General features: G+C 59.9%; 55 protein-coding genes and 2 pseudogenes (1 of these 57 cut by a window edge). 27 read left to right on the top strand and 30 right to left on the bottom strand.

The annotated features are described in order from the left end of the window. The 4 genes from sufD to FHT71_RS27295 form a co-directional block, all read right to left on the bottom strand. A protein-coding gene (sufD, locus tag FHT71_RS27310) for a Fe-S cluster assembly protein SufD (RefSeq protein ID WP_183722884.1) crosses the window boundary here: on the bottom strand, positions 1–253 show its beginning. The gene continues 1022 nt to the left of window position 1, outside the view; only the first 253 of its 1275 coding nucleotides appear in the window; it begins with the start codon at positions 251–253; the stop codon falls past the left edge of the window. Positions 254–276: 23 nt separating this feature from the next. Further along, positions 277–1032, bottom strand: coding sequence for a Fe-S cluster assembly ATPase SufC (gene sufC / locus FHT71_RS27305; RefSeq protein WP_007789606.1), 756 nt, complete (start codon positions 1030–1032; stop codon positions 277–279). A gap of 72 nt (positions 1033–1104) precedes the next feature. Then, positions 1105–2574: a Fe-S cluster assembly protein SufB gene (gene sufB, locus FHT71_RS27300; protein WP_007789605.1), complete on the bottom strand. Its 1470-nt coding sequence runs from the start codon at positions 2572–2574 to the stop codon at positions 1105–1107. A gap of 143 nt (positions 2575–2717) precedes the next feature. Next, positions 2718–3884, bottom strand: coding sequence for a cysteine desulfurase family protein (locus tag FHT71_RS27295; RefSeq protein ID WP_132593104.1), 1167 nt, complete (start codon positions 3882–3884; stop codon positions 2718–2720). Positions 3885–4087: 203 nt separating this feature from the next. Here FHT71_RS27295 and FHT71_RS27290 point away from each other — a divergent pair, with 203 nt between their 5' ends. Next, positions 4088–4765 (top strand): alpha/beta hydrolase, encoded by a 678-nt coding sequence (locus tag FHT71_RS27290; protein ID WP_007789602.1) that lies wholly within the window; start codon positions 4088–4090, stop codon positions 4763–4765. Here FHT71_RS27290 and FHT71_RS27285 read toward each other — a convergent pair. Both FHT71_RS27285 and FHT71_RS27280 read right to left on the bottom strand, forming a co-directional pair. Next, positions 4762–5286, bottom strand: a pseudogene (locus tag FHT71_RS27285) (GNAT family N-acetyltransferase). The gene FHT71_RS27290 and the pseudogene FHT71_RS27285 overlap by 4 nt on opposite strands. Next, positions 5286–6398: an anhydro-N-acetylmuramic acid kinase gene (locus FHT71_RS27280; RefSeq protein WP_007789600.1), complete on the bottom strand. Its 1113-nt coding sequence runs from the start codon at positions 6396–6398 to the stop codon at positions 5286–5288. Before FHT71_RS27280 ends, FHT71_RS27285 begins: the two are co-directional and overlap by 1 nt. 116 nt (positions 6399–6514) lie before the next feature. On the opposite strand from FHT71_RS27280, the gene tyrS reads away from it, so the two are divergent. Then, positions 6515–7771 carry a tyrosine--tRNA ligase gene (gene tyrS, locus FHT71_RS27275; protein ID WP_007789598.1) on the top strand — a complete coding sequence of 419 codons (1257 nt, stop codon included), beginning with the start codon at positions 6515–6517 and terminating at the stop codon, positions 7769–7771. A gap of 52 nt (positions 7772–7823) precedes the next feature. Here tyrS and FHT71_RS27270 read toward each other — a convergent pair whose 3' ends face one another. Continuing rightward, positions 7824–11213, bottom strand: a complete 3390-nt coding sequence (locus tag FHT71_RS27270) for a DUF3971 domain-containing protein (protein ID WP_183722882.1) — start codon at positions 11211–11213, stop codon at positions 7824–7826. Between the two features lie 119 nt (positions 11214–11332). On the opposite strand from FHT71_RS27270, the gene FHT71_RS27265 reads away from it, so the two are divergent. The 5 genes from FHT71_RS27265 to FHT71_RS27245 all read left to right on the top strand — a co-directional run bounded on the left by FHT71_RS27265 (position 11333) and on the right by FHT71_RS27245 (position 16097). Then, a complete protein-coding gene (locus tag FHT71_RS27265) occupies positions 11333–11806 on the top strand; it encodes a peroxiredoxin (RefSeq protein WP_007789596.1) in 474 nt (157 codons plus the stop codon). Next, complete coding sequence (locus FHT71_RS27260) at positions 11803–12627, top strand: ferritin-like domain-containing protein (protein ID WP_183722880.1); 825 nt, start codon at positions 11803–11805, stop codon at positions 12625–12627. The genes FHT71_RS27265 and FHT71_RS27260 overlap by 4 nt, the downstream gene beginning before the upstream one ends. Before the next feature lie 97 nt (positions 12628–12724). Next, entirely contained in the window at positions 12725–14023 is a 1299-nt protein-coding gene (locus FHT71_RS27255; protein ID WP_132593110.1) for a M23 family metallopeptidase, read from the top strand. A gap of 106 nt (positions 14024–14129) precedes the next feature. Then, entirely contained in the window at positions 14130–15668 is a 1539-nt protein-coding gene (locus FHT71_RS27250; protein ID WP_183722878.1) for a DEAD/DEAH box helicase, read from the top strand. 6 nt (positions 15669–15674) lie between these two features. After that, positions 15675–16097, top strand: a complete 423-nt coding sequence (locus tag FHT71_RS27245; RefSeq protein ID WP_007789589.1) for an NUDIX domain-containing protein — start codon at positions 15675–15677, stop codon at positions 16095–16097. A 4-nt stretch (positions 16098–16101) separates the two neighbouring features. On the opposite strand, the gene FHT71_RS27240 is transcribed toward FHT71_RS27245, so the two are convergent. Genes FHT71_RS27240 through FHT71_RS27210 form a run of 7 tightly spaced genes read right to left on the bottom strand, consistent with a single transcriptional unit; the run spans position 16102 to position 21797 of the window. After that, a complete protein-coding gene (locus FHT71_RS27240) occupies positions 16102–16419 on the bottom strand; it encodes a TfoX/Sxy family protein (RefSeq protein ID WP_007789587.1) in 318 nt (105 codons plus the stop codon). Between the two features lie 3 nt (positions 16420–16422). Beyond that, entirely contained in the window at positions 16423–18057 is a 1635-nt protein-coding gene (locus FHT71_RS27235; protein WP_183722876.1) for a molybdopterin-binding/glycosyltransferase family 2 protein, read from the bottom strand. Continuing rightward, entirely contained in the window at positions 18054–18758 is a 705-nt protein-coding gene (locus FHT71_RS27230) for an XdhC family protein (RefSeq protein WP_132593114.1), read from the bottom strand. Before FHT71_RS27230 ends, FHT71_RS27235 begins: the two co-directional genes overlap by 4 nt. Then, positions 18758–19087 (bottom strand): XdhC family protein, encoded by a 330-nt coding sequence (locus FHT71_RS27225; protein ID WP_007789581.1) that lies wholly within the window; start codon positions 19085–19087, stop codon positions 18758–18760. The genes FHT71_RS27230 and FHT71_RS27225 overlap by 1 nt, the downstream gene beginning before the upstream one ends. Further along, the gene (locus FHT71_RS27220; protein WP_132593116.1) at positions 19084–20346 is read right to left on the bottom strand and encodes a VWA domain-containing protein; all 1263 of its coding nucleotides are present in this window, start codon (positions 20344–20346) and stop codon (positions 19084–19086) included. Before FHT71_RS27220 ends, FHT71_RS27225 begins: the two co-directional genes overlap by 4 nt. A 3-nt stretch (positions 20347–20349) precedes the next feature. Then, the gene (locus FHT71_RS27215; protein WP_007789576.1) at positions 20350–21279 is read right to left on the bottom strand and encodes a MoxR family ATPase; all 930 of its coding nucleotides are present in this window, start codon (positions 21277–21279) and stop codon (positions 20350–20352) included. 23 nt (positions 21280–21302) lie between these two features. Continuing rightward, positions 21303–21797, bottom strand: coding sequence for a flavin reductase (locus FHT71_RS27210; RefSeq protein WP_037081966.1), 495 nt, complete (start codon positions 21795–21797; stop codon positions 21303–21305). Positions 21798–21967: 170 nt separating this feature from the next. Here FHT71_RS27210 and FHT71_RS27205 point away from each other — a divergent pair, with 170 nt between their 5' ends. The 4 genes from FHT71_RS27205 to purB all read left to right on the top strand — a co-directional run bounded on the left by FHT71_RS27205 (position 21968) and on the right by purB (position 25648). Next, entirely contained in the window at positions 21968–23050 is a 1083-nt protein-coding gene (locus tag FHT71_RS27205; RefSeq protein ID WP_132593118.1) for a branched-chain amino acid ABC transporter substrate-binding protein, read from the top strand. 38 nt (positions 23051–23088) lie between these two features. Then, positions 23089–23769 carry a ribulose-phosphate 3-epimerase gene (gene rpe / locus FHT71_RS27200; protein WP_007789567.1) on the top strand — a complete coding sequence of 227 codons (681 nt, stop codon included), beginning with the start codon at positions 23089–23091 and terminating at the stop codon, positions 23767–23769. Beyond that, a complete protein-coding gene (locus tag FHT71_RS27195) occupies positions 23741–24277 on the top strand; it encodes a hypothetical protein (RefSeq protein ID WP_183722874.1) in 537 nt (178 codons plus the stop codon). Before rpe ends, FHT71_RS27195 begins: the two co-directional genes overlap by 29 nt. Before the next feature lie 63 nt (positions 24278–24340). Continuing rightward, positions 24341–25648, top strand: a complete 1308-nt coding sequence (purB, locus tag FHT71_RS27190; protein WP_132593122.1) for an adenylosuccinate lyase — start codon at positions 24341–24343, stop codon at positions 25646–25648. Positions 25649–25654: 6 nt separating this feature from the next. On the opposite strand, the gene FHT71_RS27185 is transcribed toward purB, so the two are convergent. Next, positions 25655–26143: a low affinity iron permease family protein gene (locus FHT71_RS27185; protein WP_007789560.1), complete on the bottom strand. Its 489-nt coding sequence runs from the start codon at positions 26141–26143 to the stop codon at positions 25655–25657. A gap of 69 nt (positions 26144–26212) precedes the next feature. Continuing rightward, entirely contained in the window at positions 26213–27016 is an 804-nt protein-coding gene (locus FHT71_RS27180) for a DUF2189 domain-containing protein (protein WP_132593124.1), read from the bottom strand. A 159-nt stretch (positions 27017–27175) separates the two neighbouring features. Between FHT71_RS27180 and FHT71_RS27175 the strand changes: the two genes are divergently transcribed. From FHT71_RS27175 to FHT71_RS27145, 7 genes are all read left to right on the top strand, one after another. Beyond that, on the top strand, positions 27176–27733 hold the full coding sequence (locus FHT71_RS27175) for an alpha/beta hydrolase (protein WP_037081977.1): 558 nt from the start codon (positions 27176–27178) through the stop codon (positions 27731–27733). Positions 27734–28189: 456 nt separating this feature from the next. Beyond that, on the top strand, positions 28190–30484 hold the full coding sequence (locus FHT71_RS27170) for an EAL domain-containing protein (RefSeq protein WP_183722872.1): 2295 nt from the start codon (positions 28190–28192) through the stop codon (positions 30482–30484). 231 nt (positions 30485–30715) lie between these two features. Continuing rightward, positions 30716–31480, top strand: a complete 765-nt coding sequence (gene purC, locus FHT71_RS27165; protein ID WP_007532892.1) for a phosphoribosylaminoimidazolesuccinocarboxamide synthase — start codon at positions 30716–30718, stop codon at positions 31478–31480. A 33-nt stretch (positions 31481–31513) separates the two neighbouring features. Continuing rightward, complete coding sequence (gene purS / locus FHT71_RS27160) at positions 31514–31756, top strand: phosphoribosylformylglycinamidine synthase subunit PurS (protein WP_007789552.1); 243 nt, start codon at positions 31514–31516, stop codon at positions 31754–31756. Positions 31757–31777: 21 nt separating this feature from the next. Then, positions 31778–32023 (top strand): hypothetical protein, encoded by a 246-nt coding sequence (locus tag FHT71_RS27155; RefSeq protein ID WP_007789550.1) that lies wholly within the window; start codon positions 31778–31780, stop codon positions 32021–32023. 8 nt (positions 32024–32031) lie between these two features. Continuing rightward, positions 32032–32703 carry a phosphoribosylformylglycinamidine synthase subunit PurQ gene (gene purQ, locus FHT71_RS27150; protein ID WP_132593128.1) on the top strand — a complete coding sequence of 224 codons (672 nt, stop codon included), beginning with the start codon at positions 32032–32034 and terminating at the stop codon, positions 32701–32703. Positions 32704–32751: 48 nt separating this feature from the next. Continuing rightward, positions 32752–33150, top strand: coding sequence for a hypothetical protein (locus FHT71_RS27145; protein ID WP_007789545.1), 399 nt, complete (start codon positions 32752–32754; stop codon positions 33148–33150). On the opposite strand, the gene FHT71_RS27140 is transcribed toward FHT71_RS27145, so the two are convergent. After that, on the bottom strand, positions 33151–33417 hold the full coding sequence (locus FHT71_RS27140) for a DUF1127 domain-containing protein (protein ID WP_183722870.1): 267 nt from the start codon (positions 33415–33417) through the stop codon (positions 33151–33153). Positions 33418–33496: 79 nt separating this feature from the next. Between FHT71_RS27140 and FHT71_RS27135 the strand changes: the two genes are divergently transcribed. The 3 genes from FHT71_RS27135 (at position 33497) to FHT71_RS27125 (ending at position 37692) form a co-directional block, all read left to right on the top strand. Continuing rightward, positions 33497–34915, top strand: coding sequence for a PLP-dependent aminotransferase family protein (locus tag FHT71_RS27135; protein WP_183722868.1), 1419 nt, complete (start codon positions 33497–33499; stop codon positions 34913–34915). Between the two features lie 289 nt (positions 34916–35204). Next, positions 35205–37439, top strand: coding sequence for a phosphoribosylformylglycinamidine synthase subunit PurL (purL, locus tag FHT71_RS27130; protein WP_183722866.1), 2235 nt, complete (start codon positions 35205–35207; stop codon positions 37437–37439). 19 nt (positions 37440–37458) lie between these two features. Continuing rightward, the gene (locus tag FHT71_RS27125; RefSeq protein WP_007789538.1) at positions 37459–37692 is read left to right on the top strand and encodes a BolA family transcriptional regulator; all 234 of its coding nucleotides are present in this window, start codon (positions 37459–37461) and stop codon (positions 37690–37692) included. Positions 37693–37713: 21 nt separating this feature from the next. On the opposite strand, the gene FHT71_RS27120 is transcribed toward FHT71_RS27125, so the two are convergent. Next, on the bottom strand, positions 37714–38865 hold the full coding sequence (locus FHT71_RS27120; protein ID WP_183722888.1) for a hypothetical protein: 1152 nt from the start codon (positions 38863–38865) through the stop codon (positions 37714–37716). A gap of 285 nt (positions 38866–39150) precedes the next feature. Between FHT71_RS27120 and grxD the strand changes: the two genes are divergently transcribed. The 3 genes from grxD to FHT71_RS27105 all read left to right on the top strand — a co-directional run bounded on the left by grxD (position 39151) and on the right by FHT71_RS27105 (position 42151). Then, complete coding sequence (gene grxD / locus FHT71_RS27115) at positions 39151–39486, top strand: Grx4 family monothiol glutaredoxin (protein WP_007532908.1); 336 nt, start codon at positions 39151–39153, stop codon at positions 39484–39486. 143 nt (positions 39487–39629) lie between these two features. Beyond that, a complete protein-coding gene (locus tag FHT71_RS27110; protein ID WP_007789536.1) occupies positions 39630–40835 on the top strand; it encodes a multidrug effflux MFS transporter in 1206 nt (401 codons plus the stop codon). Between the two features lie 35 nt (positions 40836–40870). Continuing rightward, positions 40871–42151, top strand: a complete 1281-nt coding sequence (locus FHT71_RS27105; protein ID WP_132593136.1) for a multidrug effflux MFS transporter — start codon at positions 40871–40873, stop codon at positions 42149–42151. A gap of 83 nt (positions 42152–42234) precedes the next feature. Here the strand turns inward: FHT71_RS27105 and FHT71_RS27100 are convergent, their stop codons facing one another. From FHT71_RS27100 to FHT71_RS27055, 10 genes are all read right to left on the bottom strand, one after another. Further along, positions 42235–42831, bottom strand: coding sequence for a LysE family translocator (locus FHT71_RS27100; protein WP_132593138.1), 597 nt, complete (start codon positions 42829–42831; stop codon positions 42235–42237). 242 nt (positions 42832–43073) lie between these two features. After that, complete coding sequence (locus tag FHT71_RS27095; RefSeq protein ID WP_183722864.1) at positions 43074–43898, bottom strand: inositol monophosphatase family protein; 825 nt, start codon at positions 43896–43898, stop codon at positions 43074–43076. Between the two features lie 29 nt (positions 43899–43927). Then, positions 43928–44812: a tRNA 2-thiocytidine(32) synthetase TtcA gene (ttcA, locus tag FHT71_RS27090; protein ID WP_007789532.1), complete on the bottom strand. Its 885-nt coding sequence runs from the start codon at positions 44810–44812 to the stop codon at positions 43928–43930. A 59-nt stretch (positions 44813–44871) separates the two neighbouring features. Then, positions 44872–45801, bottom strand: a complete 930-nt coding sequence (locus FHT71_RS27085) for a glutaminase (protein WP_132593142.1) — start codon at positions 45799–45801, stop codon at positions 44872–44874. Between the two features lie 170 nt (positions 45802–45971). Then, entirely contained in the window at positions 45972–46589 is a 618-nt protein-coding gene (gene rpsD, locus FHT71_RS27080) for a 30S ribosomal protein S4 (protein ID WP_007789529.1), read from the bottom strand. Between the two features lie 265 nt (positions 46590–46854). Continuing rightward, positions 46855–48369 (bottom strand): ATP-binding protein, encoded by a 1515-nt coding sequence (locus FHT71_RS27075; RefSeq protein WP_132593144.1) that lies wholly within the window; start codon positions 48367–48369, stop codon positions 46855–46857. A 93-nt stretch (positions 48370–48462) separates the two neighbouring features. Further along, on the bottom strand, positions 48463–49590 hold the full coding sequence (locus tag FHT71_RS27070; protein WP_132593146.1) for an MFS transporter: 1128 nt from the start codon (positions 49588–49590) through the stop codon (positions 48463–48465). A gap of 107 nt (positions 49591–49697) precedes the next feature. Continuing rightward, positions 49698–50498 carry a glutamate racemase gene (murI, locus tag FHT71_RS27065; RefSeq protein ID WP_007789526.1) on the bottom strand — a complete coding sequence of 267 codons (801 nt, stop codon included), beginning with the start codon at positions 50496–50498 and terminating at the stop codon, positions 49698–49700. Continuing rightward, the gene (locus FHT71_RS27060) at positions 50479–51309 is read right to left on the bottom strand and encodes an RNA methyltransferase (RefSeq protein ID WP_007789524.1); all 831 of its coding nucleotides are present in this window, start codon (positions 51307–51309) and stop codon (positions 50479–50481) included. The genes murI and FHT71_RS27060 overlap by 20 nt, the downstream gene beginning before the upstream one ends. Before the next feature lie 167 nt (positions 51310–51476). Further along, a complete protein-coding gene (locus FHT71_RS27055; RefSeq protein ID WP_132593148.1) occupies positions 51477–52007 on the bottom strand; it encodes a hypothetical protein in 531 nt (176 codons plus the stop codon). A 186-nt stretch (positions 52008–52193) separates the two neighbouring features. Here FHT71_RS27055 and FHT71_RS27050 point away from each other — a divergent pair, with 186 nt between their 5' ends. The 3 genes from FHT71_RS27050 (at position 52194) to FHT71_RS27040 (ending at position 54658) form a co-directional block, all read left to right on the top strand. Then, complete coding sequence (locus FHT71_RS27050; protein ID WP_007789520.1) at positions 52194–53405, top strand: NADP-dependent isocitrate dehydrogenase; 1212 nt, start codon at positions 52194–52196, stop codon at positions 53403–53405. 78 nt (positions 53406–53483) lie between these two features. Beyond that, a complete protein-coding gene (locus FHT71_RS27045) occupies positions 53484–53930 on the top strand; it encodes a GNAT family N-acetyltransferase (protein ID WP_007789518.1) in 447 nt (148 codons plus the stop codon). 107 nt (positions 53931–54037) lie between these two features. Next, positions 54038–54658, top strand: a complete 621-nt coding sequence (locus tag FHT71_RS27040) for a glutathione S-transferase family protein (protein ID WP_132593150.1) — start codon at positions 54038–54040, stop codon at positions 54656–54658. An 11-nt stretch (positions 54659–54669) separates the two neighbouring features. On the opposite strand, the gene FHT71_RS27035 is transcribed toward FHT71_RS27040, so the two are convergent. Beyond that, complete coding sequence (locus FHT71_RS27035; protein WP_183722862.1) at positions 54670–55521, bottom strand: AraC family transcriptional regulator; 852 nt, start codon at positions 55519–55521, stop codon at positions 54670–54672. Between the two features lie 169 nt (positions 55522–55690). Continuing rightward, positions 55691–56599: pseudogene (locus FHT71_RS27030) on the bottom strand (reverse transcriptase domain-containing protein); the annotation flags it as partial.

Genomic DNA, 56599 nt, shown 5'->3' with positions numbered 1-56599 from the left:
CCAGCGGGTCGCGGGCTTCCGAACCAGCGTCGCCGACCTGTTCCGGAATGGCGCGCAACAGCGTCTTGAGATCGGTATAGTGCCAGGCCTCGATGCGGCGCGTCGGCAGGCCGGCCTTCTTCAGGTCGTCAAGCAGCCTGTCCCGGATGGCGATGACCGAACCGTCTCCCGGTAGCTCGCCGACCTGGTTGTTGAAAGCCTCGATGAGCGCCGCTTCAGCGGCGGTCTGGCGGCTCGTCGTCTGCATGTTCATGAGACCCGTCCTTTCCGCCTAAATCAGGCTGCCGCACCGATGATGTCGGCGTAGCCGTTGGCTTCCAGCTCATGCGCCAGCGCCTTGTCGCCCGACTTGATCACCTGCCCCTTGTAGAGAACGTGAACGGTATCCGGAACGATGTAGTCGAGCAGACGCTGGTAGTGGGTGATGACGACGACGGCACGATCCGGCGAACGCAGCGCGTTGACGCCATCGGCAACGATCTTCAGCGCGTCGATGTCGAGTCCGGAGTCCGTCTCGTCAAGTACGCAAAGCTGCGGCTGCAGCAGCGCCATCTGCAGGATTTCGGCGCGCTTCTTCTCACCACCCGAGAAGCCAACGTTCAGCGGGCGCTTCAGCATTTCGGTGTTGATCTGCAGCTTGCCGGCAGCGTCCTTGACGAGGCGCATGAAGTCGGGGGTCTTCAGCTCTTCTTCGCCGCGCGCCTTGCGCTGTTCGTTCATCGCAACCTTGAGGAACTGCATGGTGGCCACGCCCGGAATTTCGACCGGATATTGGAAGGCCAGGAAGATGCCCTTGGCCGCACGCTCGGCAGCGTCTAGTTCCAGGATGCTCTCGCCGTTGTAAAGGATGTCGCCTTCGGTGACTTCGTAGTCTTCGCGCCCCGACAGGACGTATGAAAGTGTCGACTTGCCGGAGCCGTTCGGGCCCATGATGGCAGCAACTTCACCGGCCTTCACCGTGAGGTTCAGTCCGCGAATGATCTCGGTGCCGTCTTCAGCGATGCGGGCGTGCAGGTTCTTAATTTCAAGCATGGTTTTGTCCCATAAAAAGCAATCGGAGAAAGGCGCGATCCACGCGCCCTCGCGCATTCATGTCGTATTGCGTCAGCCGACGCTGCCTTCGAGCGAGATGCTGATAAGCTTCTGCGCCTCTACGGCGAATTCCATCGGCAGCTCCTGCAGGACTTCCTTGACGAAGCCATTGACGATAAGCGCGATCGCCGCTTCCTCTGGGATGCCGCGCTGCAGGCAGTAGAAAAGCTGGTCTTCCGAGATCTTCGAGGTGGTTGCCTCGTGCTCGAACTGCGCCGTGGAATTCTTCGCCTCGATATACGGAACCGTATGGGCGCCGCACTTGCCGCCGATCAGCAGCGAATCGCACTGCGTGAAGTTGCGAGCGTTGGATGCCTTGCGGTGCGCCGATACCTGGCCGCGGTAGGTGTTCTGCGATACGCCGGCCGCAATACCCTTGGAGATGATGCGGCTCGACGTATTCTTGCCGAGGTGGATCATCTTCGTGCCGCTGTCGACCTGCTGGTGGCCGTTCGAGACGGCGATCGAGTAGAACTCGCCGCGGCTGTCATCACCGCGTAAGATGCAGGACGGATACTTCCAGGTGATCGCGGAACCAGTCTCGACCTGCGTCCAGGAGATCTTCGACCGGTCGCCACGGCAATCGCCACGCTTGGTGACGAAGTTGTAGATGCCGCCCTTGCCCTGGGCATCGCCTGGATACCAGTTCTGAACGGTCGAATATTTGATCTCGGCATCATCGAGAGCAACGAGCTCGACGACGGCGGCATGCAGCTGGTTTTCGTCGCGCTGCGGCGCGGTGCAGCCTTCAAGGTAGGAAACGTATGCACCTTCCTCGGCGATGATCAGCGTGCGCTCGAACTGGCCGGTGTTCTTCTCGTTAATGCGGAAGTAGGTGGACAGCTCCATTGGGCAGCGAACGCCCTTCGGAACGAACACGAACGAACCATCGGTAAAGACGGCCGAGTTCAGCGTCGCATAATAGTTGTCGGTGGTCGGAACGACGGAACCGAGATATTTCTGCACCAGTTCCGGATGCTCGCGGATTGCCTCCGAGATCGACATGAAGATCACGCCGGCCTTCTTCAGCTCTTCCTTGAAGGTCGTGACGACGGAAACAGAATCGAAGACGGCATCGACGGCGATCTTCGGCTTCTCGACACCGGCCAGGATTTCCTGCTCCTTGAGCGGAATACCGAGCTTTTCGTAGACCTTGAGAATTTCAGGATCGACTTCGTCAAGCGACGTCGGGCCAGGCGTGCTTTTCGGTGCGGCGTAGTAGTAGATGTCGTTGAAATCGATCTTCGGATAATCGACGCGCGCCCAGGTCGGTTCTTCCAGCGTCAGCCAGCGCTTATAGGCCTCGAGACGCCATTCGAGCATCCATTCCGGCTCCTGCTTCTTGGCGGAAATGAACCGGATGATGTCTTCGGACAGGCCCTTGGGTGCCTTGTCCATTTCGATGATGGTCTCGAAACCGTATTTATACTGATCGACGTCAATCTCGCGGACGCGATCAACCGTTTCCTGGACGGCGGGCATGTCATTCTCCAATCTCGCCGGAGAAAAGGTCCGGCAGCTTGTCGTTCGGGCAGTATCGTTTGCCCCGTATGTAGGTGGCCAAAAGGGACTTTTCAGCCCGAATGGCAAGCGGAAAATTGCGTTTCCGCAAATTTATGAAGCGGTCACGCCGCCTCCCCGGCCAGCTTGCGCCGAGCGGCTATTTTCGCAAAGACCGAAATCGCCTTGTCGATCTCGTCCTCGGTCGTTGCAAAGCCCAACGAAATGCGCAAAGCACCGAGCTTGGGGTCACGCCCCATGGCAACCAGAACATGGCTTTCGCCGACCTTGCCGGATGAGCAGGCGGACCCGGCAGAGAGCGCCACACCTTCGAGATCGAAGGCGATCTGGCCAGTCTCGGCCTTCAGCCCTGGAAGCGTGAAAAAAGTCGTATTCGAAACACGTTGGCCTTCGGCGCCGTAGATGACGACGTCAGGCGCAGCGCTTCGCATGCCGGTTTCCAGTCGATCACGTAGAGCCGACGCGACTTCATTGCGCGCATCCAATTCCGCAACAGCTGCGTCGGCAGCAGCGCCGAAGCCAATCACCGAAAGCGAATTCTCTGTCCCCGAGCGGTGACCCTTCTCCTGGCCGCCGCCATGGATCAGCGGCCGCGGCATTAGGACTTCGCCACGGGTGATCAGCGCACCGGCGCCTTTCGGACCGCCGATCTTATGCGATGAGACGATCATGAAGTCGACGCCAAGTGCGTTGGTATCGAGCCTCAAACGACTGGCCGCCTGCACCGCATCGACGACAAGCAGGCCACCATGCGCCTGTACGATTTTCGCAACGTCGGCGATCGGCTGAACGATACCGGTCTCGTTGTTGACCAGCATGACGGCGACCATCGGCAGCCCGGTCGCCTTGTTATGCGCCGTAAGCAAGGCGCCAAGCGCATCGAGATCGACGACGCCCGCCTCTGTCACCGGAATTTCCGTCGTCCGTTCCTTCGGGAAGCGCCCACCTTCGCGAACTGCAGGATGCTCAACCGCGGAATAATAGAGCTGACCGATTGCCAGCGGCGTCCGCCCCATCCTAAATTCCGGCGTCAGCACCATATTGGCCGCCTCGGTGGCGCCGCTCGTGAAGATCACATGCGCAGGATCGGCGCCCGCAAGCGTTGCCACTTGGCGCCGCGCACTTTCTATGGCTGCGCGGACGGCCCGGCCCTCGCCATGCACCGAATTCGGATTGCCGAACAGATCCATTGCACGCAGAACCGCGTCGCGCGCATGCGGATGCAGCGGCGAAGTCGCGTTCCAATCGAGATAAAGGCGTGGCGGCGCCATGATCTTTGTCCTGCGCTTTAAGCTTGCACGACGCCTCGGCTCATTTTCCTTGAAATTTCGGCCGGGCTTGCCTTATGACACATCCCACAATGCGTGGATCGCCATGCAAGTTTCGAATTGTTCTAAACTGCGTTTTAGAAAAGCTGACAACGTTCGTCAAGTCTGCGCAGCGTGAACGCGAAGAAATAAACGCCGGAGTACCGATGCCCGAAGTCATTTTCAACGGCCCCGCAGGCCGCCTTGAAGGCCGCTACCAGCCTTCCAAGGAAAAAAGCGCGCCGATTGCCCTCATTCTGCACCCGCATCCCCAGTTCGGTGGCACGATGAACAACCAGATCGTCTACCAGCTCTTCTACATGTTCCAGAAGCGCGGGTTCACGACATTGCGCTTCAACTTCCGGGGAATCGGCCGCAGCCAGGGTGAGTTCGACCACGGCGCCGGCGAGCTTTCGGATGCCGCGTCCGCGCTCGACTGGGTGCAGAGCCTGCATCCCGATTCGAAGACGTGCTGGGTTGCCGGCTATTCCTTCGGATCGTGGATCGGCATGCAGCTCCTGATGCGTCGTCCCGAAATCGAAGGCTTCATGTCGATCGCGCCGCAGCCGAACACCTATGACTTCTCGTTCCTTGCGCCCTGCCCGTCTTCCGGCCTCATCATCAACGGCGAAGCTGACAAGGTCGCGCCCGAGAAGGATGTAAACGGCCTCGTCGAGAAGCTGAAGACGCAGAAGGGTATCTTGATCACGCACCGCACGGTGCCCGGTGCCAACCACTTCTTCAACGGCCAGGTCGAGACCCTGATGAGCGAGTGCGAGGACTACCTCGATCGCCGCCTGAATGGCGAACTGGTGCCGGAGCCGGCCGCCAAGCGCATCCGCTAGGCTGACCGCATCCCGGCGGTCAATTCGAACGTCGGGCAAGACAATCCGTCGATGATCATCGGCATGCGGCTTCGCATGCCGATTTTCGTTAGGACATGCTGGGATGCGGCATTGTCAGGATGGGGGAACGCGATGAACTGTTGCGCAAAGTTCCGTCCAAAGAACCAATCGGCAAGCCCGCCGGCAATCTCCGTCGCATAGCCCTTGCCCCATGTCTCCTGCCGAAGCGAATAGCCGAGTTCGAAATCCTGCCGCTCGCCGCCAAATAGCGAGAACCCCGCGGGCCAATGAAGCGGCCGTCATCGCGACTGAGGATTTTGTATTTCGTGGTTGCGTCCCGCGCCTGCTCGCCGAACCAGCTGCACAACCGCTCCTCAGCCTTTTCACGCGACCACGGGGGGCAGCACCCGAAAGATATCGCGTCGCCTCGATCGTCGAATGGAGCTCCTGGATCAGGCCCGCATCGTCGGGTTCCCACAGATAGCGACCAGGCGCGGTGTCTCCAGAATGACCTGTTGCATCACGGTTTCACCACGACACCGCCGCTGACAGGCGCATGCACACCCGTTGTCCCCGGAAACGTCAACGGCAGGCCATCCAACGACCTCACCGCCAGATAAGCCCAGGCTTCGGCCTCCATGGAGTCGCCATTGAAGCCCGCCTCCTCCGCCGTTATCACCTTCGCGCCATGAGCAATGTCTTTCAGATCCTGCATCAGCACGCGATTGAGGCGACCGCCACCGCAAACGACATAAAGCGTCGGCTTCACCGGAAGGTGACTGGCGGACTTGATGATCGAGGCGGCCGCGACATACGCAAGAGTGCGCGCACCGTCGCCAAGTTCTGCATCTTCGCCCGATGGCGGAGGAAAGTCGTTGCGGTCGAGCGAGCGTCGCTTCTCCGCGGTAAAGAACGGGCTGTTCAAATATCGATCCGCCAGTTCCGCGACAATCCGACCTTCCGAGGCAATCATGCCGCCCTGATCGAACGGCACGCCCGCATGGGTCTCGACCCACTGATCGATCAGCGTATTGCCCGGCCCGCTGTCGTAGCCGACGATGACGCCGTCCTCGCCGACATAGGTGAGGTTGGAAATCCCGCCGATATTGACAAAGCAGACCGGCAAAGCCGCGTTCGTGACGTTGGCGGCAAGTGCTGCATGATAGACCGGTACCAGTGGCGCACCCTGGCCACCATGCACCATGTCGTTGGCACGGAGGTCGTAGGCCACCGGAATGCCCGTCTCGCGCGCCAACAGTGCCCCATCGCCGATCTGCACCGTCAGCGCCTCGTCCGGACGGTGCAGCACCGTCTGCCCGTGAAAGCCGACGACATCGATCGAAGCCGTATCGAGCGTATTCGCAGCCAGAAATTCCCTAACGGCAACTGCATGACGTAACGTCAGTTCACTCTCGATCGCGGCGAGATCACCCGGCCTTTGCTCACGTTGGGTAATGGTCTTCGCTTGCTCCAGTGCCAGCTTCAACCGATCACGGAAGGCTGGCTCATAGGGAACGCCGAGAAACGGTCCGCGCTCGACGACGGCCCGGCCATCGGTACGCAGCAGCGCCACGTCGATACCGTCCATCGATGTTCCGCTCATCAAGCCGATCGCGGTCCTGATCTTCTCCATGACCCCTCGCTGGAAGATTCCTGCCAAATGGTGACTGTTCGGCAAAACAGTGCTAAACGCGCCGCGTCACTTCAACAATAGCCAATCCGAAAATCCGCACCCGAGAGCAAAAGGTCATGTCCGAGTTCAAATCCGATTTCCTCCACACGCTGAAAGAGCGTGGCTTCATTCATCAGATCTCCGATGAATCGGGCCTCGACGAACTCTTCGCCAAGGAAACGGTAACGGCCTATATCGGCTTCGACCCGACTGCGCCCAGCCTGCATGCGGGTTCGCTCATCCAGATCATGATGCTGCACTGGCTGCAGGCAACTGGCCACCGCGCTATTTCACTGATGGGCGGTGGCACAGGCATGGTCGGTGACCCCTCTTTCAAGGACGAAGCCCGCCAGCTGATGACGATCGACACCATCGAGAGCAACATTGCTTCGATCAAGCGGGTCTTCTCAAACTACTTGACCTACGGCGAAGGCCCCAAAGATGCACTGATGATCAACAACGCCGAGTGGCTGCGTTCCATCAACTACCTGGAGTTTCTGCGAGATGTCGGCCGGCATTTCTCGGTCAACCGCATGCTGTCCTTCGACAGCGTGAAGATGCGGCTTGATCGCGAGCAGTCGCTGTCGTTCCTCGAATTCAATTACATGATCCTGCAGGCCTACGACTTCGTCGAACTCGCCAAGCGCTACGACTGCCGTCTGCAGATGGGCGGTTCGGACCAGTGGGGCAACATCGTCAACGGCATCGACCTCGGTCACCGCATGGGGACGCAACAGCTCTACGCCCTCACCTCGCCGCTGCTGACGACGTCTTCGGGTGCCAAGATGGGCAAGTCCGCGACCGGCGCCGTCTGGCTCAACGCCGACATGCTCTCGGCCTATGATTTCTGGCAGTACTGGCGCAACACCGAAGACGCCGACGTCTCGCGCTTCCTGAAGCTCTACACGACGTTGCCGATGGACGAGGTCGCGCGCCTGTCGGCGCTCGCCGGCTCCGAGATCAACGAGGTCAAGAAAATCTTGGCGACTGAGGTCACCGCGATCCTACACGGCCGCGCGGCGGCCGAACAGGCCGCCGAAACCGCCCGCAAGACCTTCGAGGAAGGTGGCCTTGCCGAAAACCTTCCGTCGGTCGAGGTGCCGGCTGCCGAGCTCGACGGTGGCATCGGTCTGCTGTCGCTGATCGTGCGCGCCGGCCTTGCCGCCTCGAATGGCGAGGCCCGTCGTCACGTTCAGGGCGGTGCGGTGCGCATCAACGATCAGGCTGTCAGCGACGAGCGCAAGGTTGTCGGAAGCGGCGAGATCACCGCCGATGGCGTCATCAAGCTCTCGCTCGGCAAGAAGAAGCACATCTTGATCCGCCGCGCGGCATAAGTTCTAGCAACATCGGAAAAGGAAAGCCGGCCTCGCGCCGGCTTTTTCGCGCCTATTGGAATTCGAAGATGTTGCGGAAGACGCCGGGGGCGATGATCGACAGCGGATTGACGATCAGATCGGGCGCTTCCAATTCCCCCGTCAGCTTGAACGTGATGCCGATCAGGCCGCGATCGGTGCCGTTGCCTAGGATGATACCGATCAGGGGTAATTCGGCAAACAGCCTGTTGAGGCCATAGGCAGGCATGAAGGTGCCCGTCATGTCCATCCTACCGCGCGGGTCACGTACTATACCCTGGAACACGGCACCGACCTGATCGCCGCGCACCACGCCGTTCTCAATGCCGATCACGCCGTTTTGCGAAACAATGCGGGCAAAGCCGCGTTGGAAGCGCTGTGCCGAGGTGTCGATGCTCCGCTTGACCGCCGAATTCAGGCTCCGTTGCTCCTGACCGACCGGCGTCGAGACGATTGAATGCAGGCGCTGCTCGTTGACCAGAGAAAAGCGCCTGATGTCGATCGAGCCATCCCAGCGGTCGCCTGCGCCGAGGCGGATCTGCAGATTGAGCAAGCCACCCATCATATGCTGATAGAGGTCGGCGAAGCGCGAAACAGAGCCCGCATCCCCGCTGGTGACATTGATAACGCCATTGCCCTTGGTCTGGGCAACGAACGCCTCGCCGCTGTCGGTGACACCGGTAAAATTCAGTGCCTGTAACCTGCCATCTGCGGAAACGTACAGCATTTCAGCATTCCGCATCTTCTCGTCATTGAAGCCGATAATGCGACCGAGCTTGGCCCGAACCGATACGTTACCGCTGCGGTCGGTCTCGCCGCCTCCACCGCCGGACTTCAATCTGGCGATGATCGGGCGAGCGTCAGCGCTGTTGCCTGATACGGAGACATCAAGCCCGCCCTTGCTGCGCTTTACCGAAACGGCAAAGTCATCCAGCGACGACAGTTTGACACTGTCGAAATCCGCCTTCATGAGATTGCCCTTGCCGATGACAAGCGAGCCGTTGGCTCCGAAGCCGTCGCCCTTGAGGACGAAGTTCTTCAACTCCGTGTTTTCGGCGGGCCCGGAAGCCTCGAACGCAGCAGTCGCGCCGATACCGCTTCCCTTCGACCAACCGATCCATGGGAGGGACAATCGCGCCCTTCCAAGATCGACCGAGACCTGCTGTCGGTCCTGATCGATGCGCTTGAGCTCGATGTCTATGCTGCCATCGATGATGTCGTTGAGGCCGGGCAGCACCTTTTCTCGCTGATCGTTGTTGAGCGTGGCGGTAATGGTCTGTTGTGGCTGAACGTCCGAAGATTTGTCTGTCGGCTCGACAAGCTTGATGCCAGCGGGAATGCCGTCGATCAGCCCCTTTCCGTCAACGCTTACCTGCTTCGGATCGGCGTTAAGCACCCCGTCAAGATCCGTGATCTTGCGGCCCGAAATCTGTTTGGCGATATCGAGATCCTGCAGCTGCAGCACAGCCTTCCATTCAGCCGGCGGAGGATTCTGCGACGAGATCAGCCCGAGGCGCGCCTGCACGTTCGCCGACACCTTGCCCTTGAGGTCCTCAGGCACGAAGCCTGCACGCTGCAGTATCTGTACTGGCTTATAGGTCAGCAATTCGCCGACCGCGTCCGCCGCGCCGGAAATGGGAAGATTGAGTTCGGCCATGAGCGGCTTGTCATAGGTCGACGGCAGGACAAACGTTCCCTCGCCGACGTTTACCGATCGTCCCGAGGGGAAGAACGCCGTCCCGCTCTTGATGGAGATCGTCGCACGCGGACCACTCAAGTCAAAATGCGCATTCGTATCACGGATCGGCGGGATGTCGCCGGCCACATTCATTCGCGTGCCAGCGATGTCGAAGGCGATCCGGATCTGGTGCTCATCGAGTTTCAGCCCCTTGCCGACAGCCTCGTCCAAGCGTCCAAATGGAATGAAGACGGAAATCGACGCGTCACTGACGGTTCCCCCGAAGAGGTTGCGTTCAACCCACTCGCGGCCCTTCGACGCCATCCAGAATGGCCACAATTGCTTGACCGCCGTTGTCTGCAAATGTTGCGACTGACCGGCAAAGCTGATCTCCGGTGACGCATCGCCGAAACGGACGTGCAGCGAGCCGAAGAGGCCTCCGGCTGGGCTCGAAACCTGCATGTTCGCAAATTGCAGTTCGCGGCTGGCAACGAGGTAACGACCAGTCGCATTTATGTCGAAGGCAAGTGGCTGCTCTCCGGATCCAACTGGCGCCGCGGTGCCGCCGCTGACGAGCAGATCGATGCCGAAGCCCTTTCCTGCGGAGGCATCGATCTTGTCCAGGTCTATGAGGGCACCGCTGAGCGGCACGGATGTTGCACCGAACTGAACACGCGACTTGGCAATCTCCAGCGTCTGCTTCGAGAAGTCATAAGCGAGGTTGATGCGGCCGCCGCTCAGTTCCTGCTGGTCGCCATCCATATAGAACTGCCCCGGCTTCAGTTCGATCGAGGCGCCAAGCGCCGGCGGGTCTTGATCGCCGGCGCGAAAGGCCGAGATCGTCAAGTCACCAGAGCCATTGATGCCTTGCCGGATTTGGCCCTCGACGTTCCGCTTGAGCGTGAACGGTCCCAGATCGACGCCCGCGACCTGCCCTGTCAACTTCGAGGTGCGTCCGCTGGCCCGTTGTGTGACGACGCTGAGCGTTGACGGCCTGCCGTTGATCGCGACCTCGCCATCCAGCGCCAGCGCGCCCTGCCGTGTCCTCGAGAAGGCCAGGTTGTCAACCACGATCGAGAGTGGACCGTTTGCGGTATCGGCGAGCTTGATGTCAATGCCCGAGAGCTTGACTGACCGCGTTCCGCCGCGCTCCACGAAACTGTCGATCATGTCGAGCTGAGCAAATGCAGCTTCCATCGCGGCCGGGATTTCGTCGATCCTGACATCATCGAGCTTGAGTGGTTTTCCGGACGGCAGCAACGCCGTGTCGAGCGCGATATCCTCTGCCTCGATCTGCGCGATCGCTATGCGACCACGAAAGAGTTGCAGCGGGTCGAGCGCCATGCGCAATGCATGCGTCGTCGACAGGTGCTGGCCACTCTCTTCGTCGATCATGTTAACGTCGCGCGCCTCAAGCGCAAGCCGCAGGTTCGATGTGAAGCGGATGACCGTAGAGCCGACCTCGGCCCGATAGCGCGGTCCGATGGCCGAGTTGAGCGCAGCCTGCGCCTGCCGCGACAGCGGCGCGTCGAACATGCCGCTTTCCACCGTGAAGATAATTGCCGCGAGCACGAACAGAATAACGGCAACGCAGCCACCCGTGACACCGGCCGTCCTGCGCATGCGCGAACGTGTCGGCGGGCAACTGACGATGATGGGATCTTCGGCCTGCGCCGAGGGAAGCTCATGCAGTGCGACGATATCTTTCTTGCGGAATGTAATTTTCTCGCCGCGGATCGCCGACATGCGTCTCGCCTAACTCCCTAACTTGTGGTTTGGACCAGACTGGCTGGACGATTGTTCGTCCAATATATATCTGGCAAATCACCTGTTATCCATAAACCCGGCAAAAGAAAGGTCTCTCAATGGCGGATATCAGCATCGGTACGACGGCGCCTGACTTTGATCTCCCGCGAGATGGCGGAGGGCGCATTTCGCTTCGTGATTTCCGCGGAAAACCGCTGGTGCTTTTCTTCTATCCCAAGGACGACACGACGGGATGCACGGCGGAATCGCTCGCCTTCACAGCACTTGCGGATGAGTTCGAAAAGGCTGGCGCTGGCGTCATCGGCATGTCTCCCGATTCCGTGAAATGCCACGACCGATTCATCAAGAAGCACAACCTTGCGGTTGTCTTGGCGTCTGATGAAGAGAAGACGACGCTTGAGGCCTATGGCGTGTGGAAACAGAAGACCATGTATGGGCGCAATTTCATGGGCGTGGAGCGAACGACCTTTCTAGTCCGCGAGGATGGGACGATCGGCACGATCTGGCAGAAGGTGAAGGTGCCCGGCCACGCAGAAATCGTGCTTGCAGCCGTCCAGAACCTGTCGCGATGACGCCTCGCTCCATCACATCCCTGCGCGGCGGCGCGATCGACGCTATCGGTGCGACCGATCTCAATGAGAAGACGACGCTTGCTCAGGAGACTGCCACGCGTTGGTTCGATCGCAAGCTGTCTCTGCGTTCGCCCCTCGACGCGCCGTTGCCGGACAGACCGGGCCGTCCGCACAAGCCAGATCTGATACCGCCGACGCAGGTCGAAAAGCGTTCCTTGCATACGGTCAAGGGCCGCATCGCGCTGCTGCATGCTATCGCCCATATCGAACTCAACGCTGTCGATCTGGCGCTTGATATCGTTGCGCGATTCGCCACCCAATCGGTGCCTAACTCTTTCTTCGACGGCTGGATGCAGGTTGCCTTCGAGGAAGCAAAACATTTCCGCATGGTGCGCGCCCGCCTGAGAGACCTCGATGCAGACTATGGTGACCTGCCCGCCCACGACGGCCTGTGGCAGGCGGCGCACTCGACAAGGAATGACCTAACGGCGCGCCTCGCCGTTGTGCCGCTCATCCTCGAGGCTCGCGGGCTGGACGTCACGCCGTCGCTACAGGCCAAGTTGCGCGAAACCGGCGATCTGGAGAGCGCAGCCGTACTCGATGTCATTTACAACGATGAGAAGGGGCACGTCGCGATTGGCGCCAAATGGTTCCGTTTTCTCTGCGCGCGCGAAAGGCGGGATCCGGCACGAACATTCCACGAACTGGTACGCGCCAATTTCCGCGGTCCGTTAAAGCCTCCCTTCAACGACATCGCGCGGGCCGAAGCCGGCCTGACGCCGTCCTTCTATCGGTCACTGACATCGACGAGCAACGCCTGATCTTATAGCGACAGCCATGCTGACCTAAGTAAATATTAACCATAATCATGCGTAATTGCGGCAATTGAGGCATCGGCCGTCAATTGGGAGATTCTCCGTGACGCATGCACAGCACAGCCGCGTATTCGGTCAGAAAAAACAAGAGCATATACTGATCCTGGCAAGCGGTGACCGGGTCCGTCATCTGACGGTCAGGCCGTGGATGGCGGCACTTGCCTTCTGCTTCGTCGGCGTCTTTGCGATCGGCTATCTCCTGGCGACCTCTTATCTCGTCCTGCGCGACGACCTGATTGGTGCGACGATGGCAAGGCAGGCGCGCATGCAGCATGACTATGAAGACCGCATCGCCGCTCTGCGCGCCCAGGTCGACCGGGTTACGTCACGTCAATTGCTCGATCAGCAAGTTGTCGAAGACAAGGTCGACAAGCTCATGGAGCAGCAGCTGGCGCTTACCTCGCGCCACGGCAAGCTCGGCTCGCTTCTTGATCGCGCGGAGAATTCAGGGCTGGGCGGCAAGGAGACGACGACGCTCCAGTCTTACGCTCCCGAAGCAAAAGACAAGCACGCCTCGCTTTCCGGTGCAGTTCAGGCAATCGAAAATCAGCTTGCCGGAGCTGACAAACCGGCCGACGTGACGACCGACAACGCTACCCTCGCCGACGTCCCGGCACAGGAAACCGTTGGCGACCGCGCCGACCGCGTTTTCTCCAAGGTGACGCTGTCGTTGAAAGACATCGAGCAGAAGCAGCGCAATCGCATCGCGCAATTGACGAGTGACGCGGGTGGTGCCGCCAATGCCATATCGAAGGTCCTGACGCGTTTCCGCATTTCGGTACCGGCCGAGCGCACGAAGCAGGATGACAGCGCAGTCGGCGGACCGTATGTCGAGCCTGAAGGCGCGGATGATTTCGATAGCTCGCTATCACAGCTTGACGATGCCCTCACCCGCCTTGAGACCGTACGGAGCACAGCGGAATCGCTGCCATTCCAGAACCCGGCCATTGGCAAGGAGATCACCAGCTCGTTCGGCAACAGGCGTGATCCGTTCCTCGGGCGGTTGGCACTGCACTCCGGCATTGACTTTCGTTTTGCGCCCGGTGAGAAGGTTCGCCCGACAGCGCCTGGCAAGGTGATTGCGGCCGGCTGGACCGGCGGCTACGGCAACATGGTTGAGGTTGACCACGGTAACGGCATTTCCACCCGTTATGGTCACATGTCGGAAATCCTGGTGAAGGTCGGCGACAAGGTCGACCGCAATGACGTGATCGGCCTTGCAGGCAGCACCGGCCGGTCCACCGGTACGCATCTGCACTATGAGGTCCGCCAGGACGGCCGGGCAGTCGACCCCATTTATTTCATGAATGCGGGCTTGAAGCTTGCCAGTTACATGAAGTAACTACGTGCACTAACCACGTCTTTACCTGTGCACTAGCCGCAAGGCCTGTATTCCTTGACTTAAGGGCAGTTTCGGCTTATGTCGCGCTGCATTGCGGCACGCAATCATGCCGACTCAATCAGAGTACGGCCGAACCGGAACGGAAACAGTTTTCCCTTTGACGACATTTGCTGATCTTGGCTTGAGCCAAAAAGTGCTTTCCGCTGTGACCGACGCGGGCTACACGACGCCAACTCCCATCCAGGCTGGTGCGATCCCTTTTGCGCTCGAGCGACGCGATATTTGCGGGATTGCGCAAACGGGAACAGGCAAGACTGCATCCTTCGTTCTGCCGATGCTGTCGCTGCTGGAAAAGGGCCGTGCCCGCGCTCGCATGCCGCGCACGCTGATCCTCGAGCCGACCCGCGAACTCGCGGCGCAGGTTGCGGAGAACTTCGAAAAGTACGGCAAGAATCACCGGTTGAATGTCGCGCTGCTGATCGGCGGCGTGTCCTTCGAAGATCAGGATCGCAAGCTTGAGCGCGGCGCCGATGTTCTGATCTGTACGCCCGGCCGCCTGCTCGATCACTTCGAGCGCGGGAAGCTTTTGATGAGCGCTGTCGAAATCTTCGTTATCGACGAGGCCGACCGCATGCTCGACATGGGCTTCATCCCCGATATCGAGCGTATCGCAAAGCTCATTCCGTTTACCCGTCAGACGCTGTTCTTCTCGGCGACCATGCCGCCTGAGATCCAGAAGCTTGCGGATCGCTTCCTGCAGAATCCGGAACGCGTCGAAGTCGCCAAGCCGGCGTCGACGGCAAAAACCGTAACGCAGCGTTTCGTCGCCTCGCACGGCAAGGACTACGAGAAGCGCGCCGTTCTGCGCGACCTTATCAAGGCGCAGACCGATCTCAAGAACGCGATTATCTTTTGTAACCGCAAGAAGGACGTTTCCGAGCTCTTTCGGTCCCTGGACCGCCACGGCTTTTCCGCCGGCGCTCTGCACGGCGACATGGACCAGCGCTCGCGCATGGCCATGCTGCAGAACTTCAAGGACGGCAACCTCCAGCTTCTCGTGGCTTCCGATGTCGCCGCTCGCGGTCTCGACATTCCTGACGTCAGCCACGTCTTCAACTTTGATGTTCCGATCCATTCCGAGGATTATGTTCATCGCATCGGCCGCACCGGCCGCGCAGGCCGTTCCGGCGCTGCATTCACCATCGTCACCCGCCACGACCAAAAACACGCCGACGCGATCGAAAAGCTGATCGGCGAGAAAGTCGAGTGGTTGAACGGCGACCTTTCCGCCTTGCCCCCTCCTGAGCCCGGCCGCGAGGACGATCGTTCCCGCCGCAAGGGTCGAGACAAGGACCGCAGTCGCAGCAAGGGCCGTGGAGGTCATAAATCTGATATCGCCGTCGCAGATAATGACGTCGAGACGATGGAAACAGCAGCACCAGCAAAGGTCGAAAGCGTGAAGCAAGAGCGCAAAGCAGAACAACACAAGCCGCAGCACAGCACGCGCGCCACTCGTCCTTATCCGGCAAACGATGACAATCGCGACCGCCGCCGCTACCGGGACCACGACGACGGCCCGACGCCTGTCGGTTTCGGCGATGAGATTCCGGCCTTCATGCTGATCACGGCCAACGCCAAGATCTAGCGAATCATGGGCACGCCGGGCATCGATTTTCCGGGCGTTGGCGTTGGTCTGGTGATTTTGCGTGACCGCAAGATCCTCCTTTACAAGCGTCTCCGCGCGCCGGAGGCCGGCCACTGGAGCATTGTGGGCGGCAAAGTCGATCATATGGAGCCGGCAGAGCAGGCGGCGCGCCGTGAAGCCGAAGAAGAAACCGGTCTATCGATTGGCCGCGTCAGTCTCCTCGGCCCCGCAGAAGTTATCAGCAAGGCGGACGAACAGCACTGGGTCTCCCTGCTCTATATTGCGTCCGAGTTCGACGGCGAACCGAAGCTCACTGAGCCGGAAAAGCTCTCGGACTTCGGCTGGTTCAGCCGTTCCGACCTCCCGCAACCGCTCTCCGCATTCGCGTCCGCCGCCATGGACAGGCTGAAAGCCGACGAACTCCTCTAGGGTTTCACTCCGCCCGGAGCGCTGCCTCATAGGCAAGCCGCACCCATCGCGCCATAAGGTCGGGGTCGTCATAGGCATCGTCGGGGATCGACCAGTATGGCATCTTCACCGGACTTCCCTTCTTGCCTTCGTAGGCCCATTGCGTCGCCCCGGCTGCAGCGAATTCGGGCGCGCTCTGCTCGTCGGCTTTCAGCAGCATCTCGCCGCGCACCTCGACCGCAACAATCCGCCCCATATGGTAGATGCCCTTGCCACCGAACATCCGTTTGATCGTGACGGGGCCAAGCCCCTGAAACATTTCTTCAATCGCCGCCGCATCCATCCCCTAGCCCTTCAAAACTCCGCCTGCCGCGATGACGGCCTCCGGCGTATCCACATCCAGATGCGCAGCGTCGCCGATTTCGATGTCGGCCACAGGCACGCCCGATGTCTCAAGGATGTGCCGCGCACCGACGTCACCCTCCAGCCGCAAGACCTCATCGTACAGGGATTTCGGTATAATCACAGGATTGCCGCGCTTACCGTGCGACACGGCACGGATGATCGAATGGCCATGCGATCGTCGGAACGCCAAGATCAGCTTATCGAGATCGCTGGTAGAAACGCCCGGCATGTCGGCCAAGATGACCAAAGCTCCATCCGCGTCCCGCGCTTGCTCGACGGAAAATCCTGTCGCGAGCGACGAGGCCATGCCGGAGGCGTAGTCCGGATTGTGAACTATCATCGCATTCAGCCCGGACAGCACCGCTTCGATGTCGTTTTTGCGATGTCCCGTCACGACAATGACTGACGACGCCCGACTGCCGATCGCCGTCCTCACCGATCGCCTGACAAGCGGCACGCCGTCAAACTCCGCCAGCAGCTTGTGCGGCCCGCCCTCGCCCATTCGGCTGGCCTTGCCGGCGGCAAGAACGATGGCCACGACGTTATCCGCGGGGACCAATTGCGCCTCCTGTTCACGAAGGCTTGGCCGCGCCTGGATTTCCATCAGAAGACCTCCGACACCCATGCCGCTGATGTCGAGTGCACTTGGCTCTTCACCCGCCAGGATCCGATCGAGCACCCAGTCGAAGCCATTCTCCTTGGGGCTGCGCGCGCATCCCGGTGCCCCGATCACAGGGATATCGCCGATGCGGCCGAGAACGAGCAGGTTACCCGGGTCGACAGGCATGCCGACCTGCACCACCTCGCCTCCGGCCTGTCGAATCGCCTCGGGAATCACGTCCTCGTCATCGATCACGGCAGACGCGCCGAAAAGAATGATCAGCTTCGGTGCTTTGTCGGGCGAACCTGATGCGTCTCGGAGTGCCTCTGCAACCGGCTTTACACGATGAGCAACCCGCGCCTCTCTAACGAGATGACTGCCGGATGCGATGAGCCGGCGGGAAAGCACACGCGCCGTCTTGTCCATCACCGCCGGCTTCAGCGAAGGCAGCTCCGTCGCAATCAACGAGACAGATCTGCCGGCAAAGGGTTTCACCTCGAATGCCGACGTCGCCCGCAGCACTTCGCATGCGGCGTCGAGTTTCGCGCCTGAGACGGCGAGCGGAATGATCTTGAACGTTGCGACCATGTCGCCGTTCCGGACAGGCACATGGTCGTTGAGGCAGGCGAGCGTTATGCCGGGATCGATCCTGTTCAGGCGATCGACGGCACTTCGGGTTGCGACGAACAGCCCGTCGACCGTCGAGTACACGTTCACGCGCCCTGTGGACGCCTCCGAGAAGCGGAGGTGGTCGGGAGTGACAGCCCTCGCAAGTCGTCCCGCCGCGTCATCCTCACCGACGTCCCCCGGCTCGATACGCGCCGCAATGACATGTTCTATACCCTCGCTGCGGAGCCTGTCGATGTCAGCGGCATCGATCCTGTGCCCTTTGGGCAAGCTGCCGTCTGCAAGCTTCACCGCATGCCCGAGGACCACGCCGTCGGCATCATCGATAGAAAAAGACCCAAATTTCATTTCCTGTCACCAGCCGGTGAAATGTCGCGGGTTCGCAACGTCTGTACGATTTCCGCGAGAATGGCGACCGCGATTTCTGCCGGGCTCGCCGCACCGATCTTGAGCCCGATCGGTGCATTGATCCTGGCTAGCGCGGATTCGTCCAGACCATCGGTACGCAACCTCTCCAGGCGCGTTGCATGCGTTTTGCGGCTGCCGAGCGCACCGACGTAGAAACAACCGATCCGCAACGCCTCGGCAATCGGGAAATCGTCGATCTTCGGGTCATGCGTAACCGCGACCAGCGCCGTATAGGCATCCAGCGGACGATCCTTGAGTACGTCCACTGGCCAATCCGCCGTCAGATCGATGCCGAGGAATCGTTCGGGTGTAGCGAAAGCCGTGCGCGGATCTATGATCCGAACATCAAAGCCGGCAAGAGAGGCCATCTGTGCCAGAATTTGGCTGATGTGGACGGCGCCGATGATCACGATATGGGCCGGGGGCAGATGCGCGTTCAAAAAATAGCGGTGCCCATCGACCTCGATCGACGTCGATCTGCCCGAGCGGAACGCAGCTTCAACGGCAGGCACCAACCAAGGCTTCACAGAATCTCCCTCGAGAACGACGCTATCGTTGCCGTTCTCAAGATCAGTCAGCAGTATCGCGGCCCGGCGAGCGCGTCGGGCGTCATTGAGACGCGCAAGATTTGCGGCATCCATCAATCGAGCCTTTCGACATAGACGCGAATGCGGCCACCGCAGGAAAGGCCGACGCGCCACGCGGTTTCATCCGCGACGCCAAACTCGAGCATCTTCGCCTTGCCGTCGGCGATTACGTCCAGGGCCTCGGCAATGACGGCACCTTCGACGCAGCCTCCTGACACGGACCCTTCGAAATTGCCGTCTCGGTCGATCACCAGATGGCTCCCCGCCGGTCGTGGCGCCGATCCCCACGTCTCGATCACCGTGGCAACAGCCACGTCTCGCCCGCCTTTCCGCCAGCCTTCTGCCGTCATCAGCGGATCAAGGTCAAAAGATGTCCCTGTCATGCGATGCCTTTCAATGTTTCGAGGTACCGGCGCGGGTCGTACGTGGTCGACCTAGTCGCGCCGAGTGCTTCCACGAGGTCGCTCAAGGATGATAGATTGTGAACCGGTCGGAATTCGTCAACATGCGGCAGCATTGCGCGCACGCCACGTGCTCGTGGCTCGAAGCCATCGAAGCGCAGCAACGGATTGAGCCAGATCAGTCGCCGGCAGGAGCGGTGCAGGCGGTCCATCTCGGCTGCGAGCAGCTCCGTTCCCTCGCGTTCCAGGCCATCGGTGATAAGCAGCACGACCGCGCCTTGGCCCAGCACGCGCCGGGCCCACAGGCGATTGAATTCCTTTAACGTTTCACCGATCCGCGTTCCTCCCGACCAATCCTTTACGGCCGCAGCGCATTCATCCATCGCCTCGTCAGGGTCCTTGTGTCGCATTTGGCGGGTGACGTTCGTGAGGCGCGTCCCGAAGAGGAAGGTATGCACCCGCCGGCGCTTCTCCGTCAGCACATGCAGAAAATGCAGAAAGATGCGCGTGTACTGGCTCATGGAGCCGGAAATATCGGCGAGAACGACCAAGGGCGGCTGGACCTCCCGGATTTCACGGTATCGCGGAAGAATGAGATCGGCCCCGCTGCGCAATGCCGCCCGCATCGTCCCGCGCGGGTCGACATGCGAATGAACATGCGACGGCCGGAAGCGCCGAGTGCGCACCTTGTCCAGAGGCAACTGCAGTTTCGTGAGCGCCTTCTTGGCGGCGGCAATCTCCATCGCTGACATTTGGGCGAAGTCCATCCGCCGGAAGACCTCGCTGCCCGACATGGTGAAGCGTGCGTCTATCTCGATGTCGGGCTCATCACGCGGCGGCTTGTTGTCCCTTCGTTCGCCGAGCAAGGCGTCGGCGGCGCGGCTTTCACCGGGCCTCGCCTTTTCCTTGTCACGCGTGTCCGGCGCGCGTGGTGACATCATCGCGATCATTTTTGCGACGAGATCTCGCGACTGCCAGAAAAGCCGAAACGCCTCGTCGAACACCGCCTTGTCTTCATGCCGCTTGACGAAGACGGACGAGAGTGCGGCGTGAAATTCCTCCCGCGACCCCATGCCGATTGCCTCGACCGCCTCGATCGCGTCGACGATCGCCGCCGGCCCGATCTTCATGCCGGCCTTCCGCAATGCTCTGGCAAAGAAGACGATATTGTCTGCAAATCGACCGTCGCCGACTGGAGGCGGTGGAACGGAGATCCCATCCTGTCCGCTTCTCGGATCCATGCGCTATCCCGCCGCCTGCAGCTCGCTCTTGACATCTTCCAGCACCTTTGCGCCGTCGCTGCTTTGAATGCGTGCAATGTCGTCCTGGTATTTCAGCAGTGTTCCGATCGTGTCGGAGATCGTATCCGGATCGAGCGCCAGCCGGTCGAGTTCCGTCAGCGCTGTCGCCCAATCGATCGTCTCGGCAACGCCCGGGTTCTTGAAAAGATCCAGTGCACGAAGCTTCTGCACATAGGCGACGATCTGTGTGGACAGGGCTGCATTGCAGCCCGGCACCTTGCGTCGAATGATTTCCAGCTCCTGCGCGGCATCGGGATAATCGACCCAGTGGTAGAGGCAGCGCCGCTTTAGCGCGTCGTGGACCTCGCGCGTCCGGTTCGTGGTGATGATGACGATCGGCGGCTCGGCGGCCCGGATCGTGCCGAGCTCGGGAATCGTTACCTGAAAGTCGGAAAGAACCTCCAAAAGGAAGGCCTCGAATGCCTCGTCGGTACGGTCTAGCTCGTCGATAAGGAAGACTGGTGACCGGCCATCCGGGCTCGATAGAGCCTGAAGCACCGGCCGGCGGATCAGGTAGCGTTCGGAGAAGATGTCCGACTCGATCCTGTCCCGGTCGGTAAGCCCGGACGCCTCGGCAAGGCGGATTTCCAGCATCTGCGCCGGGTAATTCCATTCGTAGACGGCCGAGGCGATGTCCAAGCCTTCGTAGCATTGCAGGCGGATCAACGGCCGCCCCAGGGCTTTTGATAGGACCTTGGCGATCTCCGTCTTCCCGACACCGGCCTCACCCTCCAGGAAGAGAGGACGCCTCATCTTCAGGGCGAGAAAAAGCACCGTGCCAAGTGCCCGCCCAGCCAGATAGTCCTGATCGCCCAGCATCGCGATCGTCTCGTCGATCGACGACGGCAGCGGCAGATGCGCTTGATCCGGCATGTCTTCTCCCTTTTTTCAGGAAGTTATAACGTGTGATAGTCGCGGTTCATATAGAGAAGCGCGGGCTTGGCCTCGTTGTAGCGGACCGCCACGACCTCACCGAAAATGATATGGTGCGTCGACATTTCCTTGATTTCACTCACGCGGCAATCGAAGGAGGCAAGGGCGTCGTGAAGAATGGGTGCACCGGTGACGAGCTTGTCGAACCGGCCCGTCGCGAAACGTTCGTCGTTGCTGAGCTGGGTGCGGCCGGAAAAGGCATCGGCCAGCGCCTGATGGTGCGCGCCCAACGTGTTCAGGGCGAAGATGCCGCTCCGGAAGAAGATGTCGTTCTTCGGATTGCTATTGTTCAGGCACACAAGAACGGTTGCAGGGTCGTCAGATACTGAGCAAGCGGCAGTGATCGTCACGCCGCGGCGCTCCTCGCCGATTGCCGTCGTCACGAGCTGCACATGGCCTCCAAAGCGGCTCATCGCATCTCGGTAGAGGCGCGGATCGATCGGTTGTTTATTCAACAAAGGCATTCTCCATCCGGCGTCACCGGCTTGCTGTTTCCTGTAATATGAAGGTGATCGGTTACCTTTTCTACAAAAGCCAGGCGAAAAGCTTCCCGATTGTGCGTTTTTCTTTGACGATCGATGTCGGACGGATAAAAGAGCAGGACAAACGACAGGGACCTGCAGCTTTTATGAATACTTTGCGTGGCCTAGCACTTCTGCCGATGCTGCTCCTTGCGGCCGCAGAATGCCATGCCGCGGGCCTGATAGTCGGTGTCGTAGCGCCACAGAGTGGCAACCTCGCGCCAATCGGCGCGCAGGTCATTGCCGGCGCGACGGCCAAGGTCCAGCAGGACGGTAACACGGTTGTCACGGTCGGAGAGACTTGCGAGGCAAACAGCGGCGCGGCAATCGCCGACGCACTGATTAATGCCAAGGTCCAGGTGGCCGTCGGTTTTCTCTGCAGCGAAACGCTCGAAGGCGCGCTGCCTAAGCTCAGGGACGCAAATATCCCGGCGATCACCGTCTCCGTGCGTTCACGCATTCTCATGGAAGATGCCCTGAAGAATGGCTGGCCCTTCTACCGGATGGCGCCAGCCGATGGCGCCGAAGCGGAAAAGATCATCGAGGCAATCGTGAGCGAGTGGGCAGCCTCGCCGATCGCACTGATCGAGGATGGCACTATCCATGGTCGGGAGCTTACGGAAGCAATCCGTAACGCACTCGAGGAAAAAGGCCTCAAGCCCGTCTTCACCGACACCTATCGACCGGGCCAGGAGCAGCAGGTCGCTCTCGTGCGACGACTGAAGAAAGCCGGGGCAACAAAAGTCTTTGTCGGCGGAGATCGTAGCGACGCTGCCGTCATCGCACGCGATGCCGCAGCGGAAAAAGCTCACCTCGATATTCTTGGTGGCGACGCCATGCGCGCTGCTGACCAGCCGCTTGCACTCGCGGATGGCGTTCTCGCCGTTGTTCTGCCTGATTATGCCGCGCGCCCGGAGGCGAAGCCGGTGGTCGACGCGTTCCGCGCGAGTGGCGTCGAGCCGGAGGGCTATGTGCTACCTGCCTATGCGGCGGTGGAAATCGCCACGAAGGCAGCCCAGGATGCCGGCGCGGACGACAGGCCCATCGCGCAGCACATCGGCGGCACCTCCTTTGAGACGGTCATCGGAAAAATTGCTTTCAACGCCGGCCATGAACTGGCCGACAATCCCTACCGCATGCTGCAGTGGCATGCCGGTTCGTTCGTGCCGCCAAGCACTCCGATCGAATAGATCTGACGCTGCGGCATGCGTTCTACGGAGAGACTTCAATGACTACGCCCATTCGCATCGCGCCATCCGTCCTTGCTGCCGATTTTGCTAAACTCGGCCAGGAAGTGCGCGACGTAACGGCCGCCGGAGCCGATTGGATTCACCTCGACGTCATGGACGGTCACTTCGTGCCGAACATTTCCTTCGGCCCTGACGTTATCAAGTCGCTGCGTTCCTATACGGATGCAGTGTTCGATTGCCATCTGATGATTGCGCCGGTCGACCCGTACCTTGAGGCCTTCGCGAAAGCCGGCTGCGATCGCATTACCGTCCATGCTGAAGCCGGGCCGCATCTCCACCGCTCGCTTCAGACGGTACGCGGGCTGGGCAAGAAGGTCGGCGTTACCATTAATCCAGCAACGCCGCTTTCGGCGATCGAGAACGTGCTCGACGACATCGACCTGATCCTCATCATGTCGGTGAACCCCGGCTTCGGCGGGCAGAAATTTATCCCGGCGATGGCCGACAAGATCGCCACAGCGCGGTCACTGATCGGTGACAGACCGATCGACCTTGAAGTTGACGGTGGAGTGACGGTCGAAACCGCGCCGATCATCGGCAAGGCTGGCGGCGATGTTCTCGTGGCCGGTTCGGCGATTTTCAAAGGCGGTTCGCTCGAGGCCTACAAGACAGCAATCAGCGCTCTACGAAATGCCGCCGAAGGTCAATCCAAGTCGTGATAAAAGCAGGCCGCCCTTGATTTCCGAGCGGCTTCGGGCGGCTCGCCCGCCCCTCCCCGATCTTTTCGTGGGCGCCATTCTCTGGGGCACCCAGATGCTGGCATCCGCAATGGCCGCGCTCTATCTCAGAAATGGGATGGAGGCGGCACATGTCCGCGATCTCGCAATGCTCTATTTTGCGGGCGGTTTACTGGCCTGGCTGTTCATGTTGCCCTTGGGCCGCTTCCTTGCGCATCGACGATCCTTGAAAACACGCTTTGCAGCATTCTTCGTTGCACTTGCCGCCGGGACCATCTTGATGACGGCCTTTCTCTTCGCCATGGACTACCGGGTCTTCTACTCCGCGTGGCACGCCTCTTTTGGATCCCGCACATGGGTGTTCCAATTCGTCTTTACCGGAGCCAGCGCGGTCTATCAGTTTGCCGTGCTGGGAATTCGCCTGTTTCTTCCGCTCGGGCTTCTCTGCCTTTTCGGCACGAGTATTGCGCTTGCCAAACGCATGCGTTGAGATTGCCGCCTGTCTTTGCTACAGGGGCGCCAGCATTCTTTTTATGAACGAAAGCAGGAAGCCATGATCCCGCGCTACTCCCGACCAGAGATGGTCGCCATCTGGTCGCCCGAAACCAAATTCCGCATCTGGTTCGAAATCGAGGCTCACGCCTGCGATGCGCTCGCCGAACTGGGCGTCATCCCGAAATCCGCTGCAAAGACAATTTGGGAGCGAGGCGGCGCTGCGACGTTCGACGTTGCGCGGATCGATGAAATCGAGGCCGTCACCAAGCACGATGTCATCGCCTTCCTGACACATCTTTCAGAAATCGTCGGCCCGGACGCCCGTTTCGTCCACCAGGGGATGACCTCTTCGGACGTTCTCGACACCACGCTGAACATCCAGCTCGTCCGTGCAGCCGACATTCTGCTTGCCGATATGGACCGCCTGCTTGCGGCACTCAAGGCACGCGCGTTCGAACACAAGGACACCATCCGCATCGGCCGTAGCCACGGCATTCACGCCGAGCCGACGACGATGGGACTAACGCTGGCGCGCTTCTATGCCGAGATGAGCCGCAACCGTGCGCGTCTCGTGGCTGCGCGTGCCGAAATCGCCACAGGTGCGGTTTCGGGCGCCGTCGGCACCTTTGCCAATATCGACCCACGCGTCGAGGAACACGTCTGCGCCAAGCTCGGCCTGATCCCGGAGGCCGTTTCGACCCAGGTCATTCCGCGCGACCGCCATGCGATGTTCTTCGCGATCCTCGGCGTCATCGGCTCCTCCATCGAAAACGTCGCGATCGAGATCCGCCACATGCAGCGGACTGAAGTGCTGGAAGCCGAGGAATACTTCTCGCCTGGCCAGAAGGGTTCTTCTGCCATGCCGCACAAGCGCAATCCGGTTCTGACCGAGAACCTCACCGGCCTAGCGCGCCTGGTGCGCATGTCGGTCGTTCCGGCCATGGAGAACGTCGCCCTGTGGCACGAGCGCGACATCAGCCATTCCAGCGTCGAGCGCGCCATCGGTCCCGACACGACGATCACGCTCGACTTCGCCCTCAACCGTTTGGCCGGCGTCATTGAGAAGCTTGTGGTCTATCCCGACAACATGATGAAGAATCTCGATAAATTCCGTGGCCTCGTGCATTCGCAGCGTGTACTTCTGGCGCTGACGCAGGCTGGTGTTTCGCGTGAGGATGCCTATCGGCTCGTTCAGCGTAACGCGATGAAGGTTTGGGAACAGGGCAAGGACTTCCTCGAGGAATTGCTCGCCGACGCAGAGGTCCGTGCCGCGTTATCCGAAGAAGAAATCCGCGAGAAGTTCGATCTCGGATACCATACCAAACACGTAGATACGATCTTCCGGCGCGTTTTCGGCGCTGCCTAAGTTGGACTACCGGGACGGCGCCTTCGAGGGCGCCGTTTTCCGTTTCGGCTTCCGGGGCTTCGCCGATGTCCTCTTTTCGTTCGTCTCATCAGTGGAATTTGTCGCTTTCGGCGTTCCTTTTGTCCGCCCCTCGCGCACTCCCTTTGCGGCCTTGGCGACAAGGCGGTCCAAGTGCTTCAGGTCTTCGTCATCGAGGTGCTCGATCCCGATGAACTTGTTCTCGGCGTGGCTCGTCAGAATAATCTCGTCGAGCTTGGCCTGGACAGCGCGAGCATCCCTCGTCTGCGCATTCTGCAACACGAACACCATCAGGAACGTAATAATGGTCGTTCCGGTATTGATGACCAACTGCCAAGTCTCTGAGAAATCGAAAAGTGGCCCCGTCGCTGCCCATATGGCGACGAGCGCGACAGCGAGGACGAAAGTCGCTGGCTTCCCTGCCCATTCAGACGTCTTGCTGGCAAAGCGGGTAAACAGATGTTGCGGCGCAGCCATATGTGACCTCCCTGGGGTATCCCCTCAGCGAAACTCCAAGGGAGGTGGTGTAGTTCCAGTCTGCAGCCGTCAGACAACCGGTGGTGCCACGAGCTTCCTATAGAGGTGCCAGCTGGCATGACCGAGCACCGGCATGACCAGGGCAAGCCCGACGAACAGTGGGATCGTGCCAACCATGAGAGCAACGGCGATGATCAGCCCCCAGCAGAAGACCGGCACCGGGTTGGCGACAGTCGCCCTGACCGATGTCTCCATCGCGCAGACGAGCCCAACGTCCCGATCCAGCAGCAAGGGAAAGGTCACGACGGTCGTGGCCAGAACGATGATGGCAAAGCCTAGGCCAAGCAGATGCCCCCATATGATCAGCTGTATCCCCTCAGGCGTGCCGAAGATCTCCGAGAGGAACACTGAGATCGACCGCGGGAAAACATCCCCAAAGACGTTGGAATAAAGCGTCTGCGCAGCAACGAGCCAGACGACGAAGAAGCCGAACAGCAGCAATCCGCCGGCAATGATCGACGGGAACGCCGGCGATCTCGTTACCTCAAGAGCGTGTCTCCACGAGGTGTCCATACCGGCTTCACGCCTGCGGCTGATTTCGTAGAGCCCGATCGCTGCGATGGGGCCGATCAGCGCGAAACCTGATATCAGCGGGAAAATCATCGGCAGGAGGTTGGCACTTGATGTTGCGACTGCAAGAAAAATGCCGGCAATCGGATACATCAAGCATAGAAATACATAGTGGGATGGTTTTTCTCGAAAATCGTCGAGCCCGCGCCGTAGCGCATCGAGGACATCCGCAACGCTGATCTTGTTGACGACCGGGCGTGTATAGACATCGCTTGCACCCGACATAACATGGAATGCCGTCATGGCTTTCTCCTCCTCAGCCAAGATAGCCGGCAACGAAAGGATCGGCGACAACGCCGATACGAGACGCAACCGGCACTGCGGAAAAACATAACAAATTTCGCGGCCTTGTCCCACCCCTCCCTTGACATCGCCGCCAGGCTTTCTCACATCCGCGCCATCATGAAAGCTTCAGACGCCGAAATCCTCATCATCCCCGGTTATACGAATTCCGGTCCCAACCATTGGCAAAGCCGCTGGGAGGCCAAGCTCAGCACCGCTCGCCGTGTCGAACAGGCCGAATGGTCGAAGCCGGTCCGCGACGATTGGGTAAAGCGCATCTCCGAAGAGGTGAACGCTGCGACGCGACCAGTCATACTGGTCGCGCATTCGCTTGGCATTCCGTCCGCCATCCACGCCATTCCCCATTTCCGCAACAAGGTGGCAGGGGCATTCTTCGTTGCACCGCCCGATGTCGCCAATCCCGCGATACGGCCAAAGCACCTGATGACATTCGGCCCGTATCCACGAGATCCATTGCCTTTCCCGACGATCACGATCGCGAGCCGCAATGATCCTTTCGGCAGCTATGAGCATGCCGACGACATCGCTGCCAGCTGGGGATCGCTCCTCATCGACGCCGGTGAGGCCGGGCACATCAACAGCGAGTCCGGCCACGGACCATGGCCGGAAGGAACAATGGTGTTTGCCCAGTTCCTGAGCCGCCTAAAGCCGTCCTAGAGGCGCTAGACCCCCGCCACCAGCAACCTCGCAGCATCGCCGCTGACCAGGATGCCGGTTCGACCGCCCGTGCCGCGAATAGGCAGAAACCGGAGAAAAAGGGTCAAGACCATTCGACCACCACTCCCTGGAGATCCGCTGACTGTTTGCGACTATCCGTCAGTCGCCCTCGCCGCGAATAAAGAGAACGCCCGCTAAGCCCACAAGTACTATGCATTGCAGTATGAACATTGGCCATTCTGGAGACATGTTGGTCCCTCCCCAATCAACGCGATATAGGGCGCAGTCAGCCAAGTGTATGCACGTTACGGAAAAGTTACACGCATATAGAGCGGCACACAAAAGCCGATAGACACTACGTGTTTGTTTTTAATAGAATATTATTTTTATGACATTAAGGGCTATTTAATTCAATGAATGCAAAATATATACACGCTAAAAGAGCGAGTATGCAGATTGAAGCAAGCGACTCCCGATAAACGGGTTAAATCGAAGACCAAGGTCGAAGCCGCAGCGTTTGACGGCGACACGGCGCCACTGAACGGTGCTGAACTCCTGGAACGCGAGAGCCGCTGGAATTACGCGCTTGTCGGATCGGGTCTCGGCGTCTGGGATCACAATCTTCGTCTTGGCAAACGCTATTATTCCGATACCTGGAAGATCATGCGCGGCATGGCGCCCGACGAGGATGCAGACGGCGACTACGACACGTGGATCGAACTCATCCACCCCGACGACCGGGACTTTGTCGTAAAGGCCGTCGATCGGCAAAATGCCGGCGATCCCGACTATCAGATCTTCGAGTATCGCGAGCGCCACAGGGATGGCCACTGGATCTGGATTGAGTGCCGGGGCGCCTGTGTTGAATGGGACGAAAACGGTATCCCTGCCCGGCTCGTCGGCACCGATACAGACATCACCGCGCGTAAGGGGGCGGAGGAGCGGCTTGCGCACGTGTCGCGGCGCCTCGATCTTGCCCTTGATATCTCCGATATTGGGGTCTTCGAGGCTGACATCGAGAATGGAACGGTCGATTGGGACGACCGCCTTCTGGCGATCTACGGCATTACCGACACGTCGCCGGCCAACACCGGCAACGCCTGGGAGGCCTCGCTGCATCCCGACGACAGGGACCGCGTACTGGCAACGATCGATGAGTGCGTCACCAATAACACCGATTTCCAGCACGAATTCCGCATCATCAGGCAGGACGGCATCGAGCGCGTCATTCGCGCAAAAGCGGCCTTCTTTCTTGACAGCGACGGGCGTCGCAAGCTGATTGGCGCGAATTGGGATGTTACGGCCGAAGTTAGGCTCAACAACGAACTGCAGCGCGCCAAGGATCTCGCGGAAGCCCGAAACAGGGAGCTCGAAAGCGCCAAGGAGAACATCGAGCACCTGGCGTTGCACGATTATCTCACTGGCTTGCCCAATCGCCGATACCTGGACCGTATGCTGGACGAATGTTCCGCCCAATGTCGCCGGAACGGCCTGGCGCTCGCGATCCTCCACATCGATCTCGATCGCTTCAAGCAAATCAATGACACTCTCGGCCACCGCGCCGGTGACGCGATGCTGAAGCATGCAGCGCAAGTGCTGAAGGAAAGTGTCCGTTCGACCGATTTTGTCGCCCGTATTGGTGGCGACGAATTCGTGGTCCTCTGTACACTTGATGTCACGCCGAAGAAGATCTCCAATCTGGCGGAGCGCATCATCCGCAAGCTCTGCAGGCCCATTCGCTACGAGGGCCATGATTGCCGTTTCGGGGCCAGCATCGGCATTGCCACAGAAAGCAGTCCGGCGCTCGATGCCAAGCAACTTCTGCTCAATGCGGATATAGCGCTCTACCGCGCAAAAAGCGGCGGACGCAACCGGCACGAATTCTTCTCGACCGATGAGCGACGCCGCATCATCGCCAGCAAGCATTTGGCGGACGAAATCCTACTGGGGCTGGAACGGGGGGAGTTTGTTCCGTTCTACCAGTTGCAGTTCCATGCCCGAACGCTCGATGTTGCCGGAGTCGAGACGCTGGCTCGCTGGCAGCACCGGGAGCACGGTTTACTGGCGCCCGATCGTTTCCTGGCGATCGCCGAGGATCTGGATGTCGTCTCCACGATCGACGGCCTCATCCTCGAGCAAGCGCTGGCTGACCGGAAGCGATGGGAGGATGAGGGGCTCCTCATCCCGAAAATTGCGGTCAACGTATCGTCGCGTCGCCTCGGAGATCCAAACCTGGCGAAGAAGCTTCGCGGCTTGAAGATCGAACCACGCACGATTTCGTTCGAGTTGCTTGAATCGATCTCGCTGGACGATTGCGATGACGCCGTGATCGCCAATCTCCGGCACCTGCGCCGCCTTGGCATCGACATAGAAATCGATGACTTCGGCACGGGCCATGCGTCCATTGTCAGCCTTTTGAAGCTGAGTCCGAAAACCTTGAAGATCGACCGCGAACTAATCCGCTTGCTGCCCCATTCGGCAGAGCAGCGGAAACTGGTCCGCTCGATCATCGATATCGGCCGTTCGCTGAACATTCTGGTCACGGCGGAGGGGGTCGAGACGATGGACCACGTCCGTATCCTTTGTGACCTCGGTTGCGATATGCTTCAGGGCTACGCGCTGGCCCGTCCGATGCCCGCGCTGCAGATAGCGCCTTTTGTACGCACCGCGTCTTGGCGGGGCGTGGAAGGCCCTGCCCGCGGCCTCCAGCAGGATCTGCGTAAGTCGGTCAACGGCTCCGGCCAGAGATAAAGGCCTGCATGACGGCCCCGACAGGGACGCCTCACATTCCGTTGATCGCAAAAAACCTGTAGACTGCTTTGCAGAAAGTTTTCGATTCTCTTAGCGGCACTCCGGCAATCCCGGATTCCGGGGAAGGAGTGACAGGCGGATTGTGAAACCCTCGCTTTTCCTTTAAGGGGACGCCACGAGATCGATCCACTCGCGCTATCCCAAGAGCGCCAACGATAGAGAACAATTGCAATGAACCGTCGCCGCCGTATTTACGAGGGCAAGGCAAAGATTCTGTATGAGGGCCCGGAACCGGGCACGCTGATCCAGTTCTTCAAAGACGATGCCACCGCCTTCAACAAGAAAAAGCACGAAGTCATCGATGGCAAGGGCGTTCTGAACAACCGCATTTCGGAATATATCTTCAGCCATCTGAACAAGATCGGCATTCCGACACATTTTATTCGCCGCCTCAACATGCGCGAGCAGTTGATCCGCGAAGTGGAAATGATCCCGCTCGAGATCGTTGTACGCAACGTTGCCGCCGGCTCTCTGTCCAAGCGCCTGGGCATCGAGGAAGGCGTTGTGCTGCCGCGCTCGATCATCGAGTTCTATTACAAGTCCGACGCGCTCGATGATCCGATGGTCTCGGAAGAGCACATCACCGCATTCGGCTGGGCAAATCCCGCCGAGCTCGATGACATCATGGCGCTCGCCATTCGCGTCAACGACTTCATGACCGGCCTTTTCCTCGGCGTCGGCATCCAGCTTGTCGATTTCAAGATCGAATGCGGCCGCCTGTATGAAGGCGACATGATGCGCATCATCCTCGCCGATGAGATTTCGCCGGACTCCTGCCGTCTGTGGGATATCGATACCCGCGAGAAGATGGATAAGGACCGCTTCCGTCGTGACATGGGTGGACTTCTCGAAGCCTATTCGGAAGTTGCGCGCCGCCTCGGTATCATCAACGAGAACGAACCCGTGCGCGGCACCGGTCCGGTGCTCGTGAAGTAAGACTTTCAGGCCAAGCAAGACAGGGAAGATAAAGTGATCAAGGCTCGTGTAACCGTCACGCTGAAGAACGGCGTTCTCGATCCGCAGGGCAAGGCCATCGAGGGCGCCCTCGGCGCGCTCGGATTCGATGGTGTCGGCCATGTCCGTCAGGGCAAGGTTTTCGACGTCGAACTCGAAGGCGCCGACAAGGCTAAAGCGGAGAGCGACCTTAAGGCAATGTGCGAGAAACTCCTCGCAAATACGGTGATCGAGAACTATAATATTTCCGTCGACTAATCTGGTCGTGGAGCGCACTCGATGGCTGAATTGACGCAAGAGCTCATGCTTGAGTTGTTGACGAAAATGCACGAGCACATCGACACACTGGATGCGTCGCTTGACGACATCCGGAGCGAAATGCATTGCATGCGCGACACAATGAGCTCGATGCAGCAGGAAATACATAGTATTTACGGTGTCCTTGGCCGGCACGAAGGCCGGCTGGAACGCATTGAAAAGCGTCTCGTACTTAGAGAACTTGCAGAAGCACAAACAAGGTTTTAGTCGCACTCATGAAATCAGCCGTCGTTCAACTTCCGGGCCTCAATCGCGATCGCGACATGATCGCTGCACTGACGAAAATCTCCGGTCGCGCACCGGTGACGATCTGGCAAACGGAAACGGACATTCCGGACGTCGACCTCATCGTCATCCCTGGTGGCTTTTCCTATGGCGACTACCTTCGTTGTGGTGCCATCGCCGCGCGCATGCCTGTGATGCAGGCAATCATCGAAAAGGCGAACAAGGGCGTCAAGGTTCTGGGCGTATGCAACGGCTTCCAGATCCTCCTCGAGGCAGGTCTGCTGCCCGGCGCACTGATGCGCAATGCCTCGCTCAAGTTCGTCTGCCGCGAGATCAAGCTCGAAGTCGTCAATGCCGACACCGATTTCACCCGTGCCTACTCCAAGGGCCAGGTCATCCGCTCCCCCGTTGCGCATCACGATGGCAACTATTTCGCCGACGCCGAAACCCTGGCGAAGATCGAGGGCAATGGTCAGGTGGTCTTCCGTTACGCGGAGGGCACCAATCCGAACGGCTCGATCAACGATATTGCTGGCGTCCTGAACGACAAGGGCAACGTCCTCGGCATGATGCCGCACCCCGAAAACCTCATCGAAGCAGCACACGGCGGTTCCGACGGCCGCGGTCTGTTCGCTTCTGCCCTCGAGGTAATCGCTGCTTAACCTTCGGCACGTAAGAGGCCATTCATCCGGTCCATTGGAGCAAGATTGATGCGCCCTCGCCTTACGACGACACGTGTTCTCGCGATTGCCGCAACGGCGGCGCTGATCGCCTCCTGCCAATCAAACACGCCGGCGAAGGCGCCTGATCGCAGCGCGCTTTCCACCATGGAGCGCGTTGCTCTTGGCGCAAATGCCTGCTGGTTCAAATCGGGCGATGCCGCCTTCGCAGCCTACAGGCTGGCGCCGGAACTGAATTCCTTCTCCGGCCGTCCACGCATTCTCGTCGTGCACAAGGGAAGCCCTGAGAGCCGTCCATTGCTCGTCGTTCAGGCTGAAGGCACCCCCTCCAAACTCGATGCCTTTGGTCCGATGATGCAAAGCGCCACGGGACCGCGGATCGTCAAGGACGTCACCCGTTGGGCATCCGGCGGCAAAGCTTGCAGCTGATCAATCCCAGAAGAATGACTTACTGGCTTCCCTGCGTGCATCCGCACGCGTAACGCCGATGTCTATTAGCTCGGCGTCTGTCAAATCGCGCAACACCCTGCGGCTCTCGCGCTTCTGATGCCACGACGATAGACGATGCCATACGGACTGCAGTAAGGCTTGAGCGCGCGATACGCCGCCTGAGTCTTGCCGAACACGGTATTGCATCGATTGCACCTGAGAAGACAAAGGTGCAATCGGGGACTCGCTCTCTGGAACGGCAGACATATCTTTCTCCAAACGGAATTGTATCTGTCATTCAAATAATCTTGACGAATGAAGGGTGACAATATAGAGAATTGTCATCATGACAACTTGGCTCCCAGACGTTTCGCGTGGTTCCGGCCCGGTCTACCTCCGGATTGCGGACAGCATTGAATCAGCCATCGCCAGCGGCACATTGCCTGCAGGCAGCAAATTGCCGCCGCAACGAAACCTCGCCTACGACATTGGCGTAACAATCGGGACAATCGGCCGCGCATACGCGCTGGTGCACGAGCGCGGCCTCGTCGCCGGTGAAGTCGGCCGCGGAACCTACGTGCTGGATCGCGCCGAGACCGCACCCGGCAATCAGCCGGATCCGTTAACCATCGCGCTCGGCGGCACGCGTGCTATCGATGCGCCGGCCGGCAAGATACGCTTTGACACCACGGCGGCTCCGGATCTCGGTCAGGGTAAGATCATCGGCAACGTGCTCGCCGCCATTGGCGTGGAAAAGCTTTCCGAAATCTCGTCCTATTCCCGTGTCTTCCCGCAAAATTGGTACGAGGCTGGCCGGCGTTGGCTCGCCAGAAACGATTGGACGCCTGAAACAGAAAACATCGTCCCTACCCTTGGGGCGCATGCGGCGGCTGTTGCGGTCATCTCGGCCGTGTCATCGCCTGGTGACAAGATCGTATTCGAAGACCTGAGCTACACGCAGGTCAGTCGCAGCGCGCGCATTCTCGGTCGCCGCACCCTTACTGTCGAGTCCGACGAGAATGGTGTGATCCCCGGTGACTTCGAGCGCCTCTGCCTTCAGCAGCATCCGAAACTTGCGTTCCTGATGCCCACCGCACACAATCCCACGCTGGCCACGATGCCCCGCGACCGCCGGGCAAGCATCGCGGAAATTGCGCGTCGGCATGGCGTCTGGCTGATTGAGGACGATCTCTACGGCGGAATGACCGGAGACGAAAATCCCCTGCTCGCATCGCTCGCGCCCGATCGCACGTTCCTGATCAGCGGCCTTTCGAAGTCGGTGGCTGCCGGAGTGCGCGGCGGCTGGGTCGCCTGCCCGCCGCATTTTGCGCAGCGGATCAAGGTGACGCACAAGATGATCACCGGCGGACTGCCTTTCATTCTGGCCGAGGCTTGCGCCCGTCTCGTAATGAGCGGCCAGGCACACGAAATCCGCAAGGCCAGTGCGGCGGAACTGACGTTACGTGAACGGCTCGCGCGGGAACAGTTGCAGGGATACGACTTCGTATCGCATCCGCATGTGCCATTCCTCTGGCTGAAGCTGCCCGATCCTTGGCTCTCTGGAACCTTCAAGAACGCCGCCTACAGGGATGGTGTCCTGATCGACGACGAGGATGAGTTCAAGGCAGCTCGAGCAGAGAAAGTCTATCATCGCGTACGGATAGGCTTCTCCTCGCCGCGCAACCGGGAGGATATGGTTGCGGGATTGATGACGCTGCGACGCCTGCTGGAAAGCGGAGGCGCTGGCTACGACGGCGAGATTTGAGATTGCGGCGACGGGGCCGCTGACCGGCGACAAAACAGCGCCGGTCGGCAAAAGTCGCTTTACCCAACGATCATCGATGGTACGCCCATTCGTCCCATACCAATCTCTGCGACGGTCCGAGCAACGGCATGACGCGCGCCTGCATCAGGTCGGTTACAAGTTTTAAGCGGCGCAGTTGGCTCCCTGTATACCCGCCGTCTGTTAACAGCTGCCATTTTCCTGTCGCGCGTTTCATTCAGTTAGGCTAAAGACACCGCAATCGCGCAACGGCAGGGACTTCCGAGAGCTCATGACCATTTCCAATACCCGCCCGATCACCCCCGAACTGATCGCCGCCCATGGCCTGAAGCCAGACGAATATCAGCGGATATTGGACCTGATCGGCCGCGAACCGACCTTCACGGAGCTCGGCATCTTCTCGGCCATGTGGAACGAGCACTGCTCGTACAAATCCTCCAAGAAGTGGTTGCGCACGTTGCCGACCAAAGGCCCGCGTGTCATCCAGGGACCCGGCGAAAACGCCGGCGTCGTCGACATCGACGACGGTGACTGCGTCGTCTTCAAGATGGAGAGCCACAACCACCCCTCCTACATCGAGCCGTATCAGGGCGCGGCGACGGGTGTCGGCGGCATTCTGCGCGACGTCTTCACCATGGGCGCCCGCCCGATCGCAGCGATGAATGCGCTGCGTTTCGGCGAGCCGGACCATCCGAAGACCCGCCACCTCGTCTCCGGCGTTGTGTCCGGCGTTGGCGGCTATGGCAACTCCTTCGGCGTACCGACCGTCGGCGGCGAAGTCGAATTCGACGCCCGCTACAACGGCAACATTCTGGTCAACGCCTTTGCCGCGGGTCTCGCCAAGTCCAACGCGATCTTCCTGTCAGAAGCCAAGGGCGTCGGTCTCCCGGTCGTCTATCTCGGCGCCAAGACCGGCCGTGATGGCGTTGGCGGTGCGACCATGGCGTCGGCTGAATTCGACGAATCCATCGAGGAAAAGCGCCCGACCGTACAGGTCGGCGACCCCTTTACCGAAAAGTGCCTGCTGGAAGCCTGCCTTGAGCTGATGCAAACCGGGGCCGTCATCGCCATTCAGGACATGGGGGCTGCCGGCCTCACCTGCTCGGCCGTCGAGATGGGCGCCAAGGGCGATCTCGGCATCCTGCTCGATCTCGACACTGTGCCCGTGCGTGAAGAGCAGATGACGGCCTATGAGATGATGCTGTCCGAGAGCCAGGAGCGCATGCTCATGGTCCTGGAGCCGGAAAAGGAAGCCGTCGCAAAGGCGATCTTCGTTAAGTGGGGCCTCGATTTCGCGATCGTCGGCAAGACCACCGACGACCTGCGCTTTCGCGTCGTCCACCAAGGCGAAGAAGTCGCCAACCTGCCTATCAAGGATCTCGGTGACCAAGCGCCCGAATATGACCGTCCGTGGCGCGAGTCCGACAAGCGCGCGCCATTGCCTGCCAACCTCGTTGCCGCACCGGCTGACTACGGTCAGGCGCTGCTGCAACTCGTTGGCTCTCCCAATCAATCAAGCCGCCGCTGGGTTTACGAGCAGTACGATACGCTGATCCAGGGCAACTCGCTCCAGCTTCCGGGCGGTGATGCTGGCGTCGTTCGTGTCGAAAACCATGCGACCAAGGCTCTCGCTTTTTCCTCTGACGTCACGCCACGCTATGTCGAGGCAGACCCGTTCGAAGGCGGCAAGCAGGCGGTCGCGGAATGTTGGCGCAATATCACGGCAACCGGCGCAGAGCCCCTGGCAGCCACCGACAACCTGAACTTCGGCAATCCCGAGAAGCCCGAGATCATGGGCCAGTTCGTCCAGGCCGTGAAGGGCATCGGAGAAGCCTGCCGGGTTCTCGATTTCCCCATCGTATCGGGCAATGTCTCGCTCTACAATGAAACCAATGGTGTTGCGATCCTGCCGACACCGACGATCGCCGGCGTTGGCCTCCTGCCCGACTGGAAGAAGATGACTCGTATCGGCAGCGCTTCGAATGGCGACAAGGTGATCATGATTGGTACGGACGGCAGCCATCTCGGTTCCTCGGTCTACCTGCGTGATGTTATTGGCAGCACTGAAGGCCCCGCTCCGGAAGTCGACCTCTTGGCAGAGCGCCGCAACGGCGACTTCGTGCGCTCGGTGATCCGCAACGGCCAGGCAACGGCCTGCCACGATATCTCTTCGGGCGGCCTCGTACTCGCTCTCGCCGAAATGGCGATGGCGTCCAGCAAGGGCCTCAAGATCAGCCTCGGTGAATGCAGGGGCGCGCCGCATGCGCTGCTGTTCGGCGAAGATCAGGCCCGCTATGTTCTGACGGTGCCAGCGGATGTAGCAAACTTCGTCTGCGCCAATGCCGAAGGTGCGCGCATACCCTTCCGCCGTCTCGGCACGGTCGAGGGTGACAGCCTTGTCGTCGACGATCTGCTATCGCTGCCAATTCAGCAATTGCGCGACGCCCATGAATCATGGTTCCCTGATTACATGGAAGGCCATGGCACGCTCGCTGCCACGGAATAATGCGCAAGGAGTAACGATCATGCCTATGAAACCCGGTGATATCGAAGACATGATCAAGGCCGGCATCCCCGGCGCCAAGGTAACCATCCGCGATCTCGCCGGCGACGGCGACCATTATGCGGCTGAGGTGGTCGCTGAAGCCTTTCGCGGCAAGAGCCGCGTGCAGCAGCACCAGATGGTCTACGAGGCTCTCAAGGGTAACATGGGCGGCATATTGCATGCCCTGGCGCTGCAGACATCGGCACCTGATTGATATCGAATGCAAAATGCCCGGTCACAAGCCGGGCGTTTTGCTGTAGCCACCTTCTGCAAAGACCGAGCCCGACCGTGGACCGGCGGTCAGCAGCGTGAAGTCGAAGGGAGCCCGCAAGTCCGGCCCCAGGACGTACTGCCGATGCACGCGCAGAAGGTCCTTCTTGATCTTCCTGTAGTGTTCAACGGTTAGCATCTGCTTGACGCGGATGAAAACCATCCTGGCAGGCCGTAGATAGCCATGCCCGCAAACCGCCACCACCGGCACCTTATAGAAATGGATTGCGTCGGTCAGGCACTGGACATCGAGCCAGTAAACGTTGTCGCATCGCGCAATCAGGCCCACCCGTGACCGCAGCAATTGCGCGGGACGCAACAAAGCACACTGAAGGATTGCTGACCCGAGCGTCGCAAAGATCACCCTCTTGCCGGCGAAAATATCCGGATATCGCTCGAGAAGTGTGCCGATCACATGCGCAGCAACGCTGGAGCCCATGCTGTGAGATGAGATGACGTATTCGTCCGCAGTCTCCGACAAGGCTGCCCGGGCGGCAGTGGCGCAGTGATCGAGCCATTGATTGAATTCTGGATCGCTCATCCAAGCAAGAGCCACCGCCATGCGCCAGTCCGCGAAAAGATGCAATGTGTAGAAACGTTCGGCAAAAGGCAGAAACGCAAAGATGAAGAAACATAACGCTAGTGCCACGCTCCACAGAAGATGAAGGGCGGGCAACTCCGTACCGATCGGTATAACAGCGATCGTCGCACTGAGCGCAAAGCCCAGAATCATCATCAGAAACGGAAAGATGAAGAACAATCCGAATCGCCAGGCATGCCTGAAATAACCCGCCATCCCCCCAAAGGCGATGACCTGCAAAGCGCTCCGAAAACCTGAGAGGATCTGTGTCGCCCGGCTGCCAGCTCTAAGCTTTTCCACGAGAGCGTCGTGGTCGAAGACATGGATATGGCTGTTGGTTTCCCAGCCATCCGCGCTCGCCCTCACCTTGAAGCTCGTTGAATCGGGTCCGTATTCCGGTTCACCTGTCAGCACTGAGAAATCCCAAACAGCCGCACTTTGCTTTGCTGAGCGTTGGTAGCGAGCGATGTGAGCACGCCCGTCAAGTGGCTCGAACCCCGGAAAATGGAGAACGACCCTTTTCGAAATCACTGTCATTATTCTCTTTCTTTGCCGCGGGCACGGCAGATAATTGCTGCGCCGCAATCGGCGAGAATTGTGGCGAAATCCGGGTAATTTCCCGTGCGAAATGCGCGCCACTCGTACCTCGTCGTAACGCTTCAGTGGAGGGCGTAACGCAAGCGCAACAATCCGCCGTCTGCAAACCGATAGGGTGCTCTTTTTTTGCCGGCGCCTGCTGGAATTCCGGCGATCACATGCTATCTAAGCTTAACGATTGAAACGGCGGGCCTTTAACTCGCCTGTGGAAAGGATTAGGTCCCTATGAGCGGTATCAACGAATTCATCGACAACGAAATCAAGAGCAACGACGTCGTCCTCTTCATGAAGGGAACGCCGCAGTTTCCGCAGTGTGGATTCTCCGGCCAGGTCGTGCAGATTCTCGATTACATCGGCGTCGACTACAAGGGCATCAACGTGCTCGCTGACTCCGAAATCCGCCAGGGCATCAAGGATTATTCAAACTGGCCGACGATCCCGCAGCTCTACGTCAAGGGCGAGTTCATCGGCGGCTGCGACATCGTCCGGGAAATGTTCCAGGCCGGTGAGTTGCAGCAGCACCTGCAGGAACACGGCGTCACCGTTCGCGGCGCCGCCTGACCTGTCCGGTCACCGGGCGTCCGCCCGGTTTCCAAATCTTGTATTTTGAGTCCGAGGCGCTGTGCTGAACAGCGCCTTGGCCCGTTTATGGGAATTCCATTGTGACAGATTCATCACAAGCCGCGCACGCGGGCCAATTGCCCATGGGCAAAGGGGAGTTCATTGCACTCGCCGCCTTCCTGATGGCGGTCAATTCGCTTGCGATCGACATCATGCTTCCGGCGCTTCAGCAGATCGGCGCAAGCCTCGGCGTCGAAAGCGAAAATCACCGTCAATTCGTCGTTTCTGCCTATCTGCTTGGTTTCGGCTCGGCGCAACTCTTCTACGGCCCCCTCTCAGACCGCTTCGGCCGTCGCCTGCCGCTCCTGATCGGCCTCGTCATCTATATCTGTTCCGCGCTCGGGATCGCGCTGGTACCGTCCTTTGCGGGGCTGCTTGCGCTTCGTTTCGTTCAGGGCATTGGTTCGGCGGCCACCCGCGTCATCACGATCTCCATCGTTCGTGATATCTACGGCGGCCGGCAGATGGCGGAGGTCATGTCGCTGATCATGATGGTCTTCATGATCGTCCCCGTCATCGCGCCGGGCAGCGGCCAGATCATCATGTTCTTCGGCAGCTGGCATCTGATCTTCGTATTCATCGCCGTCATGGCTGCACTGATTTCGGGCTGGGCCTATCTTCGCCTTCCAGAAACCCTGCATCCCTTGAACGTTCGCCCCTTCACCGCCCGTTCAGTGATCGGTGGTTTCAAGCTCGTGCTGACGAACCGGATCGCGCTCTGCTACACGATCGCCAGCACCTTCATCTTCGGCTCACTGTTCGGCTTCATCAATTCCGCGCAGCAGATTTACGTCGGCATCTACGGGCTAGGCGTCTACTTCCCCTTCGCTTTTGCCGGCGTCGCCGTCTTCATGTCGCTCTCGTCATTCCTGAACTCGCGGCTTGTCGGGAAGTTTGGCATGCGGCGGCTTTCCCATGGTGCATTGGCCGGCTTTATCACGATTAATACCATCTGGCTTCTGGCCCTTCTGCTGGGTCCGCACCCGATGCCCTTCCCGCTCTTCATCGGCTTCTTCGGCCTGGCGATGTTCCAGTTCGGCTGGATTGGCTCCAACTTCAATTCGCTTGCCATGGAACCGCTCGGCCATGTTGCGGGAACGGCTTCGTCCGTCCTCGGCTTCATGAGCACCGTCGGGGGCGCACTGATCGGCGCCGGCATCGGCCAAGCTTTCAACGGTACCGCTCTGCCGATGGTCGCGGGCTATTTCACCGTCTCGATCATCGGCCTGATCTTCGTTTTGATCGCAGAAAAGGGGCGTCTCTTCCAGCCGCATAATCCCGCGGTCTGATCGGGTCACCCGCCTCGTATTTCAGGATTTCCATTATGACGCCACTGCATAAACCACATGTTGAAAATCAGGGCTCCGGCCGAATAGGCATGGGCTTCGTCGAATTTGTCATCACCATCGCCATCATGACCGCCAGCGTCGCCATGGCGATCGATAGCATGTTGCCGTCCCTGCCCGCGATCGGCCATTCATTCGGCGTTATCAACGCCAACGACGCGCAGCTCGTGATCGGCGTCTTCTTCCTCGGCTTCGGCGTTTCGCAGATCATCTTCGGCAGCTTGTCGGATACGTTCGGCCGCCGGAACATCCTGCTTGGAGGCTTGGCGGTCTACGTGCTCGCCATGTTCGCCGCTGCTGCCACAGGCAGCTTCGAAATGCTGTTGATCATGCGTTTCGTTCAGGGCCTCGGCGGCGCAGCCGTCCGCATCACCACGATGGCGATCGTCCGTGACTGCTTCGGTGGCCGCGAAATGGCGCGCGTGATGTCCTACGTTATGATCGTCTTCATGATCGTTCCGATCGTGGCACCTTCCGTCGGTCAGTTGATTATCACCTATGCCAACTGGCACTGGATATTCATCCTGCTCGGCCTCGTTGGCGCCATCCTGTTTTTATGGGCACTGCTGCGTCTCAAGGAATCTCTCCCGAAGGAAGAACGTATCCCCCTGTCGGTCGGCTCCGTCGTCGACGGCTTCAAGACCGTCCTGACCAACAAGATCACCTGCGGCTACATGATCGGCCTGACCATGTTCACAGGCGTCATCAGCGCCTATGTGATCTCGGTCCAGCAAGTCTTCGGCGAGGTCTATGGTCTCGGCGACTGGTTGCCGATCGCCTTTGCGGCGACGGCGGGAGGTATCGCGGTGGCAAACTTCGCCAACGGCTTCTTCGTCCGCAAGTTCGGCATGCGCCGCATCTCGCACGTCGCCATGATCCTGTTCACGATCGTTTCAGCGATCGGCTATGTCAAAGCACTCGGCGGTCGCCCCGATTTCGCCTTCGCCTATGCGCTCTTCACGATCCTGCTGATGATGTTTGCGGTCATAGCCACCAACTTCACGGCGATCAGCCTGGAACCGATGGGCAACCTGGCCGGCACGGCAACCGCCATCACCGGCTTCGTGTCGACGACCTTCGGCGCGATCCTCGGCGGCACCGTCGGCCAGCTGTTCAACGGCACGGTCCAGCCACTCTTCGGCGGCTTCGCAGTGTTCGGTGCGATCAGCATCGCGGCAACGCTCTGGGCGGAAGGCGGCAAGCTCTTCACGCATCCTGGCGACAGCCCGCAGCTCGATTCCGGCGCCGGCCACTTCTAGAAGCCGACCGGCCTGTCTCTCCCGTTTGAACGCATAGCGTATCGCCCGCAACATGCCGTTGCGGGCGCCACTGCCTCAGGGAGTTAGCGCCACACCAGAACAACCGATACGGCCAGCGCCGATGCCATGGCGATATTGAAAAGCTTGGCCGAACGTTGTGCCCGGAGAAGTTGGGCCATGAGTGCGCCCAAGACAAGCCATAGCAGCCCGGCCGGAAAAGCCGCAGCAGCAAACAGCGTCCCCATCCATAGGGCGCCGCTGGTTTGCGCATGCTGCGGGGACACAAGATAGGTGCTGCCCGCGCTCAGGGCGACCAGCCACCCTTTTGGGTTCAACCACTGGAACAGAAAAGCCTGCAGAAATCCCGCCGCCTGTGTCAGGCTATCCGCCTCAAAAGTGCCGGCATTGACGATCTTCCAGGCAAGCCACAGCAGGAACAGAGAACCGGCCACTTTCATCGCCGTTACGATAGCTGGTACAGCGGCGACAATTTCTCCGACACCGAAGGTACTTAAAACGATCATCACTCCCATGCCCAGTGACGCACCGAGCGGACAGCCAATGCCTCTCAAAGTGCCGACGGTCGCACCGGTGGACAGGATCATGGTGTTGCTTGGCCCCGGCGTGACCGCCGCGATGAATGCAAACAGCAGGAAGGCCAGCGCCTGAGCGGTATCCATCGTCCCTCTCCACGTGGTTCTCGAAAGACGAAAGAACCTCTAGGCCTGGCGCACACTCTTGTCTTGTATGTTTGTGTGCAAGCTACTAGCGGGTCAGCTTCTCATAAGGAAACCGAATGGAGCGACGGCAGCCGATATGATGCGGCGCACCGTCGGTCCAAACGCGCAGACTAGCTGCCACTTCTGCACAAGACGTATTTCACGTCTTCTCCAAGGGAGTCGCGAGGTTCGCTCGCTTGGCGCTAGACCGTGAAAACCTCGCGCCGGAGGATATCCCAGCTCTCCTTGTCAGGCGCAATCAGCAAACCACCGCTGGTGTGATGCGGCAGGTAGGGCGAGCCGTCAAAACGCGCTGCATAAGCACCGGCCTCGATGCTGAGAAGCGTGCCTGCAAGATGATCCCAGGGCATCAGCTTGTTATACATGAGATAGTGCACATGACCGCTCGCAAAGGCGCGGTATTCGTGGGCCGCGCAGCGATAGTTGGCAAGAAACCGAACTTTGGCGAGGTTGGCAAGGATCTCGCCACGCTTCGGTTTCGGCAGGAATCCGGTCGATGCCATACCGACCATCTCTTCCAGCGCGACAGCTGCGGCAACCGAAAGCCGTTCCGCCTCACCGTCAGGACGCCGAAGCCATGCGCCACTGCCCTTCTCTCCGATCACCCAATCGTCGCCCATCGGGTCGTAGATGATGCCGGCAACCGTTTCGCCCTTGGACACCACGGACGCCATGACGCCGAAGGCTGGAATGCCCGATGCGAAATTGAACGTCCCATCAACGGGATCCACAACGATAGCAAGATCCGCACCCTCGAGCTTGCCGAGCAGCGCCGGATCTGCGGCGACCGACTCCTCGCCGACGAACAGGGCATCTGGCCAGAGCGTGGCTGCTTCCGCCTTGATCATCCGCTCGGCCTGCAGGTCGGCCTCCGTCACCAGATCGGTCGCCTCGCTCTTGGCGCGCACGTCATCGCTCCCAAGTCGACGGAAACGCGGCAATATCTCTGCCTTCGCCGCCCGCCTCAGAAGATCGGCAAGCGTCGCTACATCTATCGTGGAACTCATGGACTTTCCTTCTTTGGCGTGAGCGCCGACTATTCGCTCTTCGGCGCGGTCTCTCCGGCCATCAGGCCGGCGAAATCGAAAAGCTTGGGATCAAGCAGATGCGACGGGTTCACATGCGCAAGCGCCCGCAGCATCGTATCCTTGCGGCCCGGCATGCGCCGCTCGAAATCGGCGAGCATCTCCTTCATCGCATTGCGCTGCAGCCCGTCCTGGGAGCCGCAGAGATCACAAGGAATGATCGGGAACTGCATGGCCGCCGCAAACTTTGCCATGTCGTCTTCGGCGCAGTAGGCGAGAGGGCGCAAAACCATGAGGTTGCCCTCGTCATTTAGCAGCTTGGCCGGCATCGACGCGAGCCGCCCGCCATGGAAGAAGTTCATGAAGAAGGTCTCGAGAATATCCTCGCGGTGGTGGCCGAGCACCAATGCGTCACAGCCCTCCTCCTTGGCGATCCGGTAGAGATTGCCCCGCCGTAGACGCGAACAGAGCGAACAATAGGTCGCACCCTCCGGAACCTTTTCCTTCACGATCGAATAGGTATCGCGATACTCGATGCGGTGTTTGACACCGATCTTCGTGAGATAGTCAGGCAGGATATGCTTGGGAAAGTTCGGCTGCCCCTGGTCGAGATTGCAGGCGACCAGTTCCACCGGAAGCAGGCCGCGCCACTGCAGGTCGAGCAGAAGAGCCAGCAGCCCATAAGAATCCTTGCCGCCAGAGAGGCCGATCAGCCAACGCTTCTGGCCCTTCAGCATCGCAAAATCGTCGAATGCCTGCCTGACGTTGCGCAGCAGCCGCTTGCGCAGCTTGTTGAACGACACCGAGTTCGGCGCATCGGCAAAGAGCGCGTGTGCGACGGCGTCGTCCGCGGTCGGCGTTTCCAACTCATCGGCGATGTTGGCTGCGATGTTCATTCTCTCGTCCAATCAGAGTCTGCCTCCGCCTTAGCAGAAAGCGCCACGACAACCCAGCATCAATCGCCGAAAACCGACCATCCAGTCCGGGCAGCCAGCATTTCGAGCGCGACAGCGCCGAGCTGCGAGTTGCCGACCTCGTTGAGACCCGGAGACCAGACCGCAATCGAGGCAATGCCGGGCGCCACCGCAAAGATGCCTCCGCCAACACCGCTCTTGCCGGGAAGGCCGACATGGTAGGCGAAGTCGCCGGAGCCGTCATAATGACCGCACGTCAGCATCAGCGCATTGATGCGCCGGGCCCGCTTCGGTGACACGACCGAGTGGCCGGTCATCGGATTGCTGCCACGTGCAGCGAGGAACAGCCCCGCCTTCGCCAGTTGTTCGCAGGTCATCGACAGGGCGCATTGATGGAAATAGACGCCGAGTACGTGATCGACTGGATGGTCGAGATTGCGATAGGCCCGCATGAAGTTGGCGAGTGCAAAATTGCGGTATCCCGTCTGCGTCTCGGACTTTGCGACACGGTCGTCAATCGTCACCGACTCATCATCCGCGAGATAGCGAACGAAGCGCAGCAACTCACCGATCGCCTCGCGCGGCGCATGGCCGGCCATGACGACATCGGTCACGGCGATTGCGCCCGCGTTGATGAAGGGATTGCGCGGAATACCCTGCTCGTGCTCGAGCTGGACGATCGAGTTGAAAGCCGAGCCCGAAGGTTCGCGGCCGACGCGCTTCCACAGTCCCTCGCCGACCTTGCCAAGCGCAAGCGTCAGCATGAAGACCTTTGAGATGCTCTGGATGGAGAACGGGACATCCGCATGGCCGACGCTGTAGACCTTGCCGTCTATGGTCACCACGCTCAAGCCAAACTGATTCGCGTCGACCTTGGCGAGTTCCGGAATGTAGTCCGCAACCTTGCCTTCGCCGATACGGGGTGCCAGCTCCTTGTGGATGCTGTCGAGAACTGCCTGCAAGTCCGTCATCGTATCTCCCCAGATAACAAAAAAGCCGCCCCAAGAGGCGGCTTTTCCGTATGCGAAAACGCCTCGCATCCTACTGCGCCACGCGTCGAAGACGCGCAAAGAACGCAGTAGCCCTTAAAGAGACGCATAAGCCTTTCCGACAATCGAAACTCGATTGTCGGGGTTATGCGTTAACGCGAATAGAATTCGACCACCAGATGCGGCTCCATGACGACCGGATACGGGACGTCGGAGAGCGAGGGAACGCGAGCGAAGGTAGCAACCATCTTGTTATGGTCGGCTTCGATGTAGTCCGGAACGTCGCGTTCAGCCAGAGCAACCGATTCCAGAACGGAAACGAGCTGCTTCGACTTCTGACGAACTTCGATGACGTCGCCAGCCTTGCAACGGTAGGAACCGATGTTGACGCGGACGCCGTTCACGGTCACGTGGCCGTGGTTCACGAACTGGCGGGCAGCGAAAACGGTCGGAACGAACTTGGCGCGATAAACGATCGCGTCCAGACGGGACTCCAGAAGACCGATCAGGTTTTCCGAGGTGTCACCCTTGCGGCGGGCGGCTTCAGCGAAGATTGCACGGAACTGCTTTTCGCGCAGGTCACCGTAGTAGCCCTTGAGCTTCTGCTTGGCGCGCAGCTGCACACCGAAGTCCGAAAGCTTGCCCTTGCGGCGCTGACCATGCTGGCCCGGGCCGTATTCGCGGCGGTTCACCGGGGACTTCGGACGGCCCCAGATGTTTTCGCCCATACGGCGGTCAATCTTGTACTTAGACGATTCGCGCTTGCTCATCGTATTTCCTTTCAGATAGTTAGGACGGTCTGTTACCAAGCCGCGTGAAGGAAACACGCCCTCCTTTGATCTTCTTTCGAGGATCCGACAGGATCATCCCATTACGCGAACGGGACAAATCCACGGGACATGTCAAATGAAACACCGGACATCTCTGCCCGGTGCTGGCGCGGTGTTTAGGGCGAAGTCGCTGGAATGTCAATCACAATCCATACCCGGTAGCTTGCTTTCTGGCAGGCGGAACGTCTCACCTTGAGCAGCGTTGCTATTCCGCCGCGGGGCGGACGTCATCGGCGTCGGTCGCATTTGCATCGCCAGGCGCCGTTTGGCAGTTCATGTCGGGAAAGGCGACAATCCGCTTGCCCGAGAAATCCGCGTGCACCACTATGGTGCCCTGCTCCTCGAAGTACCCGAGCAGGCGCCTTGCCCGCCGTGCCGAATGGGTGCCGTAGGCTCGCGCAATCCGGGCGTCCGACGGGCATGGCTCACCGCAGACGGCAGCCTTTGCTATCATCAGAAAGACGCCCTGCAGATCGTCGGTGACACTGGCCGAAAGCGACAGCGCTGTCGCCCAGGCTTCCGTTTCGGCTGTTGCAGCGTCCACCCCGGAGCGCGAAATCGCGACGCGGCGCCGGAACTCAGGAAGAGACATCGGAGAACCCGGAACCCGGCGCATACGAAGCCGCACGAGGAAGTCCTGATACAACACCGAATCCGTTCGAAAGCCGGACCCCGGGTCGTCCAGGATCTCGTGGAGCACAGCCGTCAGCCGCTCCTCGCGCTCCTCCGTCGATAGCTCGGGCTGAGCTGCGCGAGTCTCTGAGGGAGGAGCCGAGGCGGCAGGAGCCGAACGCGACAATTCGGCGAGAATATCTGTGGTTGGCCGTGGCGCTGCCGGAGCGCGACGAACGATTGGCCTCTGAAACTCTTCCGGATCCGGCGTGAAGATCAGATCCTCGACGTCCTGAGGCGCATCCGGCAGCGGCATGAGCTTCGGGCTCGACGAGCGTGCCGAAGTCTCGACGTTGCCGATCTCGATCGGCAACGGGCGACGCGACAAGGCAGGCCCGAGCGCAACGAAATTACCACGCTTCAGATCGCGGAACATTTCCGCCTGACGACGGTCCATGCCGAGGAGATCGGCCGCACGCGCCATGTCGATGTCGAGAAAGGTGCGGCCCATCAGGAAGTTCGAGGCTTCCGCGGCAACGTTCTTCGCAAGCTTTGCCAGACGCTGCGTTGCGATCACTCCGGCAAGACCGCGCTTGCGACCGCGACACATCAGGTTCGTCATGGCGCCGAGCGACATCTTGCGCGCATCTTCGGAAACATCGCCGCCGACCGAAGGCGCAAACATCTGCGCCTCGTCGACCACGACAAGAACTGGATACCAGTATTCGCGGTCGGCATCGAACATGCCATTGAGGAAAGCGGCTGCCGCCCGCATCTGCTGCTCGATATCCAGCCCCTCAAGCGTCAGAACGCAGGAGACGCGATGCTGGCGGATACGATTGGCAATGCCGGCCAATTCGGCCTCCGTCCGCTCGCCGTCGACCACGACGTGGCCGAACTTGTCAGACAGAGTGACGAAATCGCCTTCAGGATCGATGATGACCTGCTGCACCCACTGCGCAGATTGCTCCAGAAGGCGGCGAAGCAGATGCGACTTGCCGGAGCCGGAATTGCCCTGCACCAGAAGACGGGTAGCCAGAAGCTCCTCGATATCGAGCGTGGCCGGATTGCCTCCCGACGCCGTTCCCATATCGATACCAACCTGCAATGTCACATTCCTCTTTCAATTCGAACACGGCGTCCTAGCAGGTTTGGCCGTGTCTTTGGCAACACGCCCGCACAAACCCACAGGAGAAAACCGTCAGAACCTAGCCTTCAGCATCCGCGTGAACGCCAGGCTGATCGCGAGCGGCACCAGCAACACCGCCAACCCGACGCGCAACCCCGACGCCTCCGCGATGAATCCGATCAGAGGCGGTCCGATCAGAAAGCCGGTGAGCGCCATGAAAGACAGGATCGCGACATTGGCTGCCGCCGGCCGATCCCGGAGGCTCGCCGCGGCGGTAACCGCCAGCGGAAAGCCGACCGACACACCGATACCGACCAGCGCAAAGCCCGCCAGCGTCACCAGGCTATGCCAAGCAAAGACGACAATCAGCATGCCCGCAAGAGCAGCCGCGCCGCAGCCTCGGGCTAGTGAAATCGCGCCAAAGCGCTGCTTCAGATGGTCGCCGCTGAAGCGCCCGGCCGCCACCATGAGGGCAAAGATCGTATAGCCGATACCGGTCATCATGCCATCGGTCTGGAAGACATCCTTGAGATAGACCGCCGACCAGTCGGCAATCGCCCCTTCGGTCATGGTAATGCCGAAGACGAAGGCACAGATCCCGAGCAGTGTCACACTCGGCGGTTTGAACGGCGCGTGCGGCGGAGCCGAACCGGCTTCGCGATCCGGCGGCAGGCGGAGACTTGCCGCAACAGCAAACGGCAGCACGACAAAAGCCGCCGCCAGGATTGCCCATCCGGCCGGCGCGGCAACCGCTACCATCGCGGAACCAAGCAGGCTGCCCGCCATGATGCCAAGGCTCCAGAAGCCATGGCAGCGGTTCATGATGATCGAGCCGGTATCCTTTTCGGCACGATCTGCCTCGACATTCAACCCGAGCTCCAGCATCGACATCGCAACGCCAAGCAAGGCCAGAGCGATGAACAATTCAACCGGCGCGAGCGAGAAGGCCGGAAGGCAGACAATTACCGAGAAGACGAAAAAACCCGCAATGACCGCGGTCTTTCCCCCAATGCGAGAGACCACTCTTCCCGCAAAAGGCAACGTCGACAGAATGCCTACCGGCATGCCGAGCAGAGCCAGCGCAAGATCGGCCGGACCGAGCTCCAGACGAGCCTGGATTTCGGGGATGCGCGGCAACCAGCTGCCGAATGCGATCGGCTGCAGGAAAAAGATAGCCATAACGAGCTTTTGGAAGGACATGCGGAGCCTGGCGGGACGAATCACATCTCACAGTCTGCGCAGTCGCTTGGCTTTGCGATAGCCCCTATTGCATCAAGACAAGACCGGCGTTGCGCGTGTGCCTGATGTCAAGCCTTGAGGCCAAATCCCTGCATCAGCCGGCGCGTCGCGAAATCGGGATTGCCTGACGTGAAGACCGCGAAGTCGAAACTGTCGGGGTGCACGCCATCGGCGACCTGCGGCACGAGGTTGCGGGCGCGCCGCGCAATTGCCTCCGCTGGATCGAGCCAATCGACAGGCCAGGGTGCGAGCCGCCGGTAGACGTTGGCCATGAAGGGATAGTGCGTGCAGGCAAGCACCACGATGTCGGTCTTGCGACCGTCCTTCTCCACGAAGCATTGGTCGATCTCGGACAGCACGGCCTCGTCGGATACCGCATCGCCGCGGATATAGGCCTCCGCCATTCGCGCCAGATTTTCGGACCCGACCAGGCGCACGTGACACTGCTGCGCGAAGGATTGGATAAGGTCGCGCGTATAGGCACGCCTCACCGTACCAGGGGTCGCCAGGACGGAGACGAGCCCCGAGCGTGTCCGCTCTGCCGCCGGCTTGATCGCCGGTACCGTGCCGATGAAGGTCATCTGCGGAAAAGCCGCGCGAAGATCGGCGCCAACCAGCGTAAAGGCCGTGTTGCAGGCGATGATGCAGACCTCAGGGGCATAATCCGCAAGCAGCCTCGCGAACAGGCCGATGATCCGCTCCTTCAGCGCCTGCTCTTCCCAGCCGCCATAGGGAAAGCCAGCATCATCGGCGATGTAGATAAAACCGCGCTCCGGCATGAGCACGCGCGCTTCGCGCAGCACGGTCAGCCCTCCGATGCCGGAATCGAAGACCAGAACCGGTTTCAGCTCATTCGGCGCTGCTGTCATCTTCCGATTGTTCCTTGACGTCTACGGGTGGCCGGCTCCCGCGCGGATATTTCCGCGAGAAGCGGTCGAGGGAGGAGATCACACCGCGCAACACGCTGATTTCCTGCTCTGTGAAGGCGCGGCGGGACAGGACTGCGCGCAGGTTGTCCACCATTTTCGGCTTTTTCGCGGGCGGATGGAAATAATTGCGCGCCTCCAGTGCCTCTTCCAACTGGTCGTAGAGCCCGAATAGTTGTTCCTTCGTGGATTGCGTCTGCGACATTGCCTGGAAGGGAACGGCCGCGACATCCTCCATGCCCGACTTCATCCACTCGTAGGACATCAACAGCACGGCTTGAGCGATGTTGAGCGACGCGAAAGCGGGGTTGACCGGAAAAGTCACGATCTCGTCGGCAAGCGCCACCTCCTCGTTATTGAGCCCCCAACGTTCACGTCCGAACAGGATGCCGGTGCCCTCGCCCGCGCGAAATTTTGCTCGTAGCGTCTCCGCTGCGACAACAGGCGAGCGAACTGGTTTGAAGCCGTCCCGCTCGCGCGCCGTCGTCGCGTAGACGAAGTTCAAGTCAGCAATCGCCTGCTCCAGCGTCTCGAATACTTTGGTGCCTTCGATCACATGATCCGCCTTCGACGCGGCAGCCTGAGCTTTGTCATTCGGCCAGCCATCGCGCGGATTGACAAGCCTGAGATCCGCCAGGCCGAAATTCGCCATGGCGCGCGCCACCATTCCGATGTTTTCTCCCATCTGCGGTTCGACGAGAATGATAACCGGGCCTTCTGTGAGAAGTCGCCGCTCGCTGTTCGTGCCTGCCATGACGCTGGATCCTTTTGCTACGGGCGCAATAGCCAAGCCAGGCTGAAACGGCAAGGGCCAAGCGTCCCGGCGACGTTAGGACATCCCTCGGGCTCGTCGGCACACAATGTCCAAAGCTGGCGCGAAGGCCGTTTCCGGGAAGGGTGCCCGGCCGAGCGTCACCGCCATCACTGACCCTTGGCGATCTGCACCATGGTGTTCTTGAGCGAGTTCGGTGGCTGCCCAGGATCACCCTCAGTGACGATGTCGTCGATCACAGCCTTGCCGGCCTCGTCGAGCATCTCGAACCGCACGGTGGTCACGGCTTGCTTGTCCGACCCGTCGTCCATGCATGTCGCCTTCTTGAAAGTGACAATCACTTCCGTCGCTCCGTCGGTGGCCTGCTTTGGCGTGTAAGTCAGATCCGCGAGAGGACATGCATCCTCGCCGTTGACGATCACGTCGTAGTCGAAAGGCGAAATGCCGTCCTCGTCGGCAGCCGGGTTCTGGATGGCTGCCTGGTATTTGGTCACGAAGTCCTTGCTGTATAGCCGCGAAAGTTTGCTCGGATCGAAGATGTCGATCCAGTCGCTATCCGCGCCCGACCAGTTTTTGATCGTCGCGTCCATGATCTCCTTGACCGGCGCCGTAAGGTCGCCAGCAAGCATTGGCGAGGTCGAACCGAGAAGGACCGCTAGGACAAGGGAAATCTTCTTCATGACGAATATCCGGGCAATGGTTTCGCGCCGGAGACTAGCCATTTTCCGACGCTTGGCAATGGCCGCAAAAACACCGCCCTCTCCTGCTTCCGGCTTTGCACTCCCGGCGCACAATGCTATAGCGCCAGGGATTTCACATCACCCACCCGGGACACCGGTCCCTTCTTAGCTTAACGAGGCAGATACATGAAGAAGATCAAGGTCGCCAATCCCGTCGCCGATCTCGACGGCGATGAAATGACTCGCATCATTTGGCAGCTCATCAAGGATAAGCTGATCCATCCGTATCTCGACCTTGAGATCGATTATTTCGACCTTTCCGTTGAAAACCGCGACGCCACCAATGACCAGGTGACGATCGATGCAGCCAACGCCATCAAGAAGCACGGCGTCGGCATCAAGTGCGCGACGATCACGCCTGATGAAGACCGCGTCAAGGAATTCAACCTGAAGCAGATGTGGAAGAGCCCGAACGGCACGATCCGCAACATCCTCGGCGGCGTTATCTTCCGCGAACCGATCATCTGCCAGAACGTTCCGCGCCTGGTTCCGGGCTGGACGAAGCCGATCGTCGTCGGCCGTCATGCCTTCGGCGACCAATACCGCGCCACCGATTTCAAATTCCCCGGCAAGGGCAAGCTGACGATCAAGTTCGTCGGCGAAGACGGCCAGGTCATCGAAAAGGACGTGTTCGACGCCCCCGGCGCTGGCGTTGCCATGGCTATGTACAACCTCGACGAGTCGATCCGCGAGTTCGCCCGCGCCTCGATGATGTACGGCCTGATGCGCAAATGGCCGGTCTACCTGTCGACCAAGAACACCATTCTCAAAGCATACGACGGCCGCTTCAAGGACATCTTCGAAGAAGTCTATCAGACCGAATTCAAGGATCAGTTCAAGGAGTTGGGCATCACCTACGAACACCGCCTGATCGACGACATGGTCGCTTCGGCGCTGAAGTGGTCGGGCGGTTACGTCTGGGCGTGCAAGAACTACGATGGCGACGTCCAGTCCGACACGGTTGCCCAGGGCTTCGGTTCGCTCGGCCTCATGACCTCGGTTCTGCTGACGCCGGATGGCAAGACGGTCGAAGCCGAAGCCGCGCACGGCACGGTTACCCGCCACTACCGCCAGCACCAGAAGGGCCAGGAAACCTCGACGAACTCGATCGCCTCGATCTTCGCCTGGACACGCGGCCTCGCGCACCGCGCCAAGCTCGATGACAATGCCGAACTCGCAAAGTTCGCCGCAACGCTGGAGAAAGTTTGCGTCGATACGGTCGAAGCCGGATTCATGACCAAGGATCTGGCACTGCTCATCGGTCCCGATCAGCCCTGGCTCTCCACCACCGCCTTCCTCGACAAGATCGATCAGAACCTGCAGAAGGCGATGGCATAAGCCAGAAACAATAGCGGAATGGGCGGCGGGGATTTCCCCGCCGTTTTCGTTTCAGCGACAAGTAGGGGAACAACAAGCATGACCACCACAATCCGTCCGCTGCAGCCTTCCGACCGGGCCGCCTGGGAACCGCTGTGGGCCAGCTATCAGCGCTTCTACGAGGTCGTCATTCCGCCGGAGACGACGGATCTGACCTGGGGTCGTTTCCAGGATCCGGCCGAAGACATGCACGCGCTCGGCGCCTTCGACGAAGGCGACCGCCTCGTCGGCATCGTCCACGCCATCTTCCATCGCTCGACCTGGCTGCCGAAGTGGACCTGCTACCTGCAGGACCTCTATGTGGACGACACACAGCGCGGTCTCGGCACGGGCGCGGCTCTCATCGATGCCGTCGCCAATCTCGCCCGTGAGAACGGAGCCGGCCGGCTCTACTGGATGACGCACGAAACCAACACCACGGCGCGAAAACTCTACGACAGGATCGCCGAGCGATCCGGCTTCATCCAATATCGCAAGGTACTTTAAATAGTTACGGACTTTGCGCTGGACCTCTCTGTCCTATCTTCCTGATGGCCGGCCTTAATACACTGCGTTCAGATCCCGGAGCGTAAAAAGAAAATGAGGAGGAGTGCATGGCAGACGAACTGGTATTTTATACGAACCCTATGTCGCGTGGTCGCATCGCCCGCTGGATGCTGGAGGAGACGGGCGTACCCTACAAAACAGAGATCCTGACCTTTGGCGAAACCATGAAGTCGCCGGAGTACCTTGCCGTCAACCCGATGGGCAAGGTTCCCGCGGTCCGGCACGGCAAAACGGTTGTGACGGAATGCGCAGCGATCTGCGCCTATCTCGCTGACACCTTCCCCGAAGCAGGCCTCGCTCCAAAGTCGGATGAACGCGGCAGCTACTATCGCTGGATGTTCTTTACCGCCGGACCGCTCGAAGCCGCAGCGACCAACAAGGCATTGGGCTTTGAAACTCCGCCCGACAAGGCCCGGATGGCGGGATATGGCAGCTTCGCCGATGTGATGAACACGCTGGAGAGCGCCGTCAGTGCCACACCTTACGTTGCCGGAGATCGCTTCACGGCAGCCGACGTCTACGTCGGTTCACATATTGGCTGGGGCCTGGGATTCGGCACCATCGAGAAGCGCCAGGCCTTTGTCGACTATCTCGGCCGCGTCACCGATCGCCCGGCCTACAAGCGGGCCGTCTCCATCGATGACGAGGCCATGAAGGCCGCAAAGTAGCGACCGGAGGCTCAGGCAAGCGGCATGTGGATGTCGGTCAAGAGTTCGGTCGGCGATACATCGCGTGGGTTGTTGAGATACTCCTCGAACATCACGCTGTCGCGAAGCTGCCGGCCTGAAGCGGGCAGCCATTCCGCATAGAGCCACTGATAGGCCTTGTGCATGTCGGCATAAGGCCCCCTGTGACGCAGCACGGCATATTCCCCACCGTCGAGGGTACGATGTTCGAATGGCGGTGCAGCGGCGATCTCGTCTTCCATCGTCACGCATGCGATGGACCGCAGCCTTTCGGCCGGCACGAGATCGGGATCATCGAGATAGACACCGACCATGCGCATCGTAGGCTTGGCAAGCCGGCGCGCATACAGCGTGCCAAACAAGGTCTCGAACGCCTTGCCGATCTGCATGTACGAGCCGATGTGCGGCACGCCAAGCAATTGCATTGGCTCAATCTTCCGTAAGGTGACATCAAACATGGCTGCAGTCTTTCCGTTAGGTGAGGGTTCGAAGGCTTTATGGCTTCCCTCTTTCCGGTATTGAGCTGGCGGCATGCCGTAGACCGATTTGAAGATACGGTTGAAGGACTGGAGGTTGGGATAGCCTGATCGCTTTGCGATTTCCCCAACAGAAAGACCCGTGCGCACGATGTCGCCGGCGGCGCGATGCAAGCGCAGCCGCTTGACGGTCGCCGCGAGTGTTTCGCCGTAAACCGCGCGATAGATCCTGTGCCAGTGGTAGCTCGACATGCAGGCAATCTCGGCAAGCCTGTCCATGTCGAGCTCTTCGTCGAGATGATCATGGATATAGGCCGATACCCGTCGCAGACGGTCCTCGTAGAGGGCCCATGCCGTTTCGCCATTCATGTCTGAACCTCGTGCAAATCGATCGGCTGCAGAAAACCATACTGCGATTTGACAAATCCTGCGGACTTTGACCAATCCGCAATCGGCATAGGGGGCGATCGTATTCGATCGCGCCCCTGCCACACCACCCGGCATGCGGATCCGCACCGGGCGGTTCGAGAGATTGAGGTTAGACGAGTCTGGGCATTCCGAGTTGGTCGGCCCATTTGATGGTGAGGATGCTGTTGAGGAGTTTGCCGCTGTTGCGCCACCAGCGACCGGCCTTGGCTGCCACTCGCTGTGCCACAAGAGGGTTTGCCCCCTTTGCCAGCAGTTCGCGGAAGATCGTCGTGCCACGCCTCCATTGTTTGAGCTGGATTGCCCTCACACGGTGACGCATCCATTCAACCAGCTCTCGCCAGAACTGCTTTCAGGGATCGACCCGCGGTGTCAGTTCGCGAATGCGCTCCTTGAACGCCTTGATTGCCTTGTCGGCAACACCTCGCTTGACCACCCCTCCTGGTGCTTTGAAGAAAGCATAGCCGAGGAATTTGCGGCCGAAGACGCTGGCAACAGCGCTCTTGGTCTCGTTCACCATCAGGCGAAGTCGACCATAAAGCCGCCGCAGCAGAGCCATCGCCCGCTCGCCCGCCCGCTGCGACCGCACATAGACGTTGCAGTCGTCGGCATAGCGGCAGAAGGCATGGCCCCGCCGTTCAAGCTCCTTGTCGACCTCATCCAGCAGCAGGTTGGCCAATAGCGGCGACAGCGGCCCGCCCTGCGGCGTGCCTCTGGTCCGCGCAATGACCGCACCCCCATCAACAATGTCGGCGTTCAGATAGGCCCGTACGAAGCGGGTCACGCCAGGATCAGGGATTTTCTTGCGCAGACGGTCGATCAGGATGTCATGGTCAACCCGGTCGAAGAACTTCTCCAGATCCACGTCCACAACGACCCACCGTCCGGACTGCACGAACGATTGCGCCGCCAGGACGGCATCGTGTGCACTCCTTCCCGGACGGAAGCCGTAGCTGTGCTGGCTGAAGGTCGGATCAAGGATTGGCTGAAGGACTTGCAGGAGCGCCTGTTGGATCAGGCG

It is taken from the genome of Rhizobium sp. BK060, assembly GCF_014193145.1.
Taxonomy (GTDB): Bacteria; Pseudomonadota; Alphaproteobacteria; order Rhizobiales; family Rhizobiaceae; genus Rhizobium.
Note: the sequence above shows the minus strand (reverse complement) of the source record. Positions and strands in the feature narration are given on the sequence as shown.

Excerpts from the sequence above, each read along its gene's own strand:
- FHT71_RS27155 (WP_007789550.1), top strand. The coding sequence starts at position 31,778 with ATGGCTGAATTGACGCAAGAGCTCATGCTTGAGTTGTTGACGAAAATG.
- sufC (WP_007789606.1), bottom strand. The coding sequence starts at position 1,032 with ATGCTTGAAATTAAGAACCTGCACGCCCGCATCGCTGAAGACGGCACC.
- FHT71_RS27245 (WP_007789589.1), top strand. The coding sequence starts at position 15,675 with ATGGGCACGCCGGGCATCGATTTTCCGGGCGTTGGCGTTGGTCTGGTG.
- FHT71_RS27235 (WP_183722876.1), bottom strand. The coding sequence starts at position 18,057 with ATGAAATTTGGGTCTTTTTCTATCGATGATGCCGACGGCGTGGTCCTC.
- FHT71_RS27045 (WP_007789518.1), top strand. The coding sequence starts at position 53,484 with ATGACCACCACAATCCGTCCGCTGCAGCCTTCCGACCGGGCCGCCTGG.
- FHT71_RS27070 (WP_132593146.1), bottom strand. The coding sequence starts at position 49,590 with ATGTCCTTCCAAAAGCTCGTTATGGCTATCTTTTTCCTGCAGCCGATC.
- FHT71_RS27265 (WP_007789596.1), top strand. The coding sequence starts at position 11,333 with ATGGCGGATATCAGCATCGGTACGACGGCGCCTGACTTTGATCTCCCG.
- FHT71_RS27270 (WP_183722882.1), bottom strand. The coding sequence starts at position 11,213 with ATGTCGGCGATCCGCGGCGAGAAAATTACATTCCGCAAGAAAGATATC.
- FHT71_RS27195 (WP_183722874.1), top strand. The coding sequence starts at position 23,741 with ATGCCGCCGAAGGTCAATCCAAGTCGTGATAAAAGCAGGCCGCCCTTG.
- FHT71_RS27175 (WP_037081977.1), top strand. The coding sequence starts at position 27,176 with ATGAAAGCTTCAGACGCCGAAATCCTCATCATCCCCGGTTATACGAAT.
- FHT71_RS27185 (WP_007789560.1), bottom strand. The coding sequence starts at position 26,143 with ATGGCTGCGCCGCAACATCTGTTTACCCGCTTTGCCAGCAAGACGTCT.
- purB (WP_132593122.1), top strand. The coding sequence starts at position 24,341 with ATGATCCCGCGCTACTCCCGACCAGAGATGGTCGCCATCTGGTCGCCC.
- murI (WP_007789526.1), bottom strand. The coding sequence starts at position 50,498 with ATGACAGCAGCGCCGAATGAGCTGAAACCGGTTCTGGTCTTCGATTCC.
- FHT71_RS27095 (WP_183722864.1), bottom strand. The coding sequence starts at position 43,898 with ATGAGTTCCACGATAGATGTAGCGACGCTTGCCGATCTTCTGAGGCGG.
- FHT71_RS27290 (WP_007789602.1), top strand. The coding sequence starts at position 4,088 with ATGCCCGAAGTCATTTTCAACGGCCCCGCAGGCCGCCTTGAAGGCCGC.
- ttcA (WP_007789532.1), bottom strand. The coding sequence starts at position 44,812 with ATGAACATCGCAGCCAACATCGCCGATGAGTTGGAAACGCCGACCGCG.
- sufB (WP_007789605.1), bottom strand. The coding sequence starts at position 2,574 with ATGCCCGCCGTCCAGGAAACGGTTGATCGCGTCCGCGAGATTGACGTC.
- FHT71_RS27140 (WP_183722870.1), bottom strand. The coding sequence starts at position 33,417 with ATGTCTGCCGTTCCAGAGAGCGAGTCCCCGATTGCACCTTTGTCTTCT.
- FHT71_RS27055 (WP_132593148.1), bottom strand. The coding sequence starts at position 52,007 with ATGAAGAAGATTTCCCTTGTCCTAGCGGTCCTTCTCGGTTCGACCTCG.
- FHT71_RS27225 (WP_007789581.1), bottom strand. The coding sequence starts at position 19,087 with ATGACAGGGACATCTTTTGACCTTGATCCGCTGATGACGGCAGAAGGC.
- rpsD (WP_007789529.1), bottom strand. The coding sequence starts at position 46,589 with ATGAGCAAGCGCGAATCGTCTAAGTACAAGATTGACCGCCGTATGGGC.
- FHT71_RS27145 (WP_007789545.1), top strand. The coding sequence starts at position 32,752 with ATGCGCCCTCGCCTTACGACGACACGTGTTCTCGCGATTGCCGCAACG.
- FHT71_RS27085 (WP_132593142.1), bottom strand. The coding sequence starts at position 45,801 with ATGACGGACTTGCAGGCAGTTCTCGACAGCATCCACAAGGAGCTGGCA.
- purQ (WP_132593128.1), top strand. The coding sequence starts at position 32,032 with ATGAAATCAGCCGTCGTTCAACTTCCGGGCCTCAATCGCGATCGCGAC.
- FHT71_RS27280 (WP_007789600.1), bottom strand. The coding sequence starts at position 6,398 with ATGGAGAAGATCAGGACCGCGATCGGCTTGATGAGCGGAACATCGATG.
- rpe (WP_007789567.1), top strand. The coding sequence starts at position 23,089 with ATGACTACGCCCATTCGCATCGCGCCATCCGTCCTTGCTGCCGATTTT.
- FHT71_RS27050 (WP_007789520.1), top strand. The coding sequence starts at position 52,194 with ATGAAGAAGATCAAGGTCGCCAATCCCGTCGCCGATCTCGACGGCGAT.
- FHT71_RS27240 (WP_007789587.1), bottom strand. The coding sequence starts at position 16,419 with ATGGATGCGGCGGCGATTGAAGAAATGTTTCAGGGGCTTGGCCCCGTC.
- FHT71_RS27035 (WP_183722862.1), bottom strand. The coding sequence starts at position 55,521 with ATGAATGGCGAAACGGCATGGGCCCTCTACGAGGACCGTCTGCGACGG.
- FHT71_RS27220 (WP_132593116.1), bottom strand. The coding sequence starts at position 20,346 with ATGGATCCGAGAAGCGGACAGGATGGGATCTCCGTTCCACCGCCTCCA.
- FHT71_RS27040 (WP_132593150.1), top strand. The coding sequence starts at position 54,038 with ATGGCAGACGAACTGGTATTTTATACGAACCCTATGTCGCGTGGTCGC.
- FHT71_RS27060 (WP_007789524.1), bottom strand. The coding sequence starts at position 51,309 with ATGGCAGGCACGAACAGCGAGCGGCGACTTCTCACAGAAGGCCCGGTT.
- FHT71_RS27250 (WP_183722878.1), top strand. The coding sequence starts at position 14,130 with ATGCCGACTCAATCAGAGTACGGCCGAACCGGAACGGAAACAGTTTTC.
- FHT71_RS27120 (WP_183722888.1), bottom strand. The coding sequence starts at position 38,865 with ATGACAGTGATTTCGAAAAGGGTCGTTCTCCATTTTCCGGGGTTCGAG.
- grxD (WP_007532908.1), top strand. The coding sequence starts at position 39,151 with ATGAGCGGTATCAACGAATTCATCGACAACGAAATCAAGAGCAACGAC.
- FHT71_RS27295 (WP_132593104.1), bottom strand. The coding sequence starts at position 3,884 with ATGGCGCCGCCACGCCTTTATCTCGATTGGAACGCGACTTCGCCGCTG.
- FHT71_RS27205 (WP_132593118.1), top strand. The coding sequence starts at position 21,968 with ATGAATACTTTGCGTGGCCTAGCACTTCTGCCGATGCTGCTCCTTGCG.
- FHT71_RS27260 (WP_183722880.1), top strand. The coding sequence starts at position 11,803 with ATGACGCCTCGCTCCATCACATCCCTGCGCGGCGGCGCGATCGACGCT.
- FHT71_RS27180 (WP_132593124.1), bottom strand. The coding sequence starts at position 27,016 with ATGACGGCATTCCATGTTATGTCGGGTGCAAGCGATGTCTATACACGC.
- FHT71_RS27135 (WP_183722868.1), top strand. The coding sequence starts at position 33,497 with ATGACAACTTGGCTCCCAGACGTTTCGCGTGGTTCCGGCCCGGTCTAC.
- FHT71_RS27125 (WP_007789538.1), top strand. The coding sequence starts at position 37,459 with ATGCCTATGAAACCCGGTGATATCGAAGACATGATCAAGGCCGGCATC.
- FHT71_RS27105 (WP_132593136.1), top strand. The coding sequence starts at position 40,871 with ATGACGCCACTGCATAAACCACATGTTGAAAATCAGGGCTCCGGCCGA.
- purC (WP_007532892.1), top strand. The coding sequence starts at position 30,716 with ATGAACCGTCGCCGCCGTATTTACGAGGGCAAGGCAAAGATTCTGTAT.
- purL (WP_183722866.1), top strand. The coding sequence starts at position 35,205 with ATGACCATTTCCAATACCCGCCCGATCACCCCCGAACTGATCGCCGCC.
- FHT71_RS27215 (WP_007789576.1), bottom strand. The coding sequence starts at position 21,279 with ATGCCGGATCAAGCGCATCTGCCGCTGCCGTCGTCGATCGACGAGACG.
- FHT71_RS27230 (WP_132593114.1), bottom strand. The coding sequence starts at position 18,758 with ATGGATGCCGCAAATCTTGCGCGTCTCAATGACGCCCGACGCGCTCGC.
- tyrS (WP_007789598.1), top strand. The coding sequence starts at position 6,515 with ATGTCCGAGTTCAAATCCGATTTCCTCCACACGCTGAAAGAGCGTGGC.
- FHT71_RS27110 (WP_007789536.1), top strand. The coding sequence starts at position 39,630 with ATGGGCAAAGGGGAGTTCATTGCACTCGCCGCCTTCCTGATGGCGGTC.
- FHT71_RS27100 (WP_132593138.1), bottom strand. The coding sequence starts at position 42,831 with ATGGATACCGCTCAGGCGCTGGCCTTCCTGCTGTTTGCATTCATCGCG.